The following is a 41,846-nucleotide window of genomic DNA, read 5'->3' as shown; positions in this document are numbered from 1 at the left end:
AATGACTATGTGATTTCTCGCATGGCCACTTGTGATGCTGATAATCTTTGTGACTATCAGTCCGTACTCACAAGCACCCACACGAATTGCTTGATTCAATTTGTTAAAGAGCGTTTGGTTAAGAGCGTTTCATCTCAACCGAGGCGCGCATTCTACGCTTTCCTCATTTGCTGTCAAGCGTTTATTTTGAAGTTTTTGCAAAGCTGCTTTCTTTCAAAAGCGTTCAACTTCAACAACTTACCGCTTGCCTCGTTGCGTTCAACGCTGCGAGGAGGCGAATAATACGCGCTTTGAAATTTGAGTCAACACCTTGATCTGAAAAAACTTTCAATGTTCATCTCGCTGCCCTTTGGCAACTAAATGCATGCACCACCGATCTGTAGAGAAACCCCCTCGGAAGGTAACGGTCATGAGCGATGCCCAAAACGAAAAGACCCCAGGCCTGTCGCCAGATGAACAAGAGGAAGTCAGCCATAACCAGCCCCCAAGGGCAGCAGTGCTGCACGAGATCATCCGCTATCAGGGTGATCAGGAACTGGAGCGCACGCTTGCTGCCCTATGGTGGTCCGCATTGGCGGCTGGCTTGACCATGGGCCTCTCATTAATGGGAATGGGGCTGCTCTATGCCCGGCTGCCTGATGGCGAAGGCGCCCAGGTCATCGCCAGCCTCGGTTACAGCGCTGGCTTTCTTGCGGTAATCCTGGCACGCCAACAACTGTTTACCGAAAACACACTCACTGCCGTGCTGCCGGTCATGACCACGCCGACCTTTGCCAACCTCGGGCGCCTGCTACGGCTGTGGAGCGTTGTACTGCTGGGCAACCTGGCGGGCACCTTGCTGGTCGCCTGGGTCATGCTCGAGTTGCCGATCTTCGACGGCAAGACCGATGTGGCCTTCCTTGAGGTCGGCCGCAAGGTCATGAAGAACGACATCAGCCAGATGTTCGCCAAAGGCATCGTCTCGGGCTGGATGATCGCTACCATGGTGTGGATGATCCCGTCCATGGAACACGCCAAGATCTGGATCATCATGATGATCACCTACCTGATGGCCCTCGGCGATTTCACCCACATTGTGGTCGGCTCGGTAGAAGTGTCCTACCTGGTGTGGGCCGGCGACGAAACCTGGCGCAGCTTCTGGCTGGAGTTCGCCCTGCCGACCCTGGCCGGCAACATTATCGGTGGCAGCTTCATCTTCGCCCTGATCAGCCACGCCCAGGTACGCAGCGATAGCGGCAAACCCCCTTCACAACTATTAAAGGACGAGGCACCTCGCACTCCTGAACAACAACGCGGCAAGCGCTGACCTTCGCTCAGCGTGCCGCCACAGCACGCTCGGTGCCCCTGCCCCGCTCGCGCGCCGGCCGGGGTTGCCACCAGTTCTGCCCCTCATGGGGTGAATCGATGCTCACTCGCTCCCCCATCTGCGGCGTGCTCAAGCGTACCTGTGCTGCCGCGGCCAAGGTGACGATACGCTCGAATGGCTCCGTCCAGCCGTGGATCGACAGGTCGAAGGTGCCGTTATGGATCGGCAGCATCCAGCGGCCGCGCAAATCGAGGTGCGCCTGCAAGCTCTCTTCGGGCTGCATGTGCACGTTGGGCCAGGCCACGTTGTACGCCCCGGTCTCTATCAAGGTCAGATCGAATGGCCCGAAACGTTCGCCAATCTGGCGAAAACCTTCGAAATAGCCGGTGTCGCCACTGAAGAAGAGACGCACCTGCTCATCAATCACCACCCAGGAAGCCCATAAGGTGCGGTTGCTGTCGAACAAACCTCGCCCGGAAAAATGCTGCGCCGGGGTCGCCACGAACCGCACGCCATCGACCTCCGTCTCCTGCCACCAGTCCAGCTGCGTGACCTTTGCCGCAGGCACCCCCCATTCCACCAGCCGGTCACCCACCCCAAGCGGCGCCAAAAACCGCTCGACTCGCGGGGCGAGCCGACGAATCGCCTGTTCGTCCAGGTGATCGAAGTGATCATGGGAAAGCACCACCGCCGCAAGCGGCGGCAACTCGTCGAGCCCCAGCGGTGGCGCGTGGAACCGTAGCGGGCCGGCCCATTGCACCGGCGAGGCGCGCTCGGCGAATACCGGGTCGGTAATGAAGAAGCGCCCACGCAGCTTGAACAATACCGTGGAATGGCCCAAGCGCCAGAGGCTATGGTCAGGTGCATCGAGCACTTGCTGGCGGCTCATCGGCTGGACGCTGATGGGCGCAGCCGGTCGCGTTTCCGGCGGTTTACGCAGCAAGAGGTACTTGAAGCCGATGCGCAGTTTTTTCAGCACGCCATCCTGAGGCAGGATGGCCTGATTGTGAAACCGTCCGTCCCGCTGTGGCGCCGACTCGCCGGCGGGGTTAGCCATGGGAATCATGAGTAGCAGCACTCCAAGCAAGAGGAAAGCCTTCATGTTACCTCACAGTGATCGCATCAACCGTGAAATGGCTTGTAAGGTCATTTTTCACCGATGAAACACTGTTGAACAATATTCACGTGACTTATGCGATAAACGGCGTACCAGCAGAAGAACGATAACCATGATGGACAACCGTAGCGGCAAGGGTCTTTCTTTCGTCAAACGCATCTACCTGCCGCGCATCATCGGCACGAGCATTGGCCTGGTCAGCGTGGCCGCGGGCGTTGCGCCCACGTCGCCGCCCACCTGGCTGTGGCTGCTGTTGCTGGGCAACGGCCTGCTCTGGCCCCATGTCGCCTACCGGTGGGCCCTGCAGTCGGCGGCGCCGTACCGCGCAGAGCAACGTAACCTGTTGCTCGATTCGTTGATGGGCGGTTTCTGGGCCGCTGCCATGCAATTCAACCCGCTGCCCAGCGTCACCGTACTGTCAATGGTGACCATGAACAATGTTGCCGCAGGCGGCAAGCGCCTGGTCGGGCATGGGCTGTTGGTACAACTCACCGGCATGCTGTTGGCTTCACTGCTGCTGGGCCCTGGTTTGCAATTGCACGCCACGCCGCTGCAGGTTTATGCCTGCCTGCCGATGCTGACCCTCTATCCGCTGGCCCTGGGCTGGGTGTGCTACCGCCTGGCGATCAAGCTTGCGGAGCATAAACGCCGCCTCAGCGCCCTGAGCCTGACCGATAGCCTGACCGGCCTGCTTAACCACGGAGCCTGGAAAGACTTGTTGCTGCTGAAGTTCCAGGCGTGCCAGCAGCAACAGGTGCCGGCGGTAATCGCCTTGATCGATATCGACCACTTCAAGACCATCAACGACACCTTCGGCCATGTGGTCGGCGACTGCGTACTGCGCCAACTCAGTGAGGAGCTCAAGCGTAACTTGCGCGATGTCGATCTGGCCGGTCGCTATGGTGGCGATGAATTCTGCATCATTCTGCCTGGCACCCGCGAAGCCCAGGCCTGCCAAGCGATGGAGCGCTTGCGCGAACGCGTCGCGGCCTACCGCAACCCCCAACTGCCACACCTGAGGATCAGCCTGAGCATCGGCTTGTCGGCATTCCAGGCAACACTCGAGAGCCCCGAGCAATGGCTGGAACAAGCCGACACGGCGCTCTATGGCGCCAAGCGCCGCGGCCGCGACCAGGTCAATTTTGCCCAAGGCGAAGCCACGACGCTGAGGCTGGCCTATCCCGATTGAAAGGCTTGCTCGTGGCAACTGCGGCACGCAGGGCTCAGCGCAATGAACGCTCTGCCACAATTTCTGGCAAGTCGCTGCGGCGCAGGTAGATGCGCAGCGGCTCTGCAATGTTGAGCCGATCATCTACATGCTGTTCCAGCAACAGCGCCAGCCGTTTGCGGCACAATGCCATGCGGGCCCCGTGTTCAGGCCGCCAGACGAATTCGCTGCAAGGTGTAATGCTGTCATCCGCCACGTCCATGCCGAACGCGTCTTCGGAAAACCGCACGATGTGGACACCACGCTTGCCATGAAAACCGACAAACCCCATGAGCTGGTCGGCGGCGCTGCAGATATCCTGGGAAGTGATGGCCATACGTAACCTCGCAATTAACGGAAGTGACGCACGCCAGGCGAATGTCGGTCGCCTCTGCCGGGCAACGCGTTGGCTCAGCCTAGCGCAAGTGCCAGACGTTTCGCCAAGGTTTTTCGCCATTGCGCAACAGCCCCCGCTAGAATGACTGCTCGCCACTTCGTCGCCAACACTGGGACCGTCCATGACCGACGCCATCAACGCCGATATCGCCACCATCGGCCGCATCAACGCTGTGCCTGCCATCCTGCAGGTCATCTGCGAAACCACCGGTCTGCGGTTTGCCGCGGTGGCCCGGGTCAGTGAAAACAACTGGACTGCCTGCGCCGTTCTCGACACGCTGGGTTTCGGCCTGACAGTGGGCAGCCAGCTCGACGTGGCCAGCACGCTGTGCCACGAGATTCGCAGCACCCACGAGACGATCGTGATCGACAAGGCCAGCGAGGACGAGCTGTACTGCCAGCACCACACACCACAGCTCTATCGCTTCGAGAGTTACATTTCAGTACCAGTGTTCCGTACCGATGGCCGCTTTTTTGGCACCATCTGTGCGCTCGATCCCGCCCCGGCAACACTCAGGGGCAGCGCGATCCAGCCAATGATGGAGTCGTTCGCCCGCTTGCTGGCCATCCAGATCGAGAGCGAGGAAAACGCCCAGCGCACCGAGCGCGCCCTGCGCAAGGAGCGGGCCATGGCAGAAGTGCGCGAACAGTTCATTGCCGTGCTGGGTCATGACCTGCGCAACCCGCTGTTCGCCATTACTGCGGGTGCCGAATTGCTGACCCAGCGACTGGATGATGACAAGAACCGTGCAATCGCTCGCCACATCCACACCTGTGGTCGACGCGCCTCGCAACTGGTGGGTGACGTACTGGACTTCGCCCGCGGTCGCCTCGGTTCCGGCATTCCCTTGAACCAGCAACCCTGCGCGGACCTGGCCGAGGGCCTCAGGCATGTCGCCTCGGAACTCCAGCGCGTGCATCCGCTGCGCCAGGTCGTGCTGGACATCGGCGACATTGGCGGCCTGCTGTGCGACCGTGAGCGGGTAACGCAACTGCTCTCCAACCTCATCGCCAATGCCCTGGACCACGGCGACCCGCACAGCCCGGTAACGGTCACGGCGGTGATCGCCAACGGCGAATTCGTGCTCAGCGTTCACAACCATGGGCGGCCCATCGCCGCGCAGACCCTGGGCCAGTTGTTCAAGCCGTTCACTCGGCCGCTGTCGGCGGCACCGCAACAAGGCCTGGGCCTTGGCCTGTATATCGCCAGCCAGATTGCCCTTTCCCATGGTGGGCGCATGCAGGTGGTGTCCGACGAACAGCAGGGCACGCTGTTCAGCTTTCACCTGCCGGTGGATCGACCTGGGCCGCCAGCAACGCCGCCAGCCAGTTCATGAATGCCTGGACCCGGCGCGGCACATGGCGCTGCCGGGCATACAGCAATGACACCGGCATGGCCTGTGCCTGCCAGCCTTCCAGCACCGCCACCAGCTCGCCGCGCGCCAGGTGCTCGGCCACCCCCACGGCCGGCACTTGGATCAGCCCCAGCCCTGCCAGGCACGCGGCCGAATAAGCCTCGGCATTGTTGACCGTGACCGCCCCTGCCATGGCGTGGAAGTGCACCTTGCCATCACGCTCATATTCGAAGCCGGCACTGCGCGCGCCCAGGTTGCGCACATAGTGAACCAGCCGGTGCTCGGCCAGCGCCTCGAGGTTGTGCGGCACGCCGTAACGGGCAAGGTAAGCAGGGCTGGCACAATTGCGCATGCTCAACTGCCCGATAGGCCTCGCGACCACGTCCAAGTCGCTCAGCGCACCGATGCGCATCACGCAGTCGAAACCTTCGCGCAGCAGATCAACCTGGCGGTCGGTGCAACTTATCTCCAGCTCCAGCCGGGGAAAGCGCGCTAGAAACTGCGGCATTGCAGGAATGATGACCCGTCGCGCCATCATGGTCGGCATGTCGACGCGCAGACGGCCGGCCAGCGCTGCATCGTCGGCCCGGAACAGGCTTTCGATCTCGTCCATGCCCGATAGCAGGTCTTTACTACGCTCATACAGCAACGCGCCGTCCTGAGTTGCCTGGACGCGACGCGTGGTGCGGTTGAACAGGCGCGTACCGAGCAGTTGCTCCAGCGCCCTCACCTGCTCGGACACGGTTGAACGCGGCAGGTCGAGGCTCTGAGCTGCCAAGGTGAAGCTGCTTACCTCACTGACGCGGACGAAGGTGCGCAGCAGTTCCAGTTTGTTCATGGCCCGCCCTGTGACTGTTCGGATAAAGCGAACAGTATTTCCATTTTCCGTGGATTTTAACAGCCCCTGCGTGATCAATAACCTGTCCCCACCCACCACCCTGAGGGATTCGACCATGACTCGCAAAATCGCACTGATCACTGGCGCCAGCCGCGGCCTGGGCCGCAATACCGCCGAACACCTGGCTGCCCGCGGCATCGACATCATCGGGACCTACAACAGCAAGGCAGAAGAGGCAAAGGCAGTAGTAAATACGCTCGAGCAGGCTGGGATAAAGGCCGCCATGCTTCAGCTTGACGTCAGCGACAGCCGCTGTTTCGAAGGCTTCGCCGAGCGCCTAAGCGATACCCTGCGCCAGCATTTTGCACGTGAGCGTTTCGATTTTTTGGTGAACAATGCGGGTATTGGCATCAACGCGCCTTTTAGCGAAACCAGCGAGGCGCAGTTCGACCAGTTGATGAACATCCAGCTCAAGGGGCCGTTCTTCCTTACCCAGCGCTTGCTGCCGCTGCTGGTCGATGGCGGACGTATCGTCAATATCTCATCCGGGCTGGCGCGTTTCGCATTGCCAGGTTATGCCGCTTATGCCGCCATGAAAGGGGCGATGGAGGTACTGACCCGCTATCAGGCAAAAGAACTGGGTGCACGCGGCATCCGGGTGAACATTCTGGCGCCTGGGGCAATCGAGACCGATTTTGGCGGCGGCGTGGTGAGGGACAACCCGCACGTCAATGAATTCATTGCCGGCAACACGGCGTTGGGACGCGTGGGGCTGCCGGATGATATCGGGGCGGCGATTGCCTTACTGCTTGAGGACGGCAATGGCTGGATCACCGGGCAGCGGCTGGAGGTCTCGGGTGGGATGTTCCTCTGAGTGTCGAAGAGGGGCTTTCACGGGGCGGGTGCGTCTTCATGCACCTGCACACTCGCCGTCATCCCGGCGCTCAAGTTCATCCCCTCGGGGACTTGGTCCAGGCGGATCCGCACCGGTATCCGCTGGGCCAGCCGGACCCAGTTGAACGTGGGTTCGACCTCCGGCAGCAGCTGGCTGTCAGGGTTGCTGTTCCGGTCGGTGATGCCGCGGCTGATGCTTTGCACGTGCCCTTGCATCGCCTCGCCCGCGCCCATCAGCCAGACCTTCACCGAGTCGCCCACGCGAATGCGCGGCAGCTTGGTCTCCTCGAAATAAGCCTGGATGTAGAACGTCGCGTCATCCACCAGCGCCATCACCGGCTCCCCTGCATTCACATAGTTGCCCTGGGCCAGGCGCAAGTTGGTGATGTGGCCGTTGCGCGGAGCGCGTACTTCACTGCGCGCCAAGTTGATTTTCGCCACCTGCAACTGGGCTTGCGCTTCTTGCAGCTCGCCGCGGGCAATGGCCGCGTTGATCTGGGCATTCTCGCGCAGCTCGGCGCTGATCGCCTCAGGCCCCAACGCGGTACGCCGTGCCGCTTCGCGCTCGCGCAGGTGAAGCTGCTGCTTGCGCGTCTCGGCCACTGCGCTGGCCTGGTCGAACGCCGCCTGGAAGCGTTCGCGATCGATGCTCATCAGCAAGTCACCGGCCTTGACCGGCTGGTTGTCCTGCACCTTGAGCTCGCGTACCCAACCCGACACATCAGGGGCGATCACCACCACATCGGCCCGCACCCGTGCATCACGCGTCCACGGGGTAAGCATGTAGTACTGCCAGAGCTTGTAGCCGGCCAGAACGGCAATGGCGACCACACAGAGGGTTACCAGGGTACGGACGACAGCACGCATTCATTCACTCCTTACAAAGGCCCGAGCAGACGGACTACCAGGTAAAGCACACACACGAACAGCGCGGTGTCGAACAGCGCCTCATGCCAGATCCAGCGCCCCAGGGGCGTGGCCTGCACCACCAGACGCAGCAGGCCGGTGAGCACCAGCGCCATCAGCACGTAGATCAGAAACGGGCTCAGCAATACCCCGCCAAGCGCCCACTCACGCAAGCCCATGAGTCTCCTCCTGCCAGCGGCACCACTTGCCCCAGCTTTTTTGCAGTTGCAGGACCGCACCTTCGGCCAGCCGCAGCGGGTCGCTGACCGGTTGGCGCTTGAGGGCCGCAATGAATGCCTGGCTGGCGGCGTCCAGGCGCTGCCCGCGGCCGGCTGCCGGGCCCTCGGCAAGCACTGCCTCCACGCGCTTCAGATACGCTCGCTGCGCAGTCTCCAGCGGCGCCTGCGCAACCGCCAGGCACAGGCGCAGGTGCACCAGTTCATCACCTATATCCAGGCTGTGCAGGCCATCGTCCCAGCGCTTGCGCTCGGCTTCGGGCAGTTCGCTGGCATGCCGGGCCAGTTGCATCAGCCGGTCAGCCATGCGCCCACCAAACCAGCTGTCGGCGCCGCGCAGGTCGCGTCGGGTCAGGCGTACCAGGTCATTCTGAGTGGCCGCACGCAAGCGGCGGCCAAGCCAGGCCGGGTGGCGGAACACCAGCAGACGGAACGCCAGGACCGCCGCCCCTACCCCCGTCAGCATGGCCAATGCGCTGTTGAGCATCGTCGCCACCCCGAACTGCATGGTATTGAGCGGCGCCACCAGCACGATGAAATGCAGGCAGTAGGAGGTGGCCGTGGCCCCAGTGCGCGGATGGGCCATGCCCAGGGCGCCAAAAAACAGGGGAACGCCCATGCCCAGGCACAGCATGGCAAAACTGCTCCATTGCGGCAGGACGATCTGCCCGACCAACAAGGCGACCGGAATCGCCAGCAAGATGCCACGCAAGAACCCAAGGCCGATCTGCGCACCGTTTTCCCGGCTGGCGAACAGGCTGCACACCACACAGGTCAGGACCAGCCCACCCGGGGCCGACGGCCAGGCAGTGGCCAGCCAGAAGCCACTCATCGCCAGAAATGCCAGTGCACTGCGCGAGCCGAACAGCAGGGCCAGCGACCAGTCATGGTGCGCGGCCAGCCCCTGAGGGACATCCTTAGGCGCCCTGCCTGTTTCGACATCGTCCAGTGCCTGGGTGGCGGCCATCGCATAGTCCAGCAGCAAGGCCATCCGGGCCAGGCAAAAATGTTCAGAGGAACTGATGTGCTCGTCATGGGCGGCATCCCAGACACGCTGGCGCAGCAACAGCAAGCTTGCCCGGTCGGGCGCGCCCAACTGTGCGCGCACCTCAGCAAGCCAAGGTGCAAGCTGTGTGGCCTGCTGCTCATCGAGTTGGCGTCACTGGCGACGGACCGAGCGCGAAATGCGCAACAGCACCATCAGCTTCTGGCTCAACCCCCGAATCGCCCGGGCCCGTTGGCGCCCGCGCGGCCCCTCGAACCAGGCATGCTCGCGCTGCGTATCGATGGCCACGATACGCCCGAGGCTCTCAAGCAGGCCCTTGCGCGCTTCATCTTCGCCGCCGAGCATGGCACTTGCCGCCTGCAAGCCGTTCTGCCAGGCCTGACGCGCCTGCCCGGCAAGTTGCTGTTCGACGCGCATCGGCCAGAGCAAAGCGCTGGTAGCAGTCGCGCAGCAAATCCCCAGGGAAATTTCGGTACAGCGCGCCACCGCCTGGTCGAACACCTGAAGGGGGTGATCGATTGCCGGCAGTGCAATGATGGCAGCGGTGTAGCCCGCCAGCACGAATGCATAGGCCCAGGCACTGCGCAACTGCGTGGAGGCGGCCGTGCACAAGGCCAGCCAGAGGGCCAGGGTGATGAGGAAAAGCCAGGGGGTCTGGGCGAACAGCCCAATGAACAGCACCGACATGAAGGTGCCGACCAAGGTCCCGGCGAGCCGCGCAAGGCCCTTCTGCACGACCATGCCTGACAACGGCTGGGCAACGATGAACGCGGTCATCAACGCCCAGGACGGTTGCTCCAGGCCCCAACGCATCGCCAGCCATAATGCCAGCCCGCCACCGAGCAGGGTCTTGATGGCGAACTTGATGGCGGCGCTGCTGGGTGCGAACAGGGCCTGGAAAGTGATGGGCACAGAGCGGACCTTGCGGGGGATGGTCTGATAAACGATAGACAACGCAGGGAAGAATAATGCGCTGGCAAATAATTAGCTAGCTAATCATCTTTATATTCAGCAGATTTCCCAGCGCCGGCTTCTGCCTGGGGCGCTCCGCCCAAACGCCGACACTGGAGATAAAACCATCAGGCAAAAAAATGGGCGACCGAAGTCGCCCTAAATGCCTTGCGTGCTCATGAACCTGAAAGGTCAGCGCGGCTTGCGCTTGTTCGCGTCCTTCCAGATGAAAATGCCCAGACCAGCGAAGAAGGCGAACATCAACCCGACCGTTACCACGCCTGCGATAACCACATTGTCGAAGAACATGTCGGCCTCCCGATTCGTTTGCCGTTGTCCGATGGGTGCAAGGTAACGAATACGGTGGCGAGGGGAATTGACCGAGGTCAATGGTGCCCGGGGCCGGGCACGCGAGGCGGACGCAGGGTTGACCTGGGTCAAGTTTCAGCGTTTCTTGGGCTTGCCTTTGGGCTTTTTCTTCTTGGCCGTGCTCAATGGCATGGCCTGCTCGAAGGCTTGGCGCACTTCGTTCAGGCGCTTTTCCTTGAGGTCATGGACGCGCTTGGCACGTTCGGCATCGAAGTCGATGAGGTTGTCTTGGCTCATGGGTGGGCTCGACGATCAACAGAGACCTGCATGATGAAGCCAGGCGGCGGCCATGGCCAGCCCCGAATCAGACTTCAATGTCCACCAGCAAGCCCTGGCGTGTTTGCTCGCCCATCAGCGGAGCTACCGGCACGGTGTTGTCGGCATTGACTTCATCACCGGGCACGGCGCTGTAGCGCTCTTCGTCGCCTTTGCCGTTGCGCCGTTGCTGACGGCGCTGTTCATCGCGCAGCAACAAAGCCTGCTCCTGCGGATCGCGCTGGTGCTTGAGGTCAATGGCGCTTTCGCCTGAAGAAGGCTGCACGGGGACCACCGGTTTGATGTCCGGGGTCGGTTTGACCGGGTCTTGTTGCGAGGTCACGGGGGCGGCACTGAGCGGAATGATCGGCGGCAGCATGGAAGTTCTCCTGTGCCTACTGTGTCGGCCAGTTGTCAGCCACCTTGAATATCGGCGGATGAGGATGTGCGGCCGGTCACAGCCGCGTCTTGCCAGTATAGACAGAGCGCTATTGGGCTTCGTCTTCCGGGTCATCATCGGCGGGCGGGCTGGCTTCGCTCCAGGGCCGCTTGTAGACCTGCTGCCAGACCGCATCCATGTGCTCGCGAAGCACCGCAGAGGCATTCTTCAGCGAAGCGCTGTCTTCACGCTCACCACCGATGGGCTCTTCGCCGGCCGGGGTGATCAGCGACTGCCCGGTGATGGTGTAGCTGGCCTGGCCCTCGCGCATTTCAATAGCAATGTCGTGAGGGTCGATGCCCCCGCCACAAAAGGCGTGACTGGCCACCGTCACCTCGGCGACGCCGTCCTTGTTGAGGTCGCTGACGTCGCTGACATCAGTATAGAAATCGACATCCAGGTCCAGCCCAGGACAGGTGGTCTCCTGCTCGATCTGCCAGCGTGGCTTGAAGCCGTCGCTTTCAGCGGCGCGCCCGTACAGCGTGGCCTTGAGCACCACCTTGTCCACTTCCTGTTCGGACTCGGCATCGACGGCCTGGCCATCGGTGCGACTCAACACCAGCAGGCCTTCCCCTTCGCGGTCGCGAAAATGCACGCTCTTGATCGGTGTCTGCACACCCAGGACCTCAAGCTGCTCGACCGGAATCGGCGGCAAGGTTTCGAAATTTTTCTGTTCGCAGGCGGCCAGCAGCAAGAGGCTGCCCGCAGCCAGGGAAGCGTTCAACCAGGGGTGCTTGAGCGGCATGTCTTCCGTAGCCCTCGTCGGCAAGACCGTATTCGGCGATGAAACAGCTAGACTGATGGACTTCTGGTCTATGGTCCGCCCGGCCTATCCGTTAACATAGCCGGCTTTTCATCGCGGGAGTTCAGGCAGTATGGCGCAGCAGTATCAACCGGGGCAACGCTGGATCAGCGACAGCGAAGCGGAGCTCGGCCTGGGGACCATCCTGGCACAGGATGGCCGCTTGCTCACCGTGCTCTACCCGGCCACTGGCGACACCCGCCAGTATTCCCTGCGCAATGCGCCGCTGACCCGCGTGCGCTTCTCGCCAGGTGACCAGATCACCCATTTCGAAGGCTGGAAACTGACCGTACGCGAGGTCGAGGATATCGACGGCCTGATGGTCTACCACGGGCTCGACGGGCAGAACCAGCCGCGCACCCTGCCGGAAACCCAACTGTCGAACTTCATCCAGTTCCGCCTGGCCAGCGACCGCCTGTTTGCCGGGCAGATCGACCCGCTGTCGTGGTTCAGCCTGCGCTACAACACTCTGCAGCACACCAGCAAGCAGGTTCAGTCGGCGTTGTGGGGCCTGGGCGGTTGCCGTGCGCAGCCGATCGCCCACCAGTTGCACATCGCCCGCGAAGTGGCTGACCGCAGTGCCCCACGTGTTCTGCTGGCCGACGAAGTGGGCCTGGGCAAAACTATCGAAGCCGGCCTGGTCATCCACCGCCAACTGCTGACCGGGCGCGCCAGCCGCGTACTGATCCTGGTGCCAGAAAACCTTCAGCACCAGTGGCTGGTGGAAATGCGCCGGCGCTTCAACTTGCAAGTCGCCCTGTTCGACGCCGAGCGCTTCATCGAAAGCGATGCCAGCAACCCCTTCGAAGATGCCCAGTTGGCGCTGGTCGCCCTTGAATGGCTGGTCGACGACGAAAAAGCCCAGGACGCACTGTTCGCTGCCGGCTGGGACCTGATGGTGGTCGACGAAGCGCACCATCTGGTATGGCACGAAGACCAGATCAGCGTCGAATACGGGCTGGTCGAGCAATTGGCCCAGGTTATCCCGGGCGTACTGTTGCTCACCGCTACCCCGGAGCAGCTTGGGCAGGACAGCCACTTCGCCCGCCTGCGCCTGCTTGACCCCAACCGTTTCCACGACCTTGCCGCCTTCCGCGCCGAGAGCGAGCACTATCGGCCGGTAGCCGAAGCGGTGCAGGAACTGCTCGATGAAGGCCGCCTGTCGCCCAAGGCCCACGCCACCATCCAGGGCTTCCTGGGCGCCGAAGGCGAAGCCCTGCTGGCAGCGGTCAGCGATGGCGACAGCGAGGCCAGCGCACGCCTGATCCGCGAACTGCTCGACCGCCATGGCACCGGCCGCGTGCTGTTCCGTAACACCCGTGCCGCCATTCAAGGCTTCCCCGAGCGCGAGTTGCATGCCTACCCGCTGGCCACACCGGAGCAGTACCGCGACCTGCCGCCCGGCGAGCACGCCGAGCTGTACCCGGAAGTGGCCTTCCAGGCCCAGGGCGACGTCAGCGACGATGAGCGCTGGTGGCGCTTTGACCCAAGGGTCGACTGGCTGATCGACACGCTGAAAATGCTCAAGCGCACCAAGGTCCTGGTTATCTGCGCGCACGCTGAAACCGCCATGGACCTGGAAGACGCCCTGCGCGTACGTTCGGGCATTCCGGCTTCGGTCTTCCACGAGGGCATGAGCATCCTCGAGCGCGACCGCGCCGCCGCCTATTTCGCCGACGAGGAGTTTGGCGCGCAGGTGCTGATCTGTTCGGAGATCGGCAGCGAGGGCCGCAACTTCCAGTTCGCCCATCACCTGGTGATGTTCGATCTGCCGGCTCACCCCGACCTGCTCGAGCAGCGGATCGGGCGCCTTGACCGGATTGGCCAGAAGCACACCATCCAGTTGCACATCCCCTACCTGCAGGATGGCCCGCAGGAGCGCCTGTTCCAGTGGTACCACCAGGGCCTCAACGCCTTCCTCAACACCTGCCCCACCGGCAATGCCCTGCAGCATCAGTTCGGCCCACGCCTGCTGCCGATGCTCGAAGGTGGCGAAGCCAAGGCCTGGGATGCATTGGTGGCCGAAGCCCGCGGCGAGCGCGAGCGCCTGGAAGCGGAGCTGCACAGCGGCCGCGACCGTTTGCTGGAGCTCAACTCTGGCGGGGCTGGCGAGGGCCAGGCGCTGGTCGAGGACATCCTCGAGCAAGATGACCAGTTCGCCTTGCCGATCTACATGGAAACCCTGTTCGACGCCTTTGGCATCGACAGCGAAGACCACTCGGAAAATGCACTGATCCTCAAGCCGAGCGAAAAGATGCTCGATGCCAGCTTCCCGCTGGGCGACGATGAAGGCGTGACCATCACCTACGACCGCGCCCAGGCGCTGTCGCGCGAGGACATGCAGTTCCTCACCTGGGAACACCCGATGGTCCAGGGTGGCATGGACCTGGTGCTGTCCGGTTCGATGGGCAACACTGCCGTCGCCTTGATCAAGAACAAGGCACTCAAGCCAGGCACGGTGCTGCTCGAACTGCTGTTCGTCAGCGAAGTGGTGGCACCTCGCAGCCTGCAACTGGGCCGCTACCTGCCCCCCGCAGCGCTGCGCTGCCTGCTCGACACCAACGGCAACGACCTGGCTTCGCGCGTGGCCTTCGAAACGCTCAACGACCAACTCGAAAGCGTGCCGCGCGCCAGCGCCAACAAGTTCGTCCAGGCCCAGCGGGATGTGCTCGCCAAACGCATCAGCGGCGGTGAGGCCAAGATCATGCCCACCCACGTCGAACGCGTGGCCGAGGCGCAGCGCCGCCTGGCGGCCGAGGCCGATGAAGAACTGGCACGCCTGACGGCCCTCAAGGCAGTCAACCCGAGCGTGCGCGACAGCGAGATCGAAGCTTTGCGCAAGCAGCGTGAAGACGGCCTGGCAATGCTCGACAAGGCGGCGTTGCGCCTGGAGGCAATTCGCGTACTGGTTGCCGGCTGACACCGTTGCAACTCTCAAGGAGGCGCACCGCGCCTCCTTTTTTATGCCCCGCCGCTATCAACACCATAACCAAATCATTGCAATCAAAGCGCCATTATTCAGGAAGGGTTAAACACCTCTTCCTATACTGCCTTGGGTGCCCACTCGACGCAGAGACAAGCAATGGAATGGCTGGGATTGCAACTGTTCGCCGAACTGCCGGTCACCGGACGGATAGTCACCGACTGCCGCCATGAACCTCTGCTGATCCTGATCGCCTTCGCCGTAGCCAGCGCAGCCTGCTTCGCCACCCTCGACATGGCTGAACGCCAATCGCACAGTGAGCAGCCGGCGGCGCAGCGGCAATGGCGCATACTGGGGGCCTGCTGCCTGGCTGGCGGCATATGGGCCATGCACTTCATCAGCATGCTGGCGTTCCAGGCCCCGGTGGAGATTCACTATGACGTCTCGCTCACCGGCCTTTCGCTGCTGATCGCACTGATTGTGGCCTGGCTGGCGATGACCAGCCTCGACCGCCCCCAGATGCACCCGCGCCACTACCTGCAAAGCGCCTTGCTGATTGGCCTGGGCATCATCCTCATGCATTTTGTCGGTATGGCCGCCTTACAGACCGGCGCGCAGCAGTACTATCAAACCGGCATGTTGCTGGCCAGCGCGGCCATCGCCCTGCTCACCAGCCTCGCTGCCTTGTTGCTGGCGCGGTACTTTCGCAACGGCAGCGGCACGTTGCACCAGGCCATGAAGTATGGCGCAAGCCTGCTGATGGCCAGCGGCATCGTCGCGACGCACTTCACCGCCATGGCAGCAATGAGCCTGGTGATCCCGGCCGACACCGCCCTGAGCCTGCCATCGGCTGACAACAGCCTGCAACTGGGCCTGACCGTGGCGTTCATCACCCTGCTGATCAGCGGCAGCAGCATCAGCGCTGCCCTTTCCGACAAGAAGCTGCAGAGCAAGGAACACGACCTGCGCCGCGTCAGCATGCTGCTCAGCCAGTTGGACCAGGCGCGCGCCTCGCTGCAGCAGGCGGCGCATTACGACGCCTTGACCAGCCTGGTCAACCGCCGAGGCTTCAACCAGGTGTTCGCCGAACGCCTGGCAGAACAGGACCCCAGCGAAAATCGCCTGGCGGTGATGTTCCTCGACATCGATCATTTCAAACGCATCAACGACAGCCTCGGCCACGATGCTGGGGACCAGATGCTCAAGGTGATCGCCAGCCATATCAAAGCCGCCACCCGCAGCCACGACCTGGTGGCGCGGTTCGGCGGCGACGAGTTCTGCGTAGTCACCAGCCTCAACGGCCCCGACGAGGCGCGTCATCTGGCCCAACGCATCATGCAGCGGATGAAAGACCCCATTGACCTTGGGGGGCGGCGCATGGTCATGACCACCAGCATCGGCATCAGTATTTACCCCGACGACGGGCTGACCGCAGAAGAATTGCTCAAACACGCAGACCTGGCGCTTTACCAATCCAAGGGCAGTGGTCGCAATAGCCTGCATTTTTTCAACAGCAGCCTGAAAAGCCGGGCCACCCTCGAACTGCAGCTCGAAGAAGAACTGCGCATCGCGCTGCTGGAAGAGCGCGGCCTGCGTGTGCATTACCAGCCGATATTCGACCTGCACAATGGCCAGGTGGCCAAGCTCGAAGCGCTGGTACGCTGGCAGCACCCACAGCATGGCCTGCTGAGCCCTGAACGGTTCATTGGCATTGCCGAAGCCAATGGCCTGATCATCGACCTGGACTTGTGGGTGCTGCGCCATGCCTGCGAAGACCTGGCGCAATTGCACCGCCACGGTTTCGCCAACCTCAAGCTCACCGTCAACTGCTCTGCGGTGACGCTGGGCCATGAAGGGCTGCCCAACGAAGTGGAAATGGCGTTATTCCACGCCGGCCTGGCGCCTCGGCACCTGGAACTGGAGATCACTGAGAATGCCTTGATGGGGGACGTTCAGCGTACTGTTGCCCTGCTCAAGCGCATTCGTGGCCAGGGTGTCAGCCTGTCGATCGATGATTTCGGCACCGGCTACTCGTCCCTCGCCTACCTCAAGCGCTTGCCCCTGGACGTCCTCAAGGTCGACCGCAGCTTCCTGCTCGACGTGCCAGCCAGCCTCAAGGACCGTGAGATCGTCCAGGCAATCATCGCGATGGCCCACACCCTGCACCTGCAGGTGGTCAGCGAAGGGGTCGAAACGGTCGAGCAGTACGAGTTCCTCGCAGCCAATGGTTGCGACTATCTTCAGGGCTACCTGCTCGGCCGTCCGGTGCCGCTGGCTGAGCTGCGGCCGGTCCTGGACCGGCTCGACCGGCAGGAAAAAGCCTTTAGCGCTTGTTGCGATACAGCGTTACCAGGGTCGCCGGATCTTTTTGCAGATAGCCCTGGCTACCGTGCAGACGCATCAATTGTGCGGCGAGACCACTGAGCGGGGTCGCCGAACCCTGCTCGCGGGAGAATTTCACCGCACCGTCCAGGTCCTTGAGCAACGTGCGCACATGCCACTTGATCGGCTCGAAGCGGCTTACGGCCATCTGCGGCGCCAGGATCTGCAACGGTTTCGAGTCGGCAAACCCGCCGGCCAAGGCTTCGGCGAGCAATGTGGCATCGACCCCAGACTGCTCGGCCAGGGCCACCACTTCGGCAATGACCAAGGCATTGCACGCCACGATCATCTGGTTGCAAGCCTTGGTCACCTGCCCTGCCCCCACGCCGCCCATGTGCGTCACCCGCTGGCCGAGGGTCAGCAACACAGGGCGCGCGCGCTGAAGGTCCACAGCCTCGCCGCCGACCATGATCGCCAGGGTACCGGCCTCAGCTCCTGGCGTACCGCCGGACACCGGAGCATCCAGCCAGGCCATGCCACACAGCGCCGCCAGCTCAGCCGCCATTTCCCTGGTCGCGGTGGGTTCCAGGCTGGAGAGGTCGATCAACAGTTGCCCGCTGTGCCCACCCTGGGCGATACCCTGCTCACCGAACACCACCTCGCGAACCACTGACGTATCCGCCAGGCATAACAGCACCATGTCACTGCCTTGGCACAACTGAGCAGGGCTCGCGGCCAGCCGCGCGCCAGCAGCGACCAGCTCGGCACACTTTTCCGGGCTGCGGTTCCACACGGTCAGTGGGTAACCCGCCGCCATCAGGCGGCGGCACATCGGCAAGCCCATCAGGCCGATGCCGGCGAATCCAAGCGAAGGTAGTTCTGAGCTCATCAACCACTCCAGACAAATCGATATTTATCTGGGCTGCAGGGCAGCCCCCATTACGCATTCCGTAAACTGTTACCGCCACGCCAAATTGTTACCCGACGCCACTGTGCGTGAACGCCTTCAAGCACCAAAACGAGACAACTGTGCATTTTTACGCACCAGAACAGCGCAAGCTTACTGCGCGCTTCTACTTTGAATCACGATAAACGGCGAAACCACCACCGCCCAGATCTCTGGATCGCGGCTTTGCAGGTCTAACGCTTGCTCGGCAGTGACCGGTCCAACAGTGCCATCACTGCGCCACTTGGCGAAGATTTCACTGCGATTCTCGGCCATTGCCTCGGCTACGGCGATCAGGTCGAGGGCTGGATCGACCCAAATCAGGTCACCCTTGGCCCAGAAGCGCTCCAACGCCTTCCACTCGATAATTGCCGTCTCGCCGAGCAATTTGGCATAGAGGGTGCTTGTTTGATCAGTCATGGGTTTTTACCCGCATAAATCGGCCAATGAAAATGGCCGGCATTTTTGCAGAAAAACCCGGTTTCAAATATGTAATTTGGTCGATTGGCCCAGAACGTGTGGGGTGGGGCCGCAGATACAGGCTAATTGATGGCGCTTTTCTGTATCTTTGTGTCGATCATGCGACAACCCCTGAAATAGGCGCTTTTCGCCCGCTTTTCAAGCGCTCGAACAGCGCTCTACACTGTACCGGTACAGTTCCGGGACATGTTCCGGGGGAAGGTGGGCATGCAGTATGGCGTGGCCATACCGCAAATCCCGCCCGGTCTGTAGCCCTGGCCGCCAGGTCTATAAGAATTACAACAGAATGAGTGGAGCACTATGATCAAGATTTCCAAGCTGTTCGCCGCAATGGTTCTGGCCGGGGTAGCCAGCCATTCGTTTGCCGCCGATACCATCAAGATCGGCATCGCCGGTCCTAAAACGGGCCCTGTGACCCAGTACGGCGACATGCAGTTCATCGGCGCCAAACAGGCCATCAAGGACATCAACGCCAAGGGCGGCGTCGATGGCAAAATGCTTGAAGCCAAGGAATACGACGACGCGTGCGACCCTAAACAGGCCGTGGCGGTCGCCAACAAGGTGGTGAACGACGGCGTGAAGTACGTCATCGGCCACCTGTGCTCCAGCTCCACCCAGCCTGCTTCGGATATCTACGAAGACGAAGGCGTGATCATGATCACCCCCGCCGCCACCAGCCCGGAAATCACCGCGCGTGGCTACAAGCTGATCTTCCGCACCATTGGCCTGGACAGCGCCCAGGGCCCGGCTGCCGGCAACTACATCGCCGATCACGTCAAGCCAAAGGTCGTCGCGGTATTGCACGACAAGCAGCAGTACGGTGAAGGCATTGCCACTGCGGTCAAGCAGACCCTGGAGAAAAAAGGCACCAAGGTCGCCGTCTTCGAAGGCCTGAACGCGGGTGACAAGGACTTCTCCTCGATCATCCAGAAGCTCAAGCAGAACAACGTCGACTTCGTCTACTACGGTGGCTACCACCCAGAGCTCGGCCTGATCCTGCGCCAGGCTCAGGAAAAGGGCCTGAAGGCCAAGTTCATGGGCCCAGAAGGCGTGGGTAACGACTCCATTTCGCAGATCGCCCAAGGCGCTTCCGAAGGCCTGCTGGTTACCCTGCCGAAGTCGTTCGACGCTGACCCGGAGAACAAGGCCATCGTCGACGCCATCAAGGCTGACGGCAAAGACCCAAGCGGTCCGTTCGTATTCCCGGCCTACTCGGCTGTCGAGCTGATCGCCCAAGGTATCAAGGCAGCCAAGTCCGAAGACCCTACCAAAGTCGCCGAAGCCATCCACGCCGGCACCTTCAAGACCCCGACCGGCGAGCTGTCGTACGACGAGAAGGGCGACCTGAAAGACTTTAAGTTCGTTGTCTACGAATGGCACTTCGGCAAACCGAAGACTGAAGTCTCCCCTCAGTAACTGCGTGACTAAATAGCTGACCGTAGAAGCCCACTGTGCGAGCAGTGGGCTTTGTTTTACGAGGTTCATGGACCTGATTCCCGCGATCCGGGGGCCGGTTCACCTGAAAATCTTAAAACCGTCACTCGCGGTTTCCTGGCCTACCCCCGCCAGCGAAATGCACATCAGGTTTTTAGGAGCGCTGTAATGCCTGAGATCTACCATTTCTTCCAACAACTGGTTAATGGATTGACCATCGGCAGCACCTATGCCTTGATCGCCATCGGCTACACGATGGTGTACGGCATCATTGGCATGATCAACTTCGCCCACGGCGAGGTGTACATGATCGGTTCCTACGTGGCCTTCATCGCCCTGGCGGGCCTGGCCATGATGGGTATCCATTCGCTGCCGATCCTGATGACGGTCGCCTTCGTCGCGACGATCTTCGTCACCAGTGCCTATGGCTACAGTATCGAACGGGTCGCTTACCGCCCCCTGCGTAACAGTAACCGTCTGATCCCGCTGATTTCCGCCATCGGCATGTCGATTTTCCTGCAGAACACTGTCTTGCTGGCACAGGACTCCAAGGACAAATCCATCCCCAACCTGATCCCTGGGAGCTTCTCCTTCGGCCCGGGTGGTGCTGAAGAGGTCCTGATTTCCTACATGCAGATCCTGGTGTTCGTGGTCACCCTGGTGGCCATGACCCTGCTCACCCTGTTCATCTCCCGTTCCCGCCTGGGCCGCGCCTGCCGCGCCTGCGCCGAGGACATCAAGATGGCCAACCTGCTGGGCATCAACACCAACAACATCATCGCCCTGACCTTCGTCATCGGCGCCGCACTGGCGGCGGTGGCGGCCGTACTGCTGAGCATGCAGTACGGGGTGATCAACCCCAACGCCGGTTTCCTGGTGGGCCTCAAGGCATTCACCGCAGCCGTGCTGGGCGGCATCGGCAGCATCCCGGGCGCGATGCTCGGCGGGCTGGTGCTGGGCGTGGCCGAAGCCTTTGGCGCCGACATCTTCGGTGACCAGTACAAGGACGTGGTGGCGTTCGGTCTGTTGGTTCTTGTCCTGCTATTCCGGCCGACCGGCATTCTGGGCCGCCCGGAGGTTGAAAAAGTATGAACAGAAATCTCAAACAGGCGTTTTTCAGCGCCTTGCTGGTGTGGGCCGTGGCCTTCCCGGTACTGGGCCTGAAGCTGAGCATCGACGGCATCAGCCTGTCGGTCCACAGCCAGGGCTCGTTCACCATCAGCGTCATCGCCGTGTGCTCGGTGCTGATGTTCCTGCGCGTGTTGTTCGACAAACAGTGGAGCTCGGTGATGGGCCGCCGCTCGGATCGCAAGCTGATCCCGCCGGCGGTGAGCAATTACCTGACCCTGCCCCGTACACAACGCTGGATCATCATCGGGCTGATCCTGGTAGCACTGGTCTGGCCGTTCTTCGGCTCGCGCGGTGCGGTGGACATCGCCACGCTGATTCTGATCTACGTGTTGCTGGGCCTGGGCCTGAACATCGTGGTCGGCCTGGCGGGCCTGCTCGACCTGGGTTATGTCGGTTTCTATGCCGTCGGCGCCTACAGCTATGCGATGCTGTCCCATTACCTAGGCTGGAGCTTCTGGGTCTGCCTGCCGATTGCCGGCCTGATGGCCGCCACCTTCGGCTTTCTGCTCGGCTTCCCGGTGCTGCGCCTGCGGGGCGACTACCTGGCGATCGTGACCCTGGGTTTTGGCGAGATCATCCGCCTGTTCCTGCGTAACCTTACCGACTGGACCGGCGGCCCCAACGGCATCAGCAACATCCCCAAGCCGGAGTTCTTCGGCCTGACCTTCGAGCGCCGCGCCGCCGAGGGGATGCAGACCTTCCATGAGTTCTTCGGGCTGGAATACAACTCGATCAACAAGGTCATCTTCCTCTACCTGGTCGCCCTGCTGTTGGCCTTGCTGGCGCTGTTCGTCATCAATCGCCTGCTGCGCATGCCGATTGGCCGTGCCTGGGAAGCCTTGCGCGAAGACGAGATTGCCTGCCGTGCATTGGGCCTGAACCCCACTGTGATCAAGCTCTCGGCCTTCACCCTCGGCGCCTGCTTCGCCGGTTTCGCCGGCAGCTTCTTCGCCGCGCGCCAAGGCCTGGTAACGCCGGAGTCGTTCACGTTCATCGAATCGGCGATCATCCTCGCCATCGTTGTGCTCGGCGGCATGGGCTCACAACTGGGCGTGATTCTCGCGGCCATCGTGATGATCCTGCTGCCGGAACTGATGCGTGAGTTCAGCGAGTACCGAATGCTGATGTTCGGTGCGCTGATGGTGTTGATGATGATCTGGCGTCCGCAGGGGCTGCTGCCTATGCAACGTCCACACATGGAGCTGCGTCGATGAGCCGCGAAATTCTGCAAGTCAGCGGCCTGAGCATGCGCTTCGGCGGCTTGTTGGCGGTCAACGGCGTGGCCCTGACCGTCAAGGAAAAACAGGTGGTGGCGCTGATCGGCCCCAACGGCGCTGGCAAGACCACCGTGTTCAACTGCCTGACCGGCTTCTACAGGCCAAGCGGCGGCACCATTCTGCTCGATGGCCAGCCGATCCAGGGCCTGGCCGGCCACCAGATCGCCCGCAAGGGTGTGGTGCGGACCTTCCAGAACGTGCGCCTGTTCAAGGAAATGACCGCGCTGGAAAATCTGCTGATCGCACAGCACCGCCACCTCAACACCAACTTCTTCGCCGGCCTGTTCAAGACCCCGAGCTTTCGCCGCAGCGAGAAGGAGGCCATGGAGCGCGCGCAGTACTGGCTGGAAAAGGTCAACCTGACCGAGTTCGCCAACCGTACCGCCGGCACCCTCGCCTACGGCCAGCAACGCCGCCTGGAGATCGCCCGCTGCATGATGACCCAACCCCGGATCATCATGCTCGACGAACCGGCAGCCGGCCTGAACCCGAAGGAAACCGAAGACCTCAAGGCATTGATCGCCTACCTGCGCGAGTCGCACAACGTCACCGTGCTGCTGATCGAGCACGACATGAAGCTGGTGATGAGCATTTCCGACCATATCGTGGTGATCAACCAGGGCACGCCACTGGCGCACGGCACACCGGAGGAAATCCGCGACAACCCTGACGTGATCAAAGCCTACCTGGGGGAAGCGTAAATGCTGAAGTTCGAGAACGTTTCCACCTTCTACGGCAAGATCCAGGCACTGCACAGCGTCAATGTGGAGATCAACCAGGGCGAGATCGTCACCCTGATCGGCGCCAACGGTGCCGGCAAGTCCACCTTGCTGATGACCTTGTGCGGCTCACCGCAGGCGCACAGCGGCAGCATCAAGTACCTGGGCGAGGAACTGGTGGGCCAGCCTTCTTCGCACATCATGCGCAAGAGCATTGCCGTGGTGCCGGAAGGCCGCCGCGTATTCGCTCGCCTGACGGTCGAGGAAAACCTCGCCATGGGTGGTTTCTTCACCGACAAAGGCGACTATCAGGCGCAGTTGGACAAGGTGCTGCAGTTGTTCCCGCGGCTCAAGGAGCGCTACAACCAGCGCGGGGGCACCATGTCCGGCGGCGAGCAGCAGATGCTGGCCATCGGCCGGGCGCTGATGAGCAAGCCCAAGCTACTGTTGCTCGACGAGCCCTCGCTGGGCCTGGCGCCGATCATCATCCAGCAGATCTTCGATATCATCGAACAGCTGCGCCGCGATGGTGTGACCGTGTTCCTGGTTGAGCAAAACGCCAACCAGGCGCTGAAGATCGCCGACCGTGCCTACGTGCTGGAAAATGGACGGGTAGTGATGCAGGGAACGGGTGAGGCCTTGCTGACCGATCCGAAGGTGCGTGACGCGTACCTGGGTGGTTGACTGAAAAAGGGCCTTCGGGCCCTTTTTTCTGCCCAAGGGAAGCGCACTGCCGGTGCCGGCCCTCTTGTGATCGCCGCCCGGCATGCGTACCGTGGCCTGCACTTCATGCAAGCATCCCGGAGCCCCGCCCCATGCGCCTCACCCCTTCCCTGCTGCTCACTGCCCTGCTACCCCTGTTCGCCGGCTGCCAAATGCTGGCCGACCAGCCAAGCGACCCGAACATCGGTACCTCGCGCATGCAGGGTGAACTGAGCGCCGGCGGCGGCCAGTTGCTGTTCAAGCCCTGCGGCGAGGCTCGTCGCTTCGTGATCAACGACGTCGCCGGTACCGGTATCCTGCAGGAAGCGGCGAACCTGGCCCATAACGCCAACGACAAGCTCTTCGCCGACGTGCGCGGCCGCCTCACCGGCAGCAAGCAGGCCAACAACGATGGCCAGCTCGAGGTCCGCCGCCTGTACCGCCTGGAGCCGTCCACCCGCGCTTGCGACGACCCCAACTTCAAACAGCTGACCCTGCGCGCCAGCGGCCATGAGCCGGAGTGGGACATCAAGGCCAGCGGCAAAGGCATGGTGCTCAACCGTGTCGGCAAAGAGCCGTTGCCACTGCCCTTCCTCGAAGAGGAAGTGCCCGGCGGCGGCCTGACCCTGTCCAGCGAAGCGAACGGCGAGCACGTGGAACTGTGGGTCGCGCCACAGCGTTGTGTCGACGGTGCCACGGGCGCCGTGCGTCACTTGCGCGCCGAACTGCGCATCGATGGCCAGACCCTGCAAGGCTGCGGCTACTATGGCGGCGCGCGGGACAACTGATCGTCGGGCACTTTTATCCTGCCAGTCGGGGCGGCGAAACGCTTATACTTGGCGGTTTGTGTAAAGCCGCCGGCCGCCCATGGCCGGGATACTGGACCCTGCCATGCTACGAATCACCGAACTGAAGCTGCCCCTGGACCACCCCGACGAAGCGCTGCGCGAGGCCATTGTTCAGCGCCTGGGCATCAGCGATGAGCAACTGCTCAGCTTCAACCTGTTCAAGCGCAGCTACGATGCGCGCAAGAAGAACAGCGAGCTGCTGTTCATCTACACCATCGACCTGGAGGCCAGCAACGAAGCCGAGTTGCTCGCCAAGTTCGCTGACGATCGCAACATCAGCGTCGCCCCCGATGTCAGCTACAAATTCGTCGGGCATGCCCCGGCCAACTTGCAGCAGCGCCCGATCGTGGTCGGCTTCGGCCCTTGTGGCATCTTCGCCGGCCTGTTGCTGGCACAGATGGGCTTCAAGCCGATCATCCTCGAGCGTGGCAAGGAAGTGCGCCAGCGTACCAAGGACACCTGGGGGCTGTGGCGCAAGAGCGTGCTCAACCCCGAGTCCAACGTGCAGTTCGGTGAAGGCGGCGCAGGCACCTTCTCGGACGGCAAGCTGTACAGCCAGATCAAGGACCCGCAGCACCATGGGCGCAAGGTGCTGGAAGAATTCGTCAAGGCCGGGGCGCCAGACGAAATCCTCTACATCAACAAACCGCATATCGGTACCTTCCGCCTGACCGGTATGGTCGAGCAGATGCGCCAGGACATCATCGCCCTGGGCGGTGAGGTGCGCTTCCAGGAAAAAGTCACCGACCTGCTGGTCGACAACGAACAGCTCACCGGCGTCGTGCTCGAGAGCGGAGAACAGCTGCAATCGCGGCATGTGGTCCTGGCCCTGGGCCACAGCGCACGCGACACTTTCCGCATGCTCCATGCCAAGGGCGTGTTCATGGAAGCCAAGCCCTTCTCCATCGGCTTCCGTATCGAACATCCACAAACGCTGATCGACAAGGCGCGCCTGGGCAAGTATGCCGGCCATCCGAAACTGGGCGCCGCCGACTACAAGCTGGTCTATCACGCCAAGAATGGCCGCTCGGTGTACAGCTTCTGCATGTGCCCCGGCGGAACTGTCGTGGCCGCCACCAGCGAGCCGGGCCGCGTCGTCACCAACGGCATGAGCCAGTATTCACGGAACGAGCGCAATGCCAACTCCGGCATCGTTGTCGGCATCGACCCCGAGCGTGACTACCCGGGTGGCCCCCTGGCCGGCATCGAATTGCAGGAGCGCCTGGAGACCCACGCCTATGTGATGGGGGGCAGCAACTACCAGGCACCGGCGCAACTGGTGGGCGATTTCGTGGCTGGCAAACCTTCCACGGCCCTGGGTAGCGTCGAGCCGTCGTACAAACCGGGGGTGACCTTGGGCGACCTGGCGCCGAGCCTGCCGGACTTCGCCATCGAAGCGATCCGGGAAGCGTTGCCGGCATTTGACCGCCAGATCAAGGGTTATAACCTGCACGACGCGGTGCTGACCGGCATTGAGACACGTACGTCCTCGCCGCTGCGCATCACCCGGGGTGCGGATTACCAGAGCCTGAACCTCAAGGGGCTGTTCCCTGCCGGCGAAGGCGCAGGTTACGCGGGCGGCATTCTTTCGGCCGGTGTTGATGGCATTCGCATTGCCGAAGCGGTCGCGCGGGACATCCTCGGCCTGTAAGGCTTGCCAAGGTACAGACAAAATAAAACCCCGAACCGGCGCAACCGGTTCGGGGTTTTATCTGGGAGCAGTGCGATCAGTGCGTTACGCGGCTGGTACCGTCTACGGTCATGATGCGCACGCGCTCACCCACGCGGAAGATTTCGTTCTGCTGCACAGCCTGTACATAAGCACGCATGCTGCCATCGTCTTCACGCACGGTGATTTCCACACCTTGGGTGCGGGTCAGGCCTTCCTCGGCGGCAGAGCCCGCCAGGCCACCGGCTACGGCACCGATCACGGCGGCAACGATGCTGCCACGGCCGCCCCCGACAGCGCTGCCGGCAACACCACCCACGATGGCACCAGCACCACCGCCGATCGGGGTTTTGGTGCCTTCGATCTTGACTGGACGCAGGGATTCGATAGTACCCATACGTACGGTCTGCACGCGACGGGCCTCATCACGGGAGTAACTGTCACCGGTCAGGCTCGAGGCACAGCCCCCCAGCAACAGCGACATGGTGGTAAATGTCGCCACCAGCAAAGCGGATTTACGCATGGGTAAAATCTCCATAAGTCAGGTATCCATTAGACGCTGCGCGGTGATGACTGTCACGGCGCAGACGTAACAAAATTATTTTCATTCAGCTCAGGTACAGCCTGCACGGGCTGTACTGGGGGCCTTGAACTCAGACCAAGAATAGCCACCGATTGCTTAATCGCAGTCGTCAGCTCACGGGGCCAAGCGCTCACGAAGCCATTGCCCGTCGACGAGGCGGTAGTTCAAACGGTCATGCAACCGGCTGGCCCGCCCCTGCCAGAACTCGATGCGCTCTGGCAGCAGACGATAGCCGCCCCAATGCTCAGGGCAATGCGGCTGGACGTCAGAGAACCGCGCCTCGGTAGCCTTCACCAGACCTTCCAGTTCTTCGCGACCGGCTATCACCCGGCTCTGCGGCGAAGCCCAGGCCCCCAGGCGGCTCCCTAGCGGGCGCACTTGGTAGTAATCGTCCGATTCCTTGGCCGTTACTTTCTCTACCCGTCCCTCGATCCGCACCTGACGCTCCAGCGCCGGCCAGAAGAAGGTCATCGCGGCGAAAGGATTGGCCTGCAGCTGCTGGCCCTTGGCACTTTCGTAGTTGGTGAAGAAGGTGAAACCACGTTCATCGAGGCCCTTGAGCAACAACACGCGGCAATGGGGGCGGCCCTCACCGTCCACAGTGGCGATGGTCATGGCGTTGGCCTCAACAGGCGGCTGCTCGGTCTTTACCGCGTCGGCAAACCACCGGTGGAACAAGGCGAACGGCTCACCCGGGGCCTGGGCTTCAGCCAGGCCATCACGGGTGTAGTCGCGGCGCATATCGGCCAGGGATTGGGTCATGGCTGCGTTTCCTTGACGATCAGTTGGTCTTCGCAGGGGTGTTGGCAGCTACGTTCTTGTCGGTGGCAGCTTTTTTGGCTGCAGGCTTGGCCGGCGCCGCTTTTTTCTTGGCAGTGGTCTTGGCCGCTGGTTTGGCCGCCGCCTTCTTCGCCACAGGCTTGGCAGCTGCCTTGGCGGCGGGCTTGCTCTGGGCAGCCTTGACGGCCGGGGCTTTTGCATCCTGAACGGCAACCATCGACGCCGGCGTCGGAGCCGGGGTGGCCTGCTGATATTTGGCGAGCAAGGCGACCATGGTGTTCTGTGGGGTCAACAGCATTTCCACGCGACGGTTCAGCGCGCGGCCTTCGGCGCTGTCGTTGGCGGCCCGTGGCATAACCGAGCCCATGCCCTTGAGGGTCAGGCGGTCACGTTGCAGGCCACTCAGGCGGAAGATGGCCGACACCGAAGCCGCGCGCTCCAGGCTGAGTTTCTGGTTGGCGGCAGCAGCACCGCTGCTGTCGGCATGGCCCAGGACCAGCACGGCAGTCTTCGCGTCACCTTCGACGGTCTTGGCCACGCGGGTGATCGGGCCAAGGCTCAGGGGCAGCAGCATGTTCGGCCGGTCCGGGTTATACGAGCCATCGACCGGGATGGTTACCGCCAGCACGTTGTCGCGGCGCTCCAGCTCCAGCTTGCTGTCCTTGATGGCTTCACGCAGCTTAGGCTCGTATGCGTCCAGCCAGGCCTGGGTCGCCTTCTGGTCGATCTGCGGCACCGCCGCCACATTGGCCTGCTTATCGTCACCACCAAACGGCCACCACCAGCGGCTGGCGCTTTCCGACTTGGCATCAGCCTTGGCGACGTTCTCATTAACGGCTTGCTTCACGTCCTGCTCGGCAACCTTGTCCGAACCGAAAGGCCACCAACTGCTACCGCCCTTGGAAGCGTCCTGGGAGTGGCTGGCGCAGCCGGTAACAGCGGTCAGGCACAGGGCGAGTGCTAAGGTTTTATGTGAAGACATCAGCGATACACCATGAAATAGAAAGGAATTTTGCCCGCGCACTTCAGGCGTTGGCATTGAGGATAGTCAAAGGGGGCGCGCAATACCCGCGTTACCCGATCAAAGGCACGTGCCAAGAACGCGCACCAGTTGCTGGGCTCTTGGATCCATGAGCACGTAAGGGCCGAGGGTATTGACCACGAAACCGAAGGCCACATCGTGTTCAGGGTCGGCGAAACCGACCGAACCACCCGCACCAGGATGGCCAAACGCGCGGGCGCCGAGGCCGAAGGTGGCGTTGGCCACATCAGGTTGGTCGAGCATGCAGCCCAGCCCGAATCGAGTCTGGGTCAACAAAGTACGGTCCTGGCCGAGGCTATGTTCGCGGGTCAGCTCGTCGAGCAGTTCGGACTCCAGCAGGCTGCCATCCAGCAGTCCGGCGTAGAACCCAGCCAGACTGCGGGCATTGCCGTGGCCGTTGGCGGCCGGTTGTTGCATACGCCGCCATTCAGGTTTGTTGGTGCTGGTAAGGATCGCAGGCGGATTGGTGAACGCACGGGTCGTCAGCGCCTCGGGCTCACGCAGGGTCACCTGCAGCAAGCGCTGGGCCGCAGCATCACCGGGGTTGCCTTTGCCGCGGGCGATATGTGCCACGCGATGAAACTCGTCATCCGCCAGGCCGACATGGAAGTCCAGCGCCAGTGGCCGCGCAGTGCGGGCGACGATCGACTCACCCGGGCCACGGCCGTCTGCGCGACGGATCAACTCGCCAATCAGCCAGCCATAAGTAATTGCGGCATAGCCGTGTTCGGTGCCGGGCACCCACCAAGGGGTTTCGGCGGCCAAGGCATCGACCATGGTTTGCCAGTCATACAGGGCGTGTGCCGGGAGTAGCTCGCGGATGGCCGGTAAACCGGCGCGGTGGCTGAGCAACTGGCGCAGGGTGACGGTTTCTTTGCCTGCCTGGGCAAATTCGGGCCAATAGCGCGCCACCGGGGCATCCAGGGCCAACTTGCCCTCGCCCACCAGCTGCAGTGCAGTGACGGCTGTGAAGGTCTTGGTGCAGGAAAACAGGTTGGCAATGGTATCGCTGTGCCAAGCCTGCTGGCCATCCTTGTCGGCACTACCCGCCCAGAGGTCAATCACGGTTTCTCCACCGACCTGGATGCACAGCGCTGCACCGCGCTCCTGGGGATCATCGAACAGTGCCGCGAACGCTTCACGTACTGCTTCGAACTTCAGCTCATAGTGACCCTGAATCTGCACCCGCCTGTTCTCCGTACGACCTTGCTGACAAAGGCGTGCATTGTTTCAGTACTTGGCGCTTTTGCCTACTGGGCAGGGCTGGATGGTCACCGCTGCGAGTACCCAGCCGTATCGCGAAAAGGGGGCGCACAGCGCCCCACGGCATTCAGGGTGCCTTTTTCTCGACTTCGCTTCGCAACTGACCAACGGCCGCGAGGTTGCTCTTGCGCACCGCCTCGACAAACCCTGGATACGGCACATCGGTGATTGCCACCAGCCCCAGGTGCCCGTTTTCACCATCGAGCAAACGCCCGCTGGCTGGCTGATCGAGGTACTGGAACCAGTGCGCGCCAACAATCATGGGCTGCGCTAGCGCCGCCTTGAGGAAGTTGCCATAAGCAGGCCCACGGTCTTCCTCGCGCGCCACCTCCAGCGGCCCAGGCCAGAACGGCCCACGGTCACGGGACCCGAACTGGAACTCAGACACCAGCACCGGCTTGTCCAGTTCGGCCAGGCGGGCGAAGTCGTAACCATCCTCAGGCTTGAGGGTATAGAAATTGAAACTCAGCACATCGCAAAACTCGGCGCAGGCCTTGACCGCTTCCGGCGTGCTGACGGCATAGCGGCCGCCGAGCAGCAGGTGGTTGGGGGCATGCCACTTCAGCGAATCGGAGATGGTCTTGAAGTAGGTTTGCGCGAACACCTGCTGGAAATGCTGGTAGTCACGCTCGATTTCGGGATGCTCCGGGCTGGGCAGCGGTGCCTCGAACCCTGGGTCTTCCATCAACTCCCACGCCTGCAGGTCGATACCCCAGGCTTTGGACAAGCCTTCCTGGTTGCGGTACTTGTCGCGCAGTTGCTTGAGAAACGCACGCTTGGCCGGCACATCGGTGGTCAGGCGCAGGGTGCCATAGGCCAGGCCATAGCGTGCCCGGGGGTCGTTACCTGGGGCGGCCCACGCTAGTTCATTGTCGGCGAAGTAACCAATCAGCCAGGGGTCATCACGGTGGTCACGAGCGGCGATAGCCACGGCGCGCTCGGTGGCCATGGCAAAGCGCGGGTCGAACGGGTCGGGCATCCGCCCCCACCAGTCCATCCCGGTGCTGATGCTGGCGTAGTCGCCAACGATCGACAGCGGCAGTGTATAGGGCAGGCGCTTGGCCTGGGCCAACGCAGGGTCGCTCCAGTTGCCTAGGGTATTGAACCCCCAGGCCTGCAGACGATCAAGCGTATGCGCCTGCCAACGGGCGGCATCCAGGGCCAGTGGCGGGCAGGGTGCTGCGCCCGGCTCCTGCGTACTCGCCGGGCAGGCCTTACCGTACGTGCGCTGGATATTCGCCGCATAGAAATCGAACCAGCGCCCCTGTTTGAAACCACGCCCTTGCGACGAGGCATTGCCATCGTCGTTATTGCCTTTGCCATAGAAAGCCGCCAGTGCATCCCCTTCCCCTGGCAGGGTGGCAAACATGCCCTCGCGGCCCTCCACATAGGTACGCCCGCCATCGGCAGCTACGGCATTGACGCCCAGCGAAAAGAATGCGTGGCCATCTGGTGTTACCAGGTACCAACGGCCCTCACGTTTCTCTGTACGGAAAAAACCCTTGGCCTCGAACCCAGGGCCTGCCAGTACGCCACCATAGGTGTCCAGCTGCTGCTTCTGCTGCTCGGCCAACCAACCCTTCAGTTGTTGCTGCTCGCGCGTGTCAGCGGCCTTGAACTGCTCGTCGTTGACGATCTTTTCCGGCCAACGACCCCGCGTGGACTGGCCGTAGGCGTCGATCAGGCCACGGTAGGCTGCCTGGTAAGCCTGGTCATCGTCCTGGACAGCGACTTTTTCGATCAGCAGGTTCTGCGCCACCTTGGGGCTGGGAATGCTGAGGCTCACCGAGACCACTTGCTTGAGGTCGATCTCACCGGCGCTACTGGTCAGCAGCAGGCGCTGCCCTTCATACACCCAGGGCATCGGTGGGCCGGCGCGCATGCCTTGGCTCAACGGCGAACTGGCCTTCAGCGGCACCATGACGGTCTGGGCAGGCCCTGCGGGCAGGTCGATGCGACTGGTCAGGGTGCGCCCATCGCTGCCCAATACCGTGACATCGACCGTCAACGCCCAGTCCATGGCACTTTGCAGGCGCAGCGTGAGGAACTGCCCGGCAGACCAGTCCCATACACCCGTTTGCGGGCTGAGGCGCAGGGTCGGACGCTCGACCGGGTTGAATACGACCCGCCTCAATACTTCACCTTCGGTGGTCTGCTCCGCATTGTATTGCGGCATGCCCGTGCCCTCGGTCGCCACATTGACGACTGAAGCCGGGCGCACAAAGCTGAACAGCGTCTGTTGCCCCGCCAGCAGCGGCGTGCTGAACAGCAGGGTGAGTACCACAGGCAAGGTGCGGCGAATCATAGGGCTGGGGCTCTCCTTCGGGGCCCTCGTGAGCCCTTGACCGAGTATTGGACAACGGGCCGGCGCATCATGCGCCGGCCGTCAGGAAATCTCCCGCCGGAACGGCGGCAGCGCATTGAGGATAGCCTTGCCGTAGCGCTGGGTGACCAGGCGCCGATCGAGCAAGGTGATGACGCCGCGGTCCTGCTCGGTACGCAGCAATCGACCGCAGGCCTGAATCAGGCGCAGCGAGGCGTCGGGCACGGCAATTTCCATGAACGGGTTGCCGCCCCGGGCTTCGATCCACTCGGCCAGCGCCGCCTCGACCGGGTCGTCAGGCACGGCGAAGGGAATCTTGGCGATGACCACATGCTCGCAATAGGCCCCAGGCAAGTCGACACCCTCGGCAAAACTGGCCAGGCCAAACAGCACGCTATGCTGGCCGTCATCGACCCGGGCCTTGTGTTTGTTGAGGGTTTCCTGCTTCGACAGGTTGCCTTGGATCAATACCAGCTTGCGCCAGTCGCGGTCCAGGCCGTCGAACACCTCCTGCATCTGTTTGCGCGAGGAAAACAGCACCAGCGCGCCACGGGCATCCTCAACGATGCCGGGAAGCTCGCGGATGATCGCGGCGGTATGCGCCGCAGCGTCGCGGGGGTCGGCGTTGAGATCGGGCACGCGCAACAGGCCAGCATCGCCGTGCACGAATGGGCTGGGCACCACGCAGGTAATAGCATCACGGGGCAAGCCCGAGCGCATGCGGAACCGATCGAATTTACCCAGCGCCGTCAGTGTTGCCGACGTGACCAACGCACCGTGGGCAACGCTCCACAGGCTGCGACGCAGCATCTCGGCCGCGAGGATGGGGCTGGCATTGACCTCGATATCGAACAGCGCACCGCTTTCGGCCAGGGTCAGCCAGCGGGCCATGGGCGGGCTGTCTTGCGGGTCTTCGGCGGTGAACGCCGTCCACAGTTCCCAGTTGCCCTGTGCCCGGGTTACCAAGCTGCCGAACAAGGGGTACCACTCTTCGGCCTGGTGGCTGGCGATACCGATGTTGACCTCTCCGTCCATGCCCTCTTTGAGCAAGTCGGCCAGGCGGGTGAACAGATCGTTCAGGCGTGCAAAGCCCTTTTTCAACTCGATGCCGACTTCGCGGATCTGCTCGGGGACCACGCCCCCTTCGAAACGGTAGCGGGGGCGCTCGCGGCCTTCGGTGTCTTCGCTGGGGCGGAAATCGGCCACCTGCTCGCACAAGGTGAACATGAACTGTTGCTGGGTGCGAATTTCCCGCGCCAGCTCCGGCACCTGTTCGATCAGTTTGCCGAGGTCGCCCGGCAAGGGGTGCTGGGCCAGCAGCTTGGTCAGGTTCTTGGCGGTCTGTTCCAGCCATTCGGCGGTGGAGCGCAAGCGCGAATAGTGGGCGAAGTGGCCGATGGCCTTGTCTGGGAGGTGGTGGCCTTCGTCGAACACGTACACGGTGTCGCGCGGGTCGGGCAGCACCGCGCCGCCGCCCAGGGCCAGGTCGGCCAGGACCATGTCGTGGTTGGTGACGATCACATCGACCTTGCCCATGCCTTCGCGGGCCTTGTAGAACACACACTGCTGGAAGTTCGGGCAATGACGGCCGGTGCATTGGCTATGGTCGGTGGTAAGGCGTGCCCAGTCCTGATCTTCCAGGGCCTCGGGCCAGCTATCGCGGTCACCGTCCCAACGATTGCCGGCGAGCTTCTCGATCATGCTGTTGAACAGCTTCTGGCTGCGCTCGTCGACCTCGATATGAAAGCCCTCCTCCTCGAACAGCTGGGCGGTGGCCGACTGCGCATGGCCCTCCTGCAGCAGGATGTCGAGCTTGGACAGGCACAGGTAGCGGCCACGCCCCTTGGCCAGGGCGAAGCTGAAGTTAAGGCCGCTGTTGCGCATGAGGTCAGGCAGGTCTTTGAAGACGATCTGCTCCTGCAGGGCCACGGTGGCGGTGGCGATCACCAGGCGCTTGCCGGCGGCCTTGGCAGCCGGAATCGCAGCCAGGCTATAGGCGACCGTCTTGCCGGTACCGGTACCGGCTTCCACCGCCACGACGGCAGGCTCGCCGGCACGGCGGCCTTCGTCGTCGCAGGCGATGTCGCCGAGCACCTTGGCCACTTCGGCGATCATCAGGCGTTGGCCATAGCGCGGTTTGAGGCTCTTGGCTTCGAGAAAACGCGAGTAGGCGCCCTGGATGGTGGCTTTGAGTTCGTTGCTGATCATGGTCTGCAGGCGCCCGAAGGGCTGGATATATTTTCAGTGTTTCGCATGGGGCGGCTATCATACCCCGCTATTGACCTTTGTGCCGCATGGAGATCCGGATGCTTGCCTTTGCCCTGCCCTATACACTGCACGTTCTGGCCGCCCTGGTATGGGTAGGCGGGATGTTCTTCGCCTGGTTGGTGCTGCGCCCGGCAATGGTTGCAGCCCTTGAAGGGCCTGCACGGCTACGCCTGTGGGTGGAAGTTTTCCGACGTTTCTTCGGATGGGTCTGGCTGGCTGTGGCCGTTCTGGCGATAAGTGGTATCGGCATGTTGCACATGCGCTTCAGCGGCCTTGAGACAGCACCCAGGTATGTTCAGGTGATGATCGGCGGCGGCATCGCCATGTTTGCCCTGTTCATGCGCATTCAGGCGCTGCTGTTGCCGGAACTCAAGGCGGCGGTGCAGGCCGAGGACTGGCCAGCGGGGGCGGCAGTGCTGGGGCGTATTCGCCGAATGGTCGGGGTCAACCTGCTGCTGGGCCTCGCGGTGGTGGCGGTGGCCAGTTCGCGCTTGATGATGTAAACCCTGGCGGTAGCGGCCCCTGGCCGAAACAGGGGCCCGCTGAAGCACTCACAACCGCTGCAGAATCAGCTCACCCGCGGCCCCCGCCAGCCCAGGTTGGCCAGGCTGCCCTGGGCGGCCACTGGCCCCGGCATCGGTGCGATAGACCAGGCAACCCTTGCTCGCGCCACCCTTGCCCGGCTTGCCAGCAGCACCAGGTTTGCCGGCTACGCCGCCGTCCAGGCGCACTAGAATACGGTCTTCAGGGAAGTCCTGTGGCACGCTCAGGCGGATTCGCCCACCCGGTGCGCCATCGTGCCCGTTGCCACCATCGTCGCCATTGGCGCCGCGACCGGCACGGCCCCAGGTGCAGCCGCCCGCCTGACCGTTGGCGCCATCGAGCCCGACGTAACCCGGAGCACCAGCACCGCCACGGGCGTCGATTGCCAGGCGCTCGGCATCCACAGCATGCAGCCGCAGGTCCAGGCTACGACCGGAGCGGGCCGCTCGCTGGTAGGTGCCGGGTGCGCCCGGCGCGCTGATTTCGCTGCCCTCGCCTAACCGTGCGCTGCGCGCTTCGATGTGCAACGCGTCGTCCGACGGAGCAATGGCAATCCGCGCGTCACGCCCCAACTCCAACTGGTCGATCTTCAGCTCGGTCAACGTGGCCGGCAGCAGCAACGTTGCCGAGTCGGCCACGCGCAGATGCTCAAGGTGCACGCTGGCCGACTTGTTAGGCAGGCGGAGCATGGAGTGTGATGCAACGTCCAGGCTCTGCGCCTGGGCAAAAGGCGCGGCCATCGCCACCAGCAATATCAATTTACGCACGGCGAGGCGCCTCCTGAGGACGGGGAATGGACATGACATGGAAGATACCGGTCAGCAGAATTTGCAGCCGGTCGAACCAGCGGTGGCTGCGCCCTCGCAGGCTGCCATTGAAAAACAGCACTTCAAGAACGTGCAGGCACAACAATGCAATGCCTGTGGCATTGATCAGCAAATTGAACGGCAGTGGCTGCGGCATCATTACGTTGAACAGCGCCACACCCCAGAAAATGACAGTCAGGACCTTGCCCAGGCCCAGGATGAACTTCATACCCCGCCCCTTTCTGTCTCTTTATTGTTATGCCAACGCGCCCGCACAAGCGAGCCGCGTAGCCAACAGTACCTGCATGCCTGGGTCCGCGCCAGAGCCGCTGCCTGGCCTTGGCTGGATGAGGTGTTGGGCAAGGCAGGCCGCAACTGGCCTTCAGCAGTAAAGACACGCCCGCGCCACTTCTCAAGACGCGGGCGCAGGCCGTCAGCGCTGGATCTTGATCTCGGTGCGACGGTTCATCGAACGGCCATCGGCCGTGGCATTGTCAGCCACCGGCTGGGTTTCACCGGCACCTACTACCGAAACAAAGCTGGCGCGCGGCACCCCGCTTTCCACCAGGTAGTCGGTCACCGAATGGGCGCGGCGCTCGGACAGTTTCTGGTTATAGGTGTCGGAGCCCACACTGTCGGTATGGCCGGTAACGCTCAGGCGAGCGCTCGGTGCCTCCTGCTTCAACCGGGTAGCGATAGTGTTCAGGCGCTCCTTGTCGGCGGCGGTCAGGCGGGCTGAGTCGAACTCGAAGTGTACGTCGCGGATGACGATGACTTCTTCCTTCTGTACGACGACTTCCTCGACCACGGGGGCAGGCTCCGGCGGGCAGCCATTGGCATCGACCTGCACGCCGCGCGGTGTACCCGGGCACTTGTCACGGCTGTCCGGCACGCCATCACCGTCCTCGTCACCATCGCCATGGGCCCAGCAGTAGCCTGCAGCCAGGCCGCCGCCCAGCAACGCGCCCCAGCCGGCCCAGCTGGAACTTTCGAAGGCACCCAGGGCGGCGCCGCTCACACCCCCGACGGCAGCACACTTCGGCCAGTCGGTTTTTTGCAAACCTGCACAACCAGTCAACACACTGGTGAGCAGTACCAGGGGTATCGCTGTGCGTACTATGCTCATTTCGTAGCTTCTCCTAGGGGGAATCGGCATAAGGCCGATCTCTGGCAGTAAAGACCTTGCCTTTCATCCCTGCCAGCAATAAGCCACGACACAGCCATCTGCCTCTTTGCCCACGGGCGACAGCCCGCTAGTCTTGGACGATCAGAACGAGGATTGGCAATGACCGACGGTTTTTCCCAACGTACCCCCCAGCAGGCGCTCGCGGCCTTGCTCGAACGCGTTACCCCGCAACGGCTGCTGCTGGTCGGTACACGCTTCCCGGCCCTGGATGCCTTTGCCCAGGCTCACCCTCAGGTCGCGATCGAAACCTGCTCGCCAGGCCCGCTGCCGGCCGCGCTCGCGGCGCAGCGCTTTGACCTGGCGGTACTGGTGGACTGCCTGGAACACCTGCCCAAGCGCGCCGGGCTCGAACTGCTCGGCGGGATTCGCAACCTCAACGCCAGCCGCGTCGCCGTGCTGGCTGACCTGCCCGCCTGTGGCTGGCAAGACACCGACTTCTTCGCCCTGGCGCTCTCGGCCAGCGAGAAATTCCGTCGTGACCAACAGGTATTGAGCTTGTTCACCTATGATCTACATGACTACAAGCAGGTCCCGGACTGGCTGAACGCCAAGTTCTGGGCCAACCCTGAAAATTTCGGCAAGTACTGGTGGTGATGATGAGTGTCTCGGTTTGCCCGTGTGGCAGCGGTAACCTGCTCGACGCCTGCTGCGGGCACTACCACGGCGGTACCCCGGCACCAGACGCACAGACGCTGATGCGCTCGCGCTACAGCGCTTACGTGCTGGGCCTGATCGATTACCTGGTGGCCACCACTTTGCCCGCCCAGCAGGCCGGGCTGGACCGTGCGGCAATGGCCGCCTGGAGTGCCCAGAGCACCTGGCTGGGGCTGGATGTGGAGAGCGCCGAGGTGCTCGGCGGCCAGCCTGAGCATGCGTTCGTCACCTTCACCGCACGTTGGCATGATCAAGAGGGCGATCACCAGCACCGTGAGCGATCCGCTTTCGTGCAACACGACCGGCGCTGGTACTTCATCGACCCGACTGTCGAGCTCAAGGCCGGTCGCAATGACCCATGCCCTTGCGCCAGCGGGCAGAAGTTCAAGAAATGCTGCGCCAGTTACGTGGGTAACTGACCATGATCGCCCTGGCCCGCCTGTTTCTGCTCAGCATCCTGCTGACGCTGCTGGCGGGTTGCGCGATGTGGGGGGGCAGCGACTGGCGCGAACCTGAGGTGCACCTGGTCAAGGTCGAAACGGTAAAGGCACGTTTGCTGGAGCAGGAGTTCGTGTTGCACCTGCGGGTCGACAACCCTAATGACAGCCGTCTGTTCATCCGCAGCCTGGGCTATTCGATCTGGCTCAACGACCTGTTGCTGGTGGAGGATGAGGCCAGCATCTGGCGCAGTGTCGGGGGCCATGCCCGGCGCACGTTCAAGATCACTGCCCGAACCAATCTCTGGCAGCACCTCAAGCCGTTGGCCAAACTGCTGAAAAGCGAAAAAACGTTGCAGTACCGGTTGCAGGGAGAGCTGGAAACCGGGCTGTTCATCCACCGGGACCTGCACTTGTCGCGCAGTGGTGAGATAATCCCCGGCGATTTCATACCGGAGTAGCACTGCAATGACCCAACAACCCCATGTTCATGGCCCGGACTGCAACCATGGCCATGATCACCACGACCACGACCATGGCCATGTACACGGCCCACACTGCAACCACGGCCATCAGGAGCCCGTGCGCAACGCCCTGAAGGACGTCGGCCGCAACGACCCGTGCCCGTGTGGCAGCGAGAAGAAATTCAAGAAGTGCCACGGCGCGTAAGCGGCTTTCTGCCCTGAACGGCCACAGCACCTGACGGGCATCCATGCCCGTCACCTCCCTGTGCAAGGCCGGCACGGCCGCTGCTGAAGGCAGCTGAAGGTACCGCTCGTAAATAAAGCTTCGCCGCACCTTGCACGGCGTCTGCGCGCTCACTACCTTAGCGCCTTTCAACCCCCGCCACGCCCTGCAGGAGCCCTTGTCATGGCCGCCCCCGTCCTTCCTCCCTTCCGCCCACGGTTCGCTACCGCTGCCACGCTGCTCGGCATGCTCGGGCTCGCTGGCTGTCAGATGGGTGGCTATCAGGACAGTGTGCCCCCGACCACTGGCGTGCAACCACTCAAGGGCCTGGCGCAGAACGTGTCGGTACGGCGCAACGCCATGGGCGCGCCATTGATTGAAAGCAGCAGCTTCCACGACGCCCTGTTCAGCCTGGGGTATGTCCATGCCGGTGACCGTATCGAGCAAATGGTTGCCATGCGCCTGCTCGCCCAAGGCCGCATGGCAGAACTTGCCGGTAGCGAGGCGTTGGACATCGATCGCCTGATGCGCGCCGCCAACCTCAAGCAAAATGCGGCCCAGCTGTATGCCGACGCCTCGCCACGGCTCAAACGCTTCTTCGAAGTCTATGCCCGCGGGGTCAACGCTTACCTGTTCCGCTACCGCGACAAGTTGCCGGCCAACCTCGCCAGCAGCGGCTACCGCCCGGAATACTGGAAACCCGAAGACTCGGCGCTGATTTTCAGCCTGTACGCCTTCAGCCAGTCGGTGAACCTGCAGGAAGAACTCAGCGCCCTGGCCCTGGCGCAAAAGGTCGGCAGTGACAAACTGCCCTGGCTGCTGCCTGGCGCACCGGATGAGCCGCTGGCAGAAGCCGAGGTGGAAAAGCTCAAAGGGCTGAACCTGAGCAGCCAGTTGCCCGGCCTGCCGGCCCTGGCCGCGGCCAGCCAGAAACTTGCCGACCTCGACCTGCTCGGCAGCCCGGGCTCGGCCAACCTCGCCCTGTCACCACAACGCAGCCGCAGCGGCAAAAGCCTGCTGGCCAGCGACAGCCGCGCGGCCTGGGCCTTGAGCCCGGTGCAGATTCACACCAGCAAGTATCAGGTCGCCGGCCTGTCACTGCCGGGCCTGCCCATCGTACTGGCGGGCTACAACGGCAAACTGGCCTGGAGCAGCAGCGCAGTGATGGCGGACAACCAGGACCTGTACCTGGAGCAACTGCGTCACCAGGGCAACCAACTCAGCTACCTGGCCGATGGCAAGTGGCTACCGGCACGGGCACGCAGCGAGACGTTCTTCGTGCGCGGCCAGCGCCCGCTGCGAGAGGTGATGTATGACACCCGCCACGGTACCCTGCTCGCCCAGCCAGGCAACGCCAGCCTCGGCCTGGCCCTGAACCTGCCGCAGCTCAAGGGCGATCGCAGCCTCGACGCACTGTTCGACCTGACCCGTGCCCAGACGGTGGAGCGCGCTTTCGACAACACCCGCGAAGTCGGCGCCGCCGCGCTCAACTTCGTCTTTGCCGAACCGCAGCACATCGGCTGGCAGGTCAGCGGCCGCTACCCCAACCGCCGTGAAGGCCAGGGCCTGCTACCGTCGCCTGGCTGGGACGGGCGCTATGATTGGGACGGTTATGCCGACCCGATGCTTCACCCTTACGACCAGGACCCGCCTGCCGGCTGGATCGGCCATGCCAACCAGCGCAGCCTGCCGCGTGGCTACGGCATGCAGCTGTCCAATACCTGGTACTACCCGGAGCGTGCCGAGCGCCTGGGCCAGCTGGCTGGCAACGGCCGCCACGACAGCCGCAGCCTGATGGCCCTGCAGAACGACCAGGTGACGCTGCTGGCCGGCAAGCTCAAGCAGATGTTCGACGCCCCCGGCATGGCCCAGCCACTTCAGCAGGCCATCGACAACCTGCCTGCCGCCCAGCGTGACAAGGCCCGCGAAGCCCTCGCCCGGCTCAAGGCCTTCGATGGTCGTTTGAGCCCGGTGTCGGCGGATGCAGCGCTGTATGAACTGTTCCTCCAGGAAGTGACACGGCAAACCTTCCTCGACGAGCTCGGGCCCGAGTCTAGCCCGGCCTGGCAGGCGTTCGTCAGCAACGCACGGTTGTCCTACTCGGCCCAGGCCGACCACCTGCTTGGCCGCGAAGACAGCCCGTTCTGGGACGATCGCAGTACGCCGCAGAAAGAGGACAAACCCACCATCCTGGCCCGCAGCCTCGCCGCAGCCGTGGACGCAGGTACTGCACAACTGGGTGCCGACCGCCGCGCCTGGCAATGGGGCAAACTGCACCAGTACCGCTGGCCTGCCCCGGCCTATCACGGCCTGGGCGATACCCTGAGCCGCTCCGCGCAGGCAGCAGGTGGCGACTTCAGCACCCTTGCCTTGACCCCTTATGCCTGGGGCAGCAACTTCGACACCCGGCTGCCGGCCTCGGCGCGGATGATCGTCGACTTCGGCCAGGCCGAACCCTTGCAAGTGCTGACCAGCAGCGGCCAATCCGGCAACCCGGCAAGTGCACACTTCAGCGATGGGTTGGATGCCTGGTTCAAGGGACGGTTCATGAGCCTGCCCCTGCAACCGCAAAACTTTGGCCGCGCCTATGGCAGCCAGCGGTTGACCCTGGCGCCCGGTCGATAATCAGGCCAGAACAAGCCGCCAGCGATGGCGGCTTTTTCGTATCCAGGCGGCCGGTTGCGCGGGAAACCGTTCGAACTTCCTGATTCATGCTCTGCTCCTAACAAAAAGGCCACAGAACCCG

39 protein-coding genes and 2 pseudogenes are annotated in these 41,846 nt (G+C 62.7%); 20 read left to right on the top strand and 21 right to left on the bottom strand.

The window, feature by feature from the left end; genetic code table 11:
- Together L6D80_RS27480 and L6D80_RS27475 are read left to right on the top strand one after the other, a co-directional pair.
- A pseudogene (locus L6D80_RS27480) lies at positions 1 to 282 on the top strand (hypothetical protein); the annotation flags it as partial.
- Positions 283 to 409: 127 nt separating this feature from the next.
- The gene (locus tag L6D80_RS27475) at positions 410 to 1,306 is read left to right on the top strand and encodes a formate/nitrite transporter family protein (RefSeq protein ID WP_054899504.1); all 897 of its coding nucleotides are present in this window, start codon (positions 410 to 412) and stop codon (positions 1,304 to 1,306) included.
- A gap of 7 nt (positions 1,307 to 1,313) precedes the next feature.
- Here L6D80_RS27475 and L6D80_RS27470 read toward each other — a convergent pair whose 3' ends face one another.
- Positions 1,314 to 2,408: an MBL fold metallo-hydrolase gene (locus L6D80_RS27470; RefSeq protein ID WP_176515010.1), complete on the bottom strand. Its 1,095-nt coding sequence runs from the start codon at positions 2,406 to 2,408 to the stop codon at positions 1,314 to 1,316.
- Between the two features lie 130 nt (positions 2,409 to 2,538).
- Here L6D80_RS27470 and L6D80_RS27465 point away from each other — a divergent pair, with 130 nt between their 5' ends.
- Positions 2,539 to 3,612 carry a diguanylate cyclase gene (locus tag L6D80_RS27465; RefSeq protein ID WP_176515023.1) on the top strand — a complete coding sequence of 358 codons (1,074 nt, stop codon included), beginning with the start codon at positions 2,539 to 2,541 and terminating at the stop codon, positions 3,610 to 3,612.
- Between the two features lie 34 nt (positions 3,613 to 3,646).
- On the opposite strand, the gene L6D80_RS27460 is transcribed toward L6D80_RS27465, so the two are convergent.
- Positions 3,647 to 3,967: a DUF2025 family protein gene (locus L6D80_RS27460; protein WP_176515008.1), complete on the bottom strand. Its 321-nt coding sequence runs from the start codon at positions 3,965 to 3,967 to the stop codon at positions 3,647 to 3,649.
- A gap of 181 nt (positions 3,968 to 4,148) precedes the next feature.
- Between L6D80_RS27460 and L6D80_RS27455 the strand changes: the two genes are divergently transcribed.
- Positions 4,149 to 5,363 (top strand): GAF domain-containing sensor histidine kinase, encoded by a 1,215-nt coding sequence (locus L6D80_RS27455; protein WP_176515006.1) that lies wholly within the window; start codon positions 4,149 to 4,151, stop codon positions 5,361 to 5,363.
- On the opposite strand, the gene L6D80_RS27450 is transcribed toward L6D80_RS27455, so the two are convergent.
- Positions 5,302 to 6,219 carry a LysR family transcriptional regulator gene (locus L6D80_RS27450; protein WP_054899499.1) on the bottom strand — a complete coding sequence of 306 codons (918 nt, stop codon included), beginning with the start codon at positions 6,217 to 6,219 and terminating at the stop codon, positions 5,302 to 5,304. The two genes, L6D80_RS27455 and L6D80_RS27450, sit on opposite strands and share 62 nt — an antisense overlap.
- Before the next feature lie 115 nt (positions 6,220 to 6,334).
- Between L6D80_RS27450 and L6D80_RS27445 the strand changes: the two genes are divergently transcribed.
- Positions 6,335 to 7,093, top strand: coding sequence for an SDR family NAD(P)-dependent oxidoreductase (locus L6D80_RS27445; protein WP_176515012.1), 759 nt, complete (start codon positions 6,335 to 6,337; stop codon positions 7,091 to 7,093).
- A 17-nt stretch (positions 7,094 to 7,110) separates the two neighbouring features.
- On the opposite strand, the gene L6D80_RS27440 is transcribed toward L6D80_RS27445, so the two are convergent.
- The 7 genes and pseudogenes from L6D80_RS27440 to L6D80_RS27415 form a co-directional block, all read right to left on the bottom strand.
- Complete coding sequence (locus tag L6D80_RS27440; RefSeq protein WP_054899497.1) at positions 7,111 to 7,980, bottom strand: efflux RND transporter periplasmic adaptor subunit; 870 nt, start codon at positions 7,978 to 7,980, stop codon at positions 7,111 to 7,113.
- Between the two features lie 11 nt (positions 7,981 to 7,991).
- Positions 7,992 to 8,198, bottom strand: coding sequence for a DUF1656 domain-containing protein (locus L6D80_RS27435; RefSeq protein ID WP_054899496.1), 207 nt, complete (start codon positions 8,196 to 8,198; stop codon positions 7,992 to 7,994).
- A pseudogene (locus L6D80_RS27430) lies at positions 8,185 to 10,173 on the bottom strand (FUSC family protein). Before L6D80_RS27430 ends, L6D80_RS27435 begins: the two are co-directional and overlap by 14 nt.
- 231 nt (positions 10,174 to 10,404) lie before the next feature.
- Positions 10,405 to 10,521: a cytochrome c oxidase subunit CcoM gene (gene ccoM, locus L6D80_RS30145; protein ID WP_054899494.1), complete on the bottom strand. Its 117-nt coding sequence runs from the start codon at positions 10,519 to 10,521 to the stop codon at positions 10,405 to 10,407.
- A 135-nt stretch (positions 10,522 to 10,656) separates the two neighbouring features.
- Positions 10,657 to 10,818: a hypothetical protein gene (locus L6D80_RS27425; RefSeq protein ID WP_176515004.1), complete on the bottom strand. Its 162-nt coding sequence runs from the start codon at positions 10,816 to 10,818 to the stop codon at positions 10,657 to 10,659.
- 67 nt (positions 10,819 to 10,885) lie between these two features.
- Positions 10,886 to 11,215 carry a hypothetical protein gene (locus L6D80_RS27420; RefSeq protein WP_054899493.1) on the bottom strand — a complete coding sequence of 110 codons (330 nt, stop codon included), beginning with the start codon at positions 11,213 to 11,215 and terminating at the stop codon, positions 10,886 to 10,888.
- A 109-nt stretch (positions 11,216 to 11,324) separates the two neighbouring features.
- Complete coding sequence (locus L6D80_RS27415; RefSeq protein ID WP_054899492.1) at positions 11,325 to 12,020, bottom strand: M949_RS01915 family surface polysaccharide biosynthesis protein; 696 nt, start codon at positions 12,018 to 12,020, stop codon at positions 11,325 to 11,327.
- Positions 12,021 to 12,150: 130 nt separating this feature from the next.
- Here L6D80_RS27415 and rapA point away from each other — a divergent pair, with 130 nt between their 5' ends.
- Together rapA and L6D80_RS27405 are read left to right on the top strand one after the other, a co-directional pair.
- Positions 12,151 to 14,997 carry an RNA polymerase-associated protein RapA gene (gene rapA / locus L6D80_RS27410; protein ID WP_176515002.1) on the top strand — a complete coding sequence of 949 codons (2,847 nt, stop codon included), beginning with the start codon at positions 12,151 to 12,153 and terminating at the stop codon, positions 14,995 to 14,997.
- A 162-nt stretch (positions 14,998 to 15,159) separates the two neighbouring features.
- The gene (locus L6D80_RS27405; protein ID WP_176514999.1) at positions 15,160 to 17,424 is read left to right on the top strand and encodes a putative bifunctional diguanylate cyclase/phosphodiesterase; all 2,265 of its coding nucleotides are present in this window, start codon (positions 15,160 to 15,162) and stop codon (positions 17,422 to 17,424) included.
- Here the strand turns inward: L6D80_RS27405 and L6D80_RS27400 are convergent.
- The gene (locus tag L6D80_RS27400; protein WP_176514997.1) at positions 17,324 to 18,211 is read right to left on the bottom strand and encodes an NAD(P)-dependent oxidoreductase; all 888 of its coding nucleotides are present in this window, start codon (positions 18,209 to 18,211) and stop codon (positions 17,324 to 17,326) included. The two genes, L6D80_RS27405 and L6D80_RS27400, sit on opposite strands and share 101 nt — an antisense overlap.
- 171 nt (positions 18,212 to 18,382) lie before the next feature.
- Positions 18,383 to 18,688 (bottom strand): DUF2288 domain-containing protein, encoded by a 306-nt coding sequence (locus L6D80_RS27395; protein ID WP_054899488.1) that lies wholly within the window; start codon positions 18,686 to 18,688, stop codon positions 18,383 to 18,385.
- 360 nt (positions 18,689 to 19,048) lie between these two features.
- Here L6D80_RS27395 and L6D80_RS27390 point away from each other — a divergent pair, with 360 nt between their 5' ends.
- The 7 genes from L6D80_RS27390 to L6D80_RS27360 all read left to right on the top strand — a co-directional run bounded on the left by L6D80_RS27390 (position 19,049) and on the right by L6D80_RS27360 (position 26,510).
- Positions 19,049 to 20,164, top strand: coding sequence for a branched-chain amino acid ABC transporter substrate-binding protein (locus L6D80_RS27390; RefSeq protein WP_176514995.1), 1,116 nt, complete (start codon positions 19,049 to 19,051; stop codon positions 20,162 to 20,164).
- A 186-nt stretch (positions 20,165 to 20,350) separates the two neighbouring features.
- Positions 20,351 to 21,274, top strand: coding sequence for a high-affinity branched-chain amino acid ABC transporter permease LivH (gene livH / locus L6D80_RS27385; protein WP_054899486.1), 924 nt, complete (start codon positions 20,351 to 20,353; stop codon positions 21,272 to 21,274).
- Positions 21,271 to 22,527, top strand: coding sequence for a high-affinity branched-chain amino acid ABC transporter permease LivM (locus tag L6D80_RS27380; RefSeq protein WP_054899485.1), 1,257 nt, complete (start codon positions 21,271 to 21,273; stop codon positions 22,525 to 22,527). Before livH ends, L6D80_RS27380 begins: the two co-directional genes overlap by 4 nt.
- The gene (gene livG / locus L6D80_RS27375) at positions 22,524 to 23,291 is read left to right on the top strand and encodes a high-affinity branched-chain amino acid ABC transporter ATP-binding protein LivG (protein ID WP_054899484.1); all 768 of its coding nucleotides are present in this window, start codon (positions 22,524 to 22,526) and stop codon (positions 23,289 to 23,291) included. The genes L6D80_RS27380 and livG overlap by 4 nt, the downstream gene beginning before the upstream one ends.
- Entirely contained in the window at positions 23,292 to 23,993 is a 702-nt protein-coding gene (locus tag L6D80_RS27370; protein ID WP_054899483.1) for an ABC transporter ATP-binding protein, read from the top strand.
- A gap of 131 nt (positions 23,994 to 24,124) precedes the next feature.
- Complete coding sequence (locus L6D80_RS27365; RefSeq protein ID WP_054899482.1) at positions 24,125 to 24,799, top strand: COG3650 family protein; 675 nt, start codon at positions 24,125 to 24,127, stop codon at positions 24,797 to 24,799.
- A 103-nt stretch (positions 24,800 to 24,902) separates the two neighbouring features.
- Positions 24,903 to 26,510 (top strand): NAD(P)/FAD-dependent oxidoreductase, encoded by a 1,608-nt coding sequence (locus L6D80_RS27360; RefSeq protein ID WP_176514993.1) that lies wholly within the window; start codon positions 24,903 to 24,905, stop codon positions 26,508 to 26,510.
- A 76-nt stretch (positions 26,511 to 26,586) separates the two neighbouring features.
- Here the strand turns inward: L6D80_RS27360 and L6D80_RS27355 are convergent, their stop codons facing one another.
- The 6 genes from L6D80_RS27355 to dinG all read right to left on the bottom strand — a co-directional run bounded on the left by L6D80_RS27355 (position 26,587) and on the right by dinG (position 34,727).
- Positions 26,587 to 27,051: an outer membrane lipoprotein gene (locus tag L6D80_RS27355; protein WP_054899480.1), complete on the bottom strand. Its 465-nt coding sequence runs from the start codon at positions 27,049 to 27,051 to the stop codon at positions 26,587 to 26,589.
- A 174-nt stretch (positions 27,052 to 27,225) separates the two neighbouring features.
- Positions 27,226 to 27,873: a pyridoxamine 5'-phosphate oxidase gene (pdxH, locus tag L6D80_RS27350; RefSeq protein ID WP_054899479.1), complete on the bottom strand. Its 648-nt coding sequence runs from the start codon at positions 27,871 to 27,873 to the stop codon at positions 27,226 to 27,228.
- Positions 27,874 to 27,892: 19 nt separating this feature from the next.
- Complete coding sequence (locus tag L6D80_RS27345) at positions 27,893 to 28,873, bottom strand: OmpA family protein (protein ID WP_054899478.1); 981 nt, start codon at positions 28,871 to 28,873, stop codon at positions 27,893 to 27,895.
- A gap of 99 nt (positions 28,874 to 28,972) precedes the next feature.
- Positions 28,973 to 30,118: a serine hydrolase domain-containing protein gene (locus L6D80_RS27340; RefSeq protein ID WP_054899477.1), complete on the bottom strand. Its 1,146-nt coding sequence runs from the start codon at positions 30,116 to 30,118 to the stop codon at positions 28,973 to 28,975.
- Between the two features lie 145 nt (positions 30,119 to 30,263).
- The gene (locus tag L6D80_RS27335; protein ID WP_176514991.1) at positions 30,264 to 32,501 is read right to left on the bottom strand and encodes a beta-galactosidase; all 2,238 of its coding nucleotides are present in this window, start codon (positions 32,499 to 32,501) and stop codon (positions 30,264 to 30,266) included.
- A gap of 81 nt (positions 32,502 to 32,582) precedes the next feature.
- Positions 32,583 to 34,727, bottom strand: a complete 2,145-nt coding sequence (gene dinG / locus L6D80_RS27330; protein WP_054899475.1) for an ATP-dependent DNA helicase DinG — start codon at positions 34,725 to 34,727, stop codon at positions 32,583 to 32,585.
- Positions 34,728 to 34,825: 98 nt separating this feature from the next.
- Between dinG and L6D80_RS27325 the strand changes: the two genes are divergently transcribed.
- Positions 34,826 to 35,290 (top strand): CopD family protein, encoded by a 465-nt coding sequence (locus L6D80_RS27325; RefSeq protein WP_054899474.1) that lies wholly within the window; start codon positions 34,826 to 34,828, stop codon positions 35,288 to 35,290.
- Between the two features lie 48 nt (positions 35,291 to 35,338).
- On the opposite strand, the gene L6D80_RS27320 is transcribed toward L6D80_RS27325, so the two are convergent.
- From L6D80_RS27320 to L6D80_RS27310, 3 genes are all read right to left on the bottom strand, one after another.
- A complete protein-coding gene (locus tag L6D80_RS27320) occupies positions 35,339 to 36,097 on the bottom strand; it encodes a hypothetical protein (RefSeq protein ID WP_054899473.1) in 759 nt (252 codons plus the stop codon).
- The gene (locus L6D80_RS27315; protein ID WP_054899472.1) at positions 36,090 to 36,365 is read right to left on the bottom strand and encodes a DUF1145 domain-containing protein; all 276 of its coding nucleotides are present in this window, start codon (positions 36,363 to 36,365) and stop codon (positions 36,090 to 36,092) included. The genes L6D80_RS27320 and L6D80_RS27315 overlap by 8 nt, the downstream gene beginning before the upstream one ends.
- A 204-nt stretch (positions 36,366 to 36,569) precedes the next feature.
- Complete coding sequence (locus tag L6D80_RS27310; RefSeq protein WP_054899471.1) at positions 36,570 to 37,262, bottom strand: PA1041 family peptidoglycan-binding anchor lipoprotein; 693 nt, start codon at positions 37,260 to 37,262, stop codon at positions 36,570 to 36,572.
- A gap of 159 nt (positions 37,263 to 37,421) precedes the next feature.
- On the opposite strand from L6D80_RS27310, the gene L6D80_RS27305 reads away from it, so the two are divergent.
- The 5 genes from L6D80_RS27305 to L6D80_RS27285 all read left to right on the top strand — a co-directional run bounded on the left by L6D80_RS27305 (position 37,422) and on the right by L6D80_RS27285 (position 41,725).
- Entirely contained in the window at positions 37,422 to 37,916 is a 495-nt protein-coding gene (locus L6D80_RS27305; RefSeq protein WP_054899470.1) for a DUF6231 family protein, read from the top strand.
- A 2-nt stretch (positions 37,917 to 37,918) separates the two neighbouring features.
- Positions 37,919 to 38,395 carry a YchJ family protein gene (locus tag L6D80_RS27300; RefSeq protein ID WP_054899469.1) on the top strand — a complete coding sequence of 159 codons (477 nt, stop codon included), beginning with the start codon at positions 37,919 to 37,921 and terminating at the stop codon, positions 38,393 to 38,395.
- 2 nt (positions 38,396 to 38,397) lie between these two features.
- On the top strand, positions 38,398 to 38,874 hold the full coding sequence (locus L6D80_RS27295; RefSeq protein ID WP_176514990.1) for an LEA/WHy family protein: 477 nt from the start codon (positions 38,398 to 38,400) through the stop codon (positions 38,872 to 38,874).
- Between the two features lie 7 nt (positions 38,875 to 38,881).
- Positions 38,882 to 39,082, top strand: a complete 201-nt coding sequence (locus tag L6D80_RS27290; protein WP_060477824.1) for an SEC-C metal-binding domain-containing protein — start codon at positions 38,882 to 38,884, stop codon at positions 39,080 to 39,082.
- A 201-nt stretch (positions 39,083 to 39,283) separates the two neighbouring features.
- Positions 39,284 to 41,725 (top strand): penicillin acylase family protein, encoded by a 2,442-nt coding sequence (locus L6D80_RS27285; RefSeq protein ID WP_176514988.1) that lies wholly within the window; start codon positions 39,284 to 39,286, stop codon positions 41,723 to 41,725.
- Positions 41,726 to 41,846 lie beyond the last annotated feature (121 nt).

Origin of the sequence: Pseudomonas ceruminis, assembly GCF_021602025.1 — a bacterium.
Lineage (GTDB): Bacteria > Pseudomonadota > Gammaproteobacteria > Pseudomonadales > Pseudomonadaceae > Aquipseudomonas > Aquipseudomonas ceruminis.
Note: the sequence above shows the minus strand (reverse complement) of the source record. Positions and strands in the feature narration are given on the sequence as shown.

What these genes read in the sequence shown, in the direction of transcription:
- L6D80_RS27435 (WP_054899496.1), bottom strand. Translation starts at nt 8,198, where the DNA reads ATGGGCTTGCGTGAGTGGGCGCTTGGCGGGGTATTGCTGAGCCCGTTT.
- L6D80_RS27460 (WP_176515008.1), bottom strand. Translation starts at nt 3,967, where the DNA reads ATGGCCATCACTTCCCAGGATATCTGCAGCGCCGCCGACCAGCTCATG.
- L6D80_RS27325 (WP_054899474.1), top strand. Translation starts at nt 34,826, where the DNA reads ATGCTTGCCTTTGCCCTGCCCTATACACTGCACGTTCTGGCCGCCCTG.
- L6D80_RS27445 (WP_176515012.1), top strand. Translation starts at nt 6,335, where the DNA reads ATGACTCGCAAAATCGCACTGATCACTGGCGCCAGCCGCGGCCTGGGC.
- L6D80_RS27345 (WP_054899478.1), bottom strand. Translation starts at nt 28,873, where the DNA reads ATGTCTTCACATAAAACCTTAGCACTCGCCCTGTGCCTGACCGCTGTT.
- L6D80_RS27310 (WP_054899471.1), bottom strand. Translation starts at nt 37,262, where the DNA reads ATGAGCATAGTACGCACAGCGATACCCCTGGTACTGCTCACCAGTGTG.
- L6D80_RS27440 (WP_054899497.1), bottom strand. Translation starts at nt 7,980, where the DNA reads ATGCGTGCTGTCGTCCGTACCCTGGTAACCCTCTGTGTGGTCGCCATT.
- L6D80_RS27425 (WP_176515004.1), bottom strand. Translation starts at nt 10,818, where the DNA reads ATGAGCCAAGACAACCTCATCGACTTCGATGCCGAACGTGCCAAGCGC.
- L6D80_RS27380 (WP_054899485.1), top strand. Translation starts at nt 21,271, where the DNA reads ATGAACAGAAATCTCAAACAGGCGTTTTTCAGCGCCTTGCTGGTGTGG.
- L6D80_RS27360 (WP_176514993.1), top strand. Translation starts at nt 24,903, where the DNA reads ATGCTACGAATCACCGAACTGAAGCTGCCCCTGGACCACCCCGACGAA.
- pdxH (WP_054899479.1), bottom strand. Translation starts at nt 27,873, where the DNA reads ATGACCCAATCCCTGGCCGATATGCGCCGCGACTACACCCGTGATGGC.
- L6D80_RS27400 (WP_176514997.1), bottom strand. Translation starts at nt 18,211, where the DNA reads ATGAGCTCAGAACTACCTTCGCTTGGATTCGCCGGCATCGGCCTGATG.
- L6D80_RS27450 (WP_054899499.1), bottom strand. Translation starts at nt 6,219, where the DNA reads ATGAACAAACTGGAACTGCTGCGCACCTTCGTCCGCGTCAGTGAGGTA.
- L6D80_RS27305 (WP_054899470.1), top strand. Translation starts at nt 37,422, where the DNA reads ATGACCGACGGTTTTTCCCAACGTACCCCCCAGCAGGCGCTCGCGGCC.
- L6D80_RS27470 (WP_176515010.1), bottom strand. Translation starts at nt 2,408, where the DNA reads ATGAAGGCTTTCCTCTTGCTTGGAGTGCTGCTACTCATGATTCCCATG.
- L6D80_RS27295 (WP_176514990.1), top strand. Translation starts at nt 38,398, where the DNA reads ATGATCGCCCTGGCCCGCCTGTTTCTGCTCAGCATCCTGCTGACGCTG.
- L6D80_RS27455 (WP_176515006.1), top strand. Translation starts at nt 4,149, where the DNA reads ATGACCGACGCCATCAACGCCGATATCGCCACCATCGGCCGCATCAAC.
- L6D80_RS27335 (WP_176514991.1), bottom strand. Translation starts at nt 32,501, where the DNA reads ATGATTCGCCGCACCTTGCCTGTGGTACTCACCCTGCTGTTCAGCACG.
- L6D80_RS27355 (WP_054899480.1), bottom strand. Translation starts at nt 27,051, where the DNA reads ATGCGTAAATCCGCTTTGCTGGTGGCGACATTTACCACCATGTCGCTG.
- livG (WP_054899484.1), top strand. Translation starts at nt 22,524, where the DNA reads ATGAGCCGCGAAATTCTGCAAGTCAGCGGCCTGAGCATGCGCTTCGGC.
- L6D80_RS27290 (WP_060477824.1), top strand. Translation starts at nt 38,882, where the DNA reads ATGACCCAACAACCCCATGTTCATGGCCCGGACTGCAACCATGGCCAT.
- L6D80_RS27465 (WP_176515023.1), top strand. Translation starts at nt 2,539, where the DNA reads ATGGACAACCGTAGCGGCAAGGGTCTTTCTTTCGTCAAACGCATCTAC.
- dinG (WP_054899475.1), bottom strand. Translation starts at nt 34,727, where the DNA reads ATGATCAGCAACGAACTCAAAGCCACCATCCAGGGCGCCTACTCGCGT.
- L6D80_RS27405 (WP_176514999.1), top strand. Translation starts at nt 15,160, where the DNA reads ATGGAATGGCTGGGATTGCAACTGTTCGCCGAACTGCCGGTCACCGGA.
- L6D80_RS27300 (WP_054899469.1), top strand. Translation starts at nt 37,919, where the DNA reads ATGAGTGTCTCGGTTTGCCCGTGTGGCAGCGGTAACCTGCTCGACGCC.
- ccoM (WP_054899494.1), bottom strand. Translation starts at nt 10,521, where the DNA reads ATGTTCTTCGACAATGTGGTTATCGCAGGCGTGGTAACGGTCGGGTTG.
- L6D80_RS27475 (WP_054899504.1), top strand. Translation starts at nt 410, where the DNA reads ATGAGCGATGCCCAAAACGAAAAGACCCCAGGCCTGTCGCCAGATGAA.
- L6D80_RS27365 (WP_054899482.1), top strand. Translation starts at nt 24,125, where the DNA reads ATGCGCCTCACCCCTTCCCTGCTGCTCACTGCCCTGCTACCCCTGTTC.
- L6D80_RS27370 (WP_054899483.1), top strand. Translation starts at nt 23,292, where the DNA reads ATGCTGAAGTTCGAGAACGTTTCCACCTTCTACGGCAAGATCCAGGCA.
- L6D80_RS27390 (WP_176514995.1), top strand. Translation starts at nt 19,049, where the DNA reads ATGATCAAGATTTCCAAGCTGTTCGCCGCAATGGTTCTGGCCGGGGTA.
- rapA (WP_176515002.1), top strand. Translation starts at nt 12,151, where the DNA reads ATGGCGCAGCAGTATCAACCGGGGCAACGCTGGATCAGCGACAGCGAA.
- L6D80_RS27395 (WP_054899488.1), bottom strand. Translation starts at nt 18,688, where the DNA reads ATGACTGATCAAACAAGCACCCTCTATGCCAAATTGCTCGGCGAGACG.
- L6D80_RS27285 (WP_176514988.1), top strand. Translation starts at nt 39,284, where the DNA reads ATGGCCGCCCCCGTCCTTCCTCCCTTCCGCCCACGGTTCGCTACCGCT.
- L6D80_RS27315 (WP_054899472.1), bottom strand. Translation starts at nt 36,365, where the DNA reads ATGAAGTTCATCCTGGGCCTGGGCAAGGTCCTGACTGTCATTTTCTGG.
- L6D80_RS27420 (WP_054899493.1), bottom strand. Translation starts at nt 11,215, where the DNA reads ATGCTGCCGCCGATCATTCCGCTCAGTGCCGCCCCCGTGACCTCGCAA.
- livH (WP_054899486.1), top strand. Translation starts at nt 20,351, where the DNA reads ATGCCTGAGATCTACCATTTCTTCCAACAACTGGTTAATGGATTGACC.
- L6D80_RS27415 (WP_054899492.1), bottom strand. Translation starts at nt 12,020, where the DNA reads ATGCCGCTCAAGCACCCCTGGTTGAACGCTTCCCTGGCTGCGGGCAGC.